This is a genomic window from Streptomyces sp. NPDC055749, assembly GCF_053617235.1.
Genome location: NZ_JBSHFH010000044.1, coordinates 1 through 55,626, shown reverse-complemented (window position 1 = coordinate 55,626; position 55,626 = coordinate 1). Strand labels below are relative to the sequence as shown.

55 protein-coding genes and 1 pseudogene (1 of these 56 only partly in view) are annotated in these 55,626 nt (G+C 70.7%); 40 read left to right on the top strand and 16 right to left on the bottom strand.

All coding sequences use genetic code 11. The annotated features are described in order from the left end of the window. The 11 genes from bdeA to truA form a co-directional block, all read left to right on the top strand. Positions 1-267, top strand: partial view of a bis(hydroxyethyl) terephthalate hydrolase gene (gene bdeA, locus ACWGO0_RS27730; RefSeq protein ID WP_453540636.1) — the 3' portion only. Its footprint begins 660 nt before the window's first position; the window shows 267 of its 927 coding nt (coding positions 661-927); its start codon lies off the left edge, out of view; the stop codon is at positions 265-267. A 142-nt stretch (positions 268-409) separates the two neighbouring features. Further along, on the top strand, positions 410-3,217 hold the full coding sequence (locus ACWGO0_RS27725) for an AAA family ATPase (protein WP_453540633.1): 2,808 nt from the start codon (positions 410-412) through the stop codon (positions 3,215-3,217). A 192-nt stretch (positions 3,218-3,409) separates the two neighbouring features. After that, positions 3,410-4,753, top strand: coding sequence for a PucR family transcriptional regulator (locus ACWGO0_RS27720; RefSeq protein ID WP_453540630.1), 1,344 nt, complete (start codon positions 3,410-3,412; stop codon positions 4,751-4,753). Positions 4,754-4,914: 161 nt separating this feature from the next. Then, complete coding sequence (gene map, locus ACWGO0_RS27715) at positions 4,915-5,751, top strand: type I methionyl aminopeptidase (protein WP_453540627.1); 837 nt, start codon at positions 4,915-4,917, stop codon at positions 5,749-5,751. A 165-nt stretch (positions 5,752-5,916) separates the two neighbouring features. Continuing rightward, positions 5,917-6,138 carry a translation initiation factor IF-1 gene (gene infA / locus ACWGO0_RS27710; RefSeq protein ID WP_014047798.1) on the top strand — a complete coding sequence of 74 codons (222 nt, stop codon included), beginning with the start codon at positions 5,917-5,919 and terminating at the stop codon, positions 6,136-6,138. A gap of 60 nt (positions 6,139-6,198) precedes the next feature. Then, positions 6,199-6,312 carry a 50S ribosomal protein L36 gene (rpmJ, locus tag ACWGO0_RS27705; protein WP_003956441.1) on the top strand — a complete coding sequence of 38 codons (114 nt, stop codon included), beginning with the start codon at positions 6,199-6,201 and terminating at the stop codon, positions 6,310-6,312. Between the two features lie 197 nt (positions 6,313-6,509). Further along, the gene (rpsM, locus tag ACWGO0_RS27700; protein ID WP_014047799.1) at positions 6,510-6,890 is read left to right on the top strand and encodes a 30S ribosomal protein S13; all 381 of its coding nucleotides are present in this window, start codon (positions 6,510-6,512) and stop codon (positions 6,888-6,890) included. Between the two features lie 72 nt (positions 6,891-6,962). Next, entirely contained in the window at positions 6,963-7,367 is a 405-nt protein-coding gene (gene rpsK, locus ACWGO0_RS27695) for a 30S ribosomal protein S11 (protein WP_003956432.1), read from the top strand. A gap of 136 nt (positions 7,368-7,503) precedes the next feature. Further along, the gene (locus ACWGO0_RS27690) at positions 7,504-8,526 is read left to right on the top strand and encodes a DNA-directed RNA polymerase subunit alpha (RefSeq protein WP_003966937.1); all 1,023 of its coding nucleotides are present in this window, start codon (positions 7,504-7,506) and stop codon (positions 8,524-8,526) included. A gap of 143 nt (positions 8,527-8,669) precedes the next feature. Beyond that, positions 8,670-9,176, top strand: coding sequence for a 50S ribosomal protein L17 (gene rplQ, locus ACWGO0_RS27685; protein WP_453540622.1), 507 nt, complete (start codon positions 8,670-8,672; stop codon positions 9,174-9,176). A 78-nt stretch (positions 9,177-9,254) separates the two neighbouring features. Next, on the top strand, positions 9,255-10,109 hold the full coding sequence (gene truA / locus ACWGO0_RS27680; RefSeq protein ID WP_453540619.1) for a tRNA pseudouridine(38-40) synthase TruA: 855 nt from the start codon (positions 9,255-9,257) through the stop codon (positions 10,107-10,109). Between the two features lie 16 nt (positions 10,110-10,125). Here truA and ACWGO0_RS27675 read toward each other — a convergent pair whose 3' ends face one another. Further along, on the bottom strand, positions 10,126-10,980 hold the full coding sequence (locus ACWGO0_RS27675; RefSeq protein WP_453540616.1) for a hypothetical protein: 855 nt from the start codon (positions 10,978-10,980) through the stop codon (positions 10,126-10,128). A 144-nt stretch (positions 10,981-11,124) separates the two neighbouring features. On the opposite strand from ACWGO0_RS27675, the gene ACWGO0_RS27670 reads away from it, so the two are divergent. The 4 genes from ACWGO0_RS27670 (at position 11,125) to glmM (ending at position 15,565) form a co-directional block, all read left to right on the top strand. Continuing rightward, positions 11,125-12,747 carry an ATP-binding cassette domain-containing protein gene (locus tag ACWGO0_RS27670; RefSeq protein ID WP_453540613.1) on the top strand — a complete coding sequence of 541 codons (1,623 nt, stop codon included), beginning with the start codon at positions 11,125-11,127 and terminating at the stop codon, positions 12,745-12,747. Between the two features lie 227 nt (positions 12,748-12,974). Beyond that, a complete protein-coding gene (rplM, locus tag ACWGO0_RS27665; protein WP_031096418.1) occupies positions 12,975-13,418 on the top strand; it encodes a 50S ribosomal protein L13 in 444 nt (147 codons plus the stop codon). A 45-nt stretch (positions 13,419-13,463) separates the two neighbouring features. Beyond that, entirely contained in the window at positions 13,464-13,991 is a 528-nt protein-coding gene (rpsI, locus tag ACWGO0_RS27660) for a 30S ribosomal protein S9 (protein ID WP_453540609.1), read from the top strand. 215 nt (positions 13,992-14,206) lie between these two features. Then, positions 14,207-15,565, top strand: coding sequence for a phosphoglucosamine mutase (gene glmM, locus ACWGO0_RS27655; RefSeq protein WP_453540606.1), 1,359 nt, complete (start codon positions 14,207-14,209; stop codon positions 15,563-15,565). A 7-nt stretch (positions 15,566-15,572) separates the two neighbouring features. On the opposite strand, the gene ACWGO0_RS27650 is transcribed toward glmM, so the two are convergent. The 4 genes from ACWGO0_RS27650 to ACWGO0_RS27635 form a co-directional block, all read right to left on the bottom strand. After that, positions 15,573-16,532 carry a DUF389 domain-containing protein gene (locus ACWGO0_RS27650; RefSeq protein ID WP_453540603.1) on the bottom strand — a complete coding sequence of 320 codons (960 nt, stop codon included), beginning with the start codon at positions 16,530-16,532 and terminating at the stop codon, positions 15,573-15,575. 19 nt (positions 16,533-16,551) lie between these two features. Further along, positions 16,552-17,547 carry a type I pantothenate kinase gene (gene coaA, locus ACWGO0_RS27645; protein ID WP_453540600.1) on the bottom strand — a complete coding sequence of 332 codons (996 nt, stop codon included), beginning with the start codon at positions 17,545-17,547 and terminating at the stop codon, positions 16,552-16,554. Positions 17,548-17,637: 90 nt separating this feature from the next. Continuing rightward, positions 17,638-19,395, bottom strand: coding sequence for a M16 family metallopeptidase (locus ACWGO0_RS27640; protein ID WP_453540597.1), 1,758 nt, complete (start codon positions 19,393-19,395; stop codon positions 17,638-17,640). A gap of 4 nt (positions 19,396-19,399) precedes the next feature. Further along, positions 19,400-20,347: a hypothetical protein gene (locus ACWGO0_RS27635; protein ID WP_453540594.1), complete on the bottom strand. Its 948-nt coding sequence runs from the start codon at positions 20,345-20,347 to the stop codon at positions 19,400-19,402. A 212-nt stretch (positions 20,348-20,559) separates the two neighbouring features. On the opposite strand from ACWGO0_RS27635, the gene glmS reads away from it, so the two are divergent. From glmS to ACWGO0_RS27595, 8 genes and pseudogenes are all read left to right on the top strand, one after another. Next, on the top strand, positions 20,560-22,410 hold the full coding sequence (glmS, locus tag ACWGO0_RS27630; RefSeq protein ID WP_453540591.1) for a glutamine--fructose-6-phosphate transaminase (isomerizing): 1,851 nt from the start codon (positions 20,560-20,562) through the stop codon (positions 22,408-22,410). A gap of 23 nt (positions 22,411-22,433) precedes the next feature. Beyond that, entirely contained in the window at positions 22,434-22,802 is a 369-nt protein-coding gene (locus ACWGO0_RS27625; protein WP_453540694.1) for a holo-ACP synthase, read from the top strand. Between the two features lie 4 nt (positions 22,803-22,806). After that, positions 22,807-24,255: an NAD(P)H-hydrate dehydratase gene (locus tag ACWGO0_RS27620; protein WP_453540588.1), complete on the top strand. Its 1,449-nt coding sequence runs from the start codon at positions 22,807-22,809 to the stop codon at positions 24,253-24,255. A 39-nt stretch (positions 24,256-24,294) separates the two neighbouring features. After that, positions 24,295-24,675, top strand: a complete 381-nt coding sequence (locus tag ACWGO0_RS27615) for a DUF488 domain-containing protein (protein ID WP_453540585.1) — start codon at positions 24,295-24,297, stop codon at positions 24,673-24,675. Positions 24,676-24,755: 80 nt separating this feature from the next. Next, complete coding sequence (gene alr / locus ACWGO0_RS27610; protein WP_453540582.1) at positions 24,756-25,901, top strand: alanine racemase; 1,146 nt, start codon at positions 24,756-24,758, stop codon at positions 25,899-25,901. 84 nt (positions 25,902-25,985) lie between these two features. Continuing rightward, positions 25,986-27,243, top strand: a pseudogene (locus ACWGO0_RS27605) (alpha/beta fold hydrolase); the annotation flags it as partial. After that, a complete protein-coding gene (gene tsaE, locus ACWGO0_RS27600) occupies positions 27,218-27,748 on the top strand; it encodes a tRNA (adenosine(37)-N6)-threonylcarbamoyltransferase complex ATPase subunit type 1 TsaE (RefSeq protein ID WP_453540579.1) in 531 nt (176 codons plus the stop codon). The pseudogene ACWGO0_RS27605 and the gene tsaE, both read left to right, overlap by 26 nt. 136 nt (positions 27,749-27,884) lie before the next feature. Continuing rightward, positions 27,885-28,094 carry a hypothetical protein gene (locus ACWGO0_RS27595; protein ID WP_453540576.1) on the top strand — a complete coding sequence of 70 codons (210 nt, stop codon included), beginning with the start codon at positions 27,885-27,887 and terminating at the stop codon, positions 28,092-28,094. A gap of 24 nt (positions 28,095-28,118) precedes the next feature. Here ACWGO0_RS27595 and ACWGO0_RS27590 read toward each other — a convergent pair whose 3' ends face one another. After that, positions 28,119-28,703, bottom strand: a complete 585-nt coding sequence (locus tag ACWGO0_RS27590) for a hypothetical protein (RefSeq protein ID WP_453540691.1) — start codon at positions 28,701-28,703, stop codon at positions 28,119-28,121. A 128-nt stretch (positions 28,704-28,831) separates the two neighbouring features. On the opposite strand from ACWGO0_RS27590, the gene tsaB reads away from it, so the two are divergent. From tsaB to ACWGO0_RS27550, 8 genes are all read left to right on the top strand, one after another. After that, positions 28,832-29,494, top strand: coding sequence for a tRNA (adenosine(37)-N6)-threonylcarbamoyltransferase complex dimerization subunit type 1 TsaB (gene tsaB / locus ACWGO0_RS27585; RefSeq protein ID WP_453540573.1), 663 nt, complete (start codon positions 28,832-28,834; stop codon positions 29,492-29,494). Positions 29,495-29,547: 53 nt separating this feature from the next. Continuing rightward, complete coding sequence (rimI, locus tag ACWGO0_RS27580) at positions 29,548-30,021, top strand: ribosomal protein S18-alanine N-acetyltransferase (RefSeq protein ID WP_453540688.1); 474 nt, start codon at positions 29,548-29,550, stop codon at positions 30,019-30,021. Further along, positions 30,021-31,121, top strand: a complete 1,101-nt coding sequence (gene tsaD / locus ACWGO0_RS27575) for a tRNA (adenosine(37)-N6)-threonylcarbamoyltransferase complex transferase subunit TsaD (RefSeq protein WP_453540570.1) — start codon at positions 30,021-30,023, stop codon at positions 31,119-31,121. The genes rimI and tsaD overlap by 1 nt, the downstream gene beginning before the upstream one ends. Continuing rightward, positions 31,118-31,375 (top strand): hypothetical protein, encoded by a 258-nt coding sequence (locus ACWGO0_RS27570; RefSeq protein WP_453540567.1) that lies wholly within the window; start codon positions 31,118-31,120, stop codon positions 31,373-31,375. Before tsaD ends, ACWGO0_RS27570 begins: the two co-directional genes overlap by 4 nt. A 120-nt stretch (positions 31,376-31,495) precedes the next feature. Next, entirely contained in the window at positions 31,496-31,852 is a 357-nt protein-coding gene (locus ACWGO0_RS27565) for a YciI family protein (protein WP_453540564.1), read from the top strand. A 64-nt stretch (positions 31,853-31,916) separates the two neighbouring features. Continuing rightward, positions 31,917-33,158, top strand: coding sequence for an RNA polymerase sigma factor (locus ACWGO0_RS27560; RefSeq protein WP_453540561.1), 1,242 nt, complete (start codon positions 31,917-31,919; stop codon positions 33,156-33,158). Between the two features lie 73 nt (positions 33,159-33,231). Beyond that, positions 33,232-33,696, top strand: coding sequence for a VOC family protein (locus ACWGO0_RS27555; protein WP_453540558.1), 465 nt, complete (start codon positions 33,232-33,234; stop codon positions 33,694-33,696). Between the two features lie 72 nt (positions 33,697-33,768). Next, positions 33,769-34,440 (top strand): hypothetical protein, encoded by a 672-nt coding sequence (locus tag ACWGO0_RS27550; RefSeq protein WP_453540555.1) that lies wholly within the window; start codon positions 33,769-33,771, stop codon positions 34,438-34,440. Here ACWGO0_RS27550 and ACWGO0_RS27545 read toward each other — a convergent pair. Then, on the bottom strand, positions 34,403-35,626 hold the full coding sequence (locus ACWGO0_RS27545; RefSeq protein ID WP_453540685.1) for a THUMP-like domain-containing protein: 1,224 nt from the start codon (positions 35,624-35,626) through the stop codon (positions 34,403-34,405). The genes ACWGO0_RS27550 and ACWGO0_RS27545 overlap by 38 nt on opposite strands. 115 nt (positions 35,627-35,741) lie before the next feature. On the opposite strand from ACWGO0_RS27545, the gene ACWGO0_RS27540 reads away from it, so the two are divergent. From ACWGO0_RS27540 to groL, 3 genes are all read left to right on the top strand, one after another. After that, positions 35,742-36,701, top strand: a complete 960-nt coding sequence (locus ACWGO0_RS27540; RefSeq protein ID WP_453540552.1) for a polysaccharide deacetylase family protein — start codon at positions 35,742-35,744, stop codon at positions 36,699-36,701. 221 nt (positions 36,702-36,922) lie between these two features. Continuing rightward, complete coding sequence (groES, locus tag ACWGO0_RS27535; protein ID WP_003966899.1) at positions 36,923-37,231, top strand: co-chaperone GroES; 309 nt, start codon at positions 36,923-36,925, stop codon at positions 37,229-37,231. 99 nt (positions 37,232-37,330) lie between these two features. Then, complete coding sequence (groL, locus tag ACWGO0_RS27530; RefSeq protein WP_453540548.1) at positions 37,331-38,956, top strand: chaperonin GroEL; 1,626 nt, start codon at positions 37,331-37,333, stop codon at positions 38,954-38,956. A gap of 75 nt (positions 38,957-39,031) precedes the next feature. On the opposite strand, the gene ACWGO0_RS27525 is transcribed toward groL, so the two are convergent. The 5 genes from ACWGO0_RS27525 to ACWGO0_RS27505 form a co-directional block, all read right to left on the bottom strand. Continuing rightward, positions 39,032-40,081 (bottom strand): hydroxyacid dehydrogenase, encoded by a 1,050-nt coding sequence (locus ACWGO0_RS27525; RefSeq protein ID WP_453540545.1) that lies wholly within the window; start codon positions 40,079-40,081, stop codon positions 39,032-39,034. 35 nt (positions 40,082-40,116) lie between these two features. After that, positions 40,117-40,971 (bottom strand): carbohydrate ABC transporter permease, encoded by an 855-nt coding sequence (locus ACWGO0_RS27520; RefSeq protein WP_453540542.1) that lies wholly within the window; start codon positions 40,969-40,971, stop codon positions 40,117-40,119. Continuing rightward, on the bottom strand, positions 40,968-41,861 hold the full coding sequence (locus ACWGO0_RS27515) for a carbohydrate ABC transporter permease (protein ID WP_453540539.1): 894 nt from the start codon (positions 41,859-41,861) through the stop codon (positions 40,968-40,970). Before ACWGO0_RS27515 ends, ACWGO0_RS27520 begins: the two co-directional genes overlap by 4 nt. Beyond that, positions 41,861-43,189 carry an ABC transporter substrate-binding protein gene (locus tag ACWGO0_RS27510; protein ID WP_453540536.1) on the bottom strand — a complete coding sequence of 443 codons (1,329 nt, stop codon included), beginning with the start codon at positions 43,187-43,189 and terminating at the stop codon, positions 41,861-41,863. Before ACWGO0_RS27510 ends, ACWGO0_RS27515 begins: the two co-directional genes overlap by 1 nt. A 135-nt stretch (positions 43,190-43,324) precedes the next feature. Next, complete coding sequence (locus ACWGO0_RS27505) at positions 43,325-44,440, bottom strand: substrate-binding domain-containing protein (RefSeq protein ID WP_453540533.1); 1,116 nt, start codon at positions 44,438-44,440, stop codon at positions 43,325-43,327. 180 nt (positions 44,441-44,620) lie between these two features. Between ACWGO0_RS27505 and ACWGO0_RS27500 the strand changes: the two genes are divergently transcribed. Beyond that, positions 44,621-46,150 carry a right-handed parallel beta-helix repeat-containing protein gene (locus ACWGO0_RS27500; protein ID WP_453540530.1) on the top strand — a complete coding sequence of 510 codons (1,530 nt, stop codon included), beginning with the start codon at positions 44,621-44,623 and terminating at the stop codon, positions 46,148-46,150. A 6-nt stretch (positions 46,151-46,156) separates the two neighbouring features. On the opposite strand, the gene ACWGO0_RS27495 is transcribed toward ACWGO0_RS27500, so the two are convergent. From ACWGO0_RS27495 to ACWGO0_RS27485, 3 genes are all read right to left on the bottom strand, one after another. Further along, positions 46,157-46,930, bottom strand: a complete 774-nt coding sequence (locus tag ACWGO0_RS27495; RefSeq protein WP_453540527.1) for an SDR family NAD(P)-dependent oxidoreductase — start codon at positions 46,928-46,930, stop codon at positions 46,157-46,159. 54 nt (positions 46,931-46,984) lie between these two features. Beyond that, positions 46,985-48,538, bottom strand: coding sequence for an outer membrane protein assembly factor BamB family protein (locus tag ACWGO0_RS27490; protein ID WP_453540524.1), 1,554 nt, complete (start codon positions 48,536-48,538; stop codon positions 46,985-46,987). 151 nt (positions 48,539-48,689) lie between these two features. After that, complete coding sequence (locus tag ACWGO0_RS27485) at positions 48,690-49,355, bottom strand: MOSC domain-containing protein (RefSeq protein WP_453540521.1); 666 nt, start codon at positions 49,353-49,355, stop codon at positions 48,690-48,692. A gap of 81 nt (positions 49,356-49,436) precedes the next feature. Between ACWGO0_RS27485 and ACWGO0_RS27480 the strand changes: the two genes are divergently transcribed. After that, positions 49,437-50,327: a LysR family transcriptional regulator gene (locus ACWGO0_RS27480; RefSeq protein ID WP_453540518.1), complete on the top strand. Its 891-nt coding sequence runs from the start codon at positions 49,437-49,439 to the stop codon at positions 50,325-50,327. Positions 50,328-50,439: 112 nt separating this feature from the next. On the opposite strand, the gene ACWGO0_RS27475 is transcribed toward ACWGO0_RS27480, so the two are convergent. Continuing rightward, positions 50,440-50,772, bottom strand: a complete 333-nt coding sequence (locus ACWGO0_RS27475) for a WhiB family transcriptional regulator (protein WP_453540515.1) — start codon at positions 50,770-50,772, stop codon at positions 50,440-50,442. A 422-nt stretch (positions 50,773-51,194) separates the two neighbouring features. On the opposite strand from ACWGO0_RS27475, the gene ACWGO0_RS27470 reads away from it, so the two are divergent. From ACWGO0_RS27470 to ACWGO0_RS27455, 4 genes are all read left to right on the top strand, one after another. Further along, positions 51,195-51,806, top strand: a complete 612-nt coding sequence (locus tag ACWGO0_RS27470) for a response regulator transcription factor (protein WP_003948568.1) — start codon at positions 51,195-51,197, stop codon at positions 51,804-51,806. A 301-nt stretch (positions 51,807-52,107) separates the two neighbouring features. Further along, a complete protein-coding gene (locus tag ACWGO0_RS27465) occupies positions 52,108-52,683 on the top strand; it encodes a sigma-70 family RNA polymerase sigma factor (RefSeq protein WP_056796454.1) in 576 nt (191 codons plus the stop codon). Between the two features lie 150 nt (positions 52,684-52,833). Next, complete coding sequence (gene guaB, locus ACWGO0_RS27460) at positions 52,834-54,336, top strand: IMP dehydrogenase (RefSeq protein WP_453540511.1); 1,503 nt, start codon at positions 52,834-52,836, stop codon at positions 54,334-54,336. Between the two features lie 105 nt (positions 54,337-54,441). After that, a complete protein-coding gene (locus ACWGO0_RS27455) occupies positions 54,442-55,566 on the top strand; it encodes a GuaB3 family IMP dehydrogenase-related protein (protein WP_453540508.1) in 1,125 nt (374 codons plus the stop codon). Positions 55,567-55,626 lie beyond the last annotated feature (60 nt).

Here is a 55,626-nt window from a genome sequence, read left to right as displayed (position 1 = left end):
GACGGTGACACGGTCGCATCGGTCGGCGCGCACTCCGAACCGTTCTACAACTCCCTGCCCAGCACCCTGGACAAGGCGTATCTGGAGCTGCGCGGCGCCACGCACTTCACACCGAACACCTCCAACACCACGATCGCGAAGTACAGCATTTCGTGGCTGAAGCGCTTCATCGACAACGACACCCGGTACGAGCAGTTCCTCTGCCCGCTGCCGCAGGCGAGTCTGACGATCGCCGAGTACCGGGGCACCTGCCCGCACACCTCCTAGCTCACGTTCCGCGCGGTACGCGCTGTGCGACCGCACAGCGCGTACCGCATCCCGTTGGGAGCCTGCCCCGCGCGCGGCCGTCCCGGCGCAGCATCCGGATGCGAACCTTCCGAGGTTGTTTACGCGGAAGTAACGTGACGGGGTGACCTCATCCACGACCGTGCACAGTCCGCTCCGGCTGTACGGCCGCAGCGGTGAAATCGCCATCCTGGACGGCCTGTTGGGCCGACTGCGGGCGGGTGACGGCGGTGCGCTCGTACTGACAGCGCCGCCCGGCCTCGGCCGTACCGCGCTGCTGCGGCGAACGGCCGCCGCCCACCGCGCACATGAGCGGGGGCCGGTGCTGTACGCGACGGGGGAGCCCGCCGAACAACGGCTGCCCTACAGCGGACTGCACGCCCTGCTCTGCTCGGCACCCGGCGTCCTTCCCGCACAGGCCGACCAGGTGCTGCGCTCCGGCATCACCCCGGGGAGCCTGCTCGGCCTGCTGAGGGGCCTCGGCGCCCAACGGCCGCTGCTGGTCTGCGTCGACGACGCGCACGCCTGGGACCCCGACTCACGGGCCGCGCTCGGCTTCGCGGCCCGCAGGCTCGGCTCGGGCAGCAGGGTCGCCGTGGTCCTCGGCGCCGAGGACGAGACCAGTTTCGCCGGGCTGCCCGCGCTCCGGCTCGGCCCGCTCGACGACGACGCAGCAACCGCCCTGCTGGACCGGCTCACCGACGGGGCCGGCGGCGTCGACCCGGTCGTACGGAGCGAACTGCTCCGGGAAGCCGCAGGCAACCCGCGCCTGCTCGCCGGACTCGCCGGCCGCCTCACCCCCGACCAACTGGCAGGGCGCACCGCGCTGCCCTATCCGCTGCCCGGCGGCGAGAGCGTCCTCGACGCCCACGCGGCCCACCTCGACGCCCTCCCACCGCACACCCGGACCCTCCTCCTGCTGGCCGCGGCGGCGGAGGAACACGAACCCGAAGGCGCGGGGGCGGACGCCGCGCTCCTGCTGCGGGCGGGTGCCGGGGCCGGACTCGCCCCCGGCTTCCTGGACCACGTGATCCTGGGCCCCGCCGGGATCACGGGCATCCTCCAGCGGACGGGCAGCCGCCTGCACTTCAGCCACCCGCTGCTGCGCCGGGCCGTCCTGCACCGCGCGCCGCCGGCCAGGCGCCGTGCGGTGCACGAACTGCTCGCCACCCTGCTGGCCGGGCCCTGCGCCCCGGCGCTGCCCCCGCTCGTCCAGCGGGCCTGCGCCGCGCCGGGCCCCGACGCGGCGCTCGCCGGACAGCTCGCGGCGGCGGCCGTCGCACCCCGCCCGCACGCCGAACGGTCCGCGGCGCTCGCCCGGGCCGCCGTGCTCTCCACCGACGACACGCTGCGCGCCGCACGGTTCGCCGCCGCGGCCGAACACGCCCGGCTCGCGGGCGACGCGGCCCGCTCCCGCGCCCTGCTGGCCCGCACCGACGCGCACCCGCCGGCCGGCCGCCCCTCCCCGTACGGCGCGGCACGCGGGAGCGGCACCCCCACCGCCGGTGGTCTCGCCGCCTACGTACGCGGCATGCTCGCCCTGCGCGACGGGCCGGCGGCGGACGCCCACGAGGCCCTCATCGCGGCGGCCACGCTGCTCGCCGCGCACGATCCGCGCCGCACCCTCGACGCCCTGCTCGGCGCGGCGGAGGCCGCCTGGGCGATGGGGGACGCCGTCGCCTACCTGGACGCCATGAACCGGGTTCCCGACGCCCCGCCCGGCCTGGCCGTGGCGCACTACCGCGCCGGGATGTGCGCCGTGCTCGGCGGACGCACGGGCGAGGGTCATGCCCTGCTCCGGGTCTGCCTCGAATCCGCCGAGGGCACCGACGACCCGGCCGCCCTCCTGCGGGCCGGGGTCTCGGCCCTCGTACTGGGCGAGACCGAGGACGCCTGCCGGGCCGGTGCCCGCGCCCTCGCCGCCGTCCGCACCCGCGGGCCCGAAGCCCTGCTGCCGCAGGCGCTGGAGCACCTCGCGTACGCGGAACTGCGGTCCGGCCGCCACGCCAGAGCCCGCGCGCACGCCCTGGAGGGCCTGCACGCGGCCCGCCGTACCGGGCAGCCCAACGCCTCCGCGCATCTGCACGCCGTACTGGCGCTGGCCGCTTCGGTGGAGGGCCCGGCCGAGGCGTGCGCGGCCCACTGCGACGCCGCTCTGGCCGGCGCCGGGCCCCACGGCCTGGCCCAGGCGGCGACCCTCGCCACCTGGGCCGTCGCCCGCGCCGACCTGGCCGCGGGGCGGCCCGCCGAGGCGGCGGCCAGGCTCGCGCCCCTGGTCGGCCCCGGCCCCCGGCGCGGCCACTTCGCCACCCGGATGCTGGCCGTGCCGTGCTACATCGAGGCGGCGGTGCTCTCGGGCCGCGCGGACGAATCGCCTGACGGTCTCGCGGTGGCCGTCGAGGAGTTCGCCCGCTGGACCGAGTGCACGACCGACCCGCAGGCCCCCGCCCAGCTCGCCCGCTGCCGCGCCCTGCTGGCGCCCCCGGATGAGGCCGCCGCCCGCTACGAGGAGGCCATGGCCCACCACGGCCGGGCGGGCGGCGACTTCGAACGAGCCCGCACCCAGCTTCTCCACGGACAGTGGCTGCGCCGCCGCCGGCAGACCCGCGCGGCCCGGGGCCCCCTGCGCGACGCCCTGGTCGCCTTCGAGCGCTGCTCGGCCCGGGCCTGGGCGGAGCGAGCCGCCGGAGAGCTCCGCGCGGCCGGGGAAGCGGTGGACGTACCGGAGGCGGCTGGACCGGCCCCGCTCGCCGGGCTCACCCCGCAGCAGCAGCGGATCGCCCGGTACGTGGCGGAGGGCGCCACCAACCGGGAGGTGGCGGTACGCCTCTCCGTGAGCCCCCGGACGGTCGATCACCATCTGCGCAACGTCTTCGCCGCCCTGGGCGTCAGGTCCCGCACCGAGCTCGCGAGGCTGCTGGGCAGCCTGTAGGGCTTCTGGTACCGGCCCCGGGCACGCGCAGATGTCCGGGAGGTTGCAGGACCGTGATGATAAGAACTCCGCAGACCCCTAGGTACCGACTGGGCGGTATGCCATTCTGCGGGCGTCAGGATCATTCGGTGTGCTCGTGCCCAAGGCCGGGCCGGGTGCGCCGGAGCCGGTCTGTCCACGGTGGAGGCCGCCATGCCACAGGTCGTACGTTCTCGGATCAGGGCGCTGCACGGGCCGCCCCCGCCCTCTGTAACGCCGTTGCCGCACCGCTTCCGTTCGCTGGCCGACCGCGAGGCCATCGCCGCACTGCACCGGGCCGCCCGGGTGCTGATCGCCGGGCTCCCGGAGCTCACGGACCGGCTCGTCGAGGCGCTGCGGGAACAGGAACCGGCGTACCGCACGGCCATCGAGAACGAACCCGCCGAGGTGTGGCAGGAGGTGCACCGTTCGCTGCGGGACAACGTGGGTTCCCTGATCCAGCCCCGGGAGTTCCGGGAGGCCGCCCACCGCACGTCCCGGTGGGTCGGCGAGTCCAGGGCCAAGCAGGGAGTGCCGCTCGACGCGGTGCTGCACGCCTTCCGGATGGGCGGCGCGATGGTCTGGCAGGACCTGGTCGACGAGACCGCGCGCCGCAACCCCGAGGACATCCGGCTGCTCGTCCATGTCGCGGCCGACGTCTGGAACTTCGTCGACGAGCACTGCGGAGTGGTGGCGGACGCCTACCGGCAGGCCGAGCGCCGGCTGGTCTGGCGGCGCGAGAACCAGCAGCGCCTGATGACGGCCGCGCTGCTCGACGGCACGGCCCGCATCGCGGATCTGGCGGACGCGGCGGCGATGCTGGACATGCCGGTGGGCGGCCGGTACGCGGTGCTCGCGGTCTCCTCCGCGCTCCGCGCCCCGCACGGCGCGGGTGAGGAGCCCTTGACGCTGCCCGCCGGTACGGACGTGCTCTGGCACCCGGGGCAGGACGCGGAGTTCGCGATCCTGGCGCTGACCCGGGAGCCCGCCGCACCGGAACCCGGCGACCCCGGCCAGGTGGAGGGTGATGGTTCCACCCCGCCCGGCCGGGCGGAACTGGCCGCGATCGTGGCGGAGTTGACGGCGCCGTCGGGTACCCGCGTCGGCATCAGCTCGGTGGTCGGCGGACTGGCCGCGCTCGGCGACGCCCGCCGCCTCGCCGAGACCGCCCTGCGGGCCTGCCCCTCGTCGGGCGGTGTCGTGCTGCTCGACGAGCATCTGCCCAGCGCGCTCGTCGTCTCCTCCCCGGGCCTCGGCAGGGCGCTCGCCGCCCGGGTACTGGGCCCGCTCGACCGCCTCGACCCGGCGGACCGCGACGTACTGATCGAGACGCTCACCGCCTGGCTCGACTCCGACGGCTCGGCGCAGCGCGCGGGCGCGCGGCTCTACTGCCACCGCAACACGGTGCTCAACCGCCTGCGACGCTTCGAGCAGTTGACGGGCCGGTGCCTGACCCGCCCGTCCGACGCGGTCGAGGTATCCCTGGCACTGGCGGCCCGCCGCCTGCTCGGCGACTGAGGGAGGGGCGGGGCACATGTGGGTGGACCCGCCCGGGTCCACCCACATGTGCCCCCGCACAGACCTCCCCCCGGCCCCCGGGGCCCCCCCCCCCGACTGTTTGCGCCGTATCGTGGGGTACGCCGCACCCGTATCCCACAGACGCAGAGAGGCGCCGAGCAATGGTGCAGATCAAGACCCCCGAGCAGATCGCGAAGATGCGCGAGGCCGGCCTGGTGGTCGCTGCCATTCACGCCGCCACCCGCGAGGCGGCCGTGCCCGGCGCCACCACGAAGGACCTGGACGAGGTCGCACGCAAGGTGATCGCCGACCACGGTGCGAAGTCGAACTTCCTCGGGTACGGCGGATTCCCCGCGACCATCTGTACGTCGGTCAACGAGGTCGTCGTGCACGGCATCCCGGATGACAAGACGGTCCTCAAGGACGGCGACATCATCTCGATCGACGCCGGCGCGATCATCGACGGCTGGCACGGCGACGCCGCGTACACCGCCTTCGTCGGTACGGGCCACGCCCCGGAGCTCGTCGAACTGTCCCGGGTGACCGAGGAGTCGATGTGGGCCGGGATCGCCGCGATGAAGGTGAACAACCGCCTCGTCGACATCTCGAAGGCGATCGAGTCCTACATCCGCCGTCAGCCCCGTCCGGCCACCGGCAAGTACGGGATCATCGAGGACTACGGCGGCCACGGCATCGGCACCGAGATGCACATGGACCCGCACCTGCTGAACTACGTCTCCCGCAAGCGCGGCAAGGGCATCAAGCTGGTCCCCGGTGTCTGCCTGGCCATCGAGCCGATGGTGTCGCTCGGTACGGCGCAGACGAAGGTCCTGGACGACGAGTGGACGGTCCTGACGACCGACGGCACGTGGTCCTCGCACTGGGAGCACTCGATCGCTCTGACGGAGCAGGGGCCGCTGGTCCTGACGGCCCCCGACTGCGGTCGCGAGAGGCTGGCCGCGTACGGGGTCTCCGTGGCGCCGGACCCCCTGGGCTGATACCCCGCCCGCCCCGTAGGTCTAAGGATCACGGATGGTGGGCAAACTTGACGGATTCGTCTTTTCGAGTCCGCTGACGTAGACTGACTCGTCGGCTCTCGTGCATCCGTGTGTCCGCATACGGCAGCCGAAGTCGATCAAGGTAGCCGATTCGAAAGGCGAAGCGTGGCCAAGAAGCAAGGTGCCATCGAAATTGAGGGCACCGTGATCGAGTCTCTCCCGAACGCAATGTTCAGGGTGGAGCTCCAGAACGGTCACAAGGTCCTCGCGCACATCAGCGGCAAGATGCGGATGCACTACATCCGTATCCTCCCGGATGACCGGGTCGTGGTGGAGCTCTCTCCGTACGACCTGACGCGTGGCCGGATCGTCTACCGATACAAGTAGATCTTGCCCGCACCGCGCTTCGGCGCGGTGGTGGCACTGACCCGGAGAACCTGACATCCCATGAAGGTCAAGCCGAGCGTCAAGAAGATCTGCGACAAGTGCAAGGTGATCCGCCGTCACGGTCGGGTCATGGTCATCTGCGACAACCTGCGCCACAAGCAGCGCCAGGGCTGAAGCACGACCCCCTGCATCTCGCAGACTTCGCGCGACGCACGTAATTCGTACATACGCAGTGCCCGTCCAAGCTTCGGCTGACGACACCTCCGGCGGGGGCCGGGGACCCGGGCGTACCACCTCAGTACTTCGTACGAGAGGTCGGCGGCCGGGAGTGGCACTGTGGAAGACCCCCGAAAAACAACTGGAGCCATTGAATGGCACGCGTTTCAGGTGTTGACATCCCGCGCGAAAAGCGCGTGGAGGTTGCCCTCACCTACGTCTTCGGTATCGGGCGCACCCGGTCCAAGGAGATCCTCGCCACCACCGGCGTGAACCCCAACACCCGCGTTCGTGACCTGGCCGAAGAGGACCTGGTCAAGATCCGCGAGTACGTGGACGCCAACCTCCGCACCGAGGGTGACCTTCGCCGCGAGATCCAGGGCGACATCCGCCGCAAGATCGAGATCGGCTGCTACCAGGGCATCCGCCACCGTCGCGGTCTGCCGGTCCACGGCCAGCGCACCAGCACCAACGCGCGTACCCGCAAGGGCCCGCGTCGCGCGATCGCCGGTAAGAAGAAGCCGGGCAAGAAGTAGTCCTCAGCGGACGCTATCCAGCGGTCTTCGCTGTAGGACCGATCACCTCCCCTCTCCATCTGGAGTAAAGACATGCCCCCCAAGGGTCGTCAGGGCGCAGCCAAGAAGGTGCGTCGCAAGGAAAAGAAGAACGTCGCTCACGGCCACGCGCACATCAAGAGCACGTTCAACAACACCATCGTCTCGATCACGGACCCCTCGGGCAACGTGATCTCCTGGGCCTCCGCCGGCCACGTCGGCTTCAAGGGCTCGCGCAAGTCCACCCCCTTCGCCGCGCAGATGGCCGCCGAGTCGGCCGCCCGCCGCGCGCAGGAGCACGGCATGCGCAAGGTTGACGTCTTCGTCAAGGGTCCGGGCTCCGGCCGCGAGACCGCGATCCGCTCCCTCCAGGCCACGGGCCTCGAGGTCGGTTCGATCCAGGACGTCACCCCGACGCCGCACAACGGCTGCCGCCCGCCGAAGCGTCGTCGCGTCTGACGCACGACGGCCGGTAACGGTTGTTGCGTTTCTTTCGGGTCCGGGCGGTATGTCTCTTCGGAGGCGTACCGCCCGTACCCTTGTTCTATCTGTCGGGCATCAAATAGTGGGTGCCCACGACTGAAGGATTCTTCTCATGCTGATCGCTCAGCGTCCGTCGCTGACCGAAGAGGTCGTCGACGAGTTCCGCTCCCGGTTCGTGATCGAGCCGCTGGAGCCGGGCTTCGGTTACACCCTCGGCAACTCCCTGCGCCGTACTCTTCTCTCCTCGATCCCGGGTGCGGCTGTCACGTCCATCCGCATCGACGGTGTCCTGCACGAGTTCACCACCGTGCCGGGCGTGAAGGAAGACGTCACCGACCTCATCCTCAACATCAAGCAGCTGGTCGTCTCCAGCGAGCACGACGAGCCCGTCGTGATGTACCTGCGCAAGCAGGGTCCGGGCCTCGTGACCGCCGCTGACATCGCCCCGCCGGCCGGTGTCGAGGTCCACAACCCGGACCTGGTCCTGGCCACGCTGAACGGCAAGGGCAAGCTGGAGATGGAGCTGACCGTCGAGCGCGGTCGCGGCTACGTCTCCGCCGTCCAGAACAAGCAGGTGGGCCAGGAGATCGGCCGGATTCCGGTCGACTCCATCTACTCCCCGGTGCTCAAGGTCACGTACAAGGTCGAGGCGACCCGTGTCGAGCAGCGCACCGACTTCGACAAGCTGATCGTCGACGTCGAGACCAAGCAGGCCATGCGTCCCCGTGACGCCATGGCGTCGGCCGGTAAGACCCTGGTCGAGCTGTTCGGTCTGGCGCGCGAGCTCAACATCGACGCCGAGGGCATCGACATGGGCCCGTCGCCGACGGACGCGGCGCTGGCCGCCGATCTCGCCCTGCCGATCGAGGAGCTCGAGCTCACCGTTCGGTCGTACAACTGCCTCAAGCGCGAGGGCATCCACTCCGTGGGTGAGCTCGTGGCCCGCTCCGAGGCGGACCTGCTCGACATCCGCAACTTCGGTGCGAAGTCGATCGACGAGGTCAAGGCGAAGCTGGCCGGTATGGGCCTCGCGCTGAAGGACTCGCCTCCCGGCTTCGACCCGACCGCCGCCGCCGACGCGTTCGGCGCGGACGACGACGCGGACGCCGGTTTCGTGGAGACCGAGCAGTACTAGAACGCCCTCCGGTTCGGGGTGCCCTGGGTTTTCGGGTGCCCCGGGCCGGGGTGAGTCACCTGAATACTTCCGCGGGGCAGCCGCCTCGCGGGAACTGACACCGGTACCTGATACGGCCGGTGCAGCACACAAGGAGAAAAACCATGCCTCAGCCCGCCAAGGGTGCCCGTCTGGGCGGCAGCGCTGCGCACGAGAAGCTTCTTCTCATCAACCTCGCGAAGTCGCTGTTCGAGCACGGCCGCATCACGACGACCGAGGCCAAGGCCCGCCGCCTGCGTCCGGTCGCCGAGCGTTTCATCACCAAGGCGAAGAAGGGCGACATCCACAACCGTCGCCTGGTGCTGCAGTCGATCACGGACAAGGGCATCGTTCACACGCTCTTCACCGAGATCGCCCCGCGGTACGAGAACCGCCCCGGTGGTTACACCCGTATCACCAAGATCGGCAACCGTCGTGGCGACAACGCCCCGATGGCGGTCATCGAGCTGGTCGAGGCGCTGACCGTGGCGCAGCAGGCCACCGGTGAGGCCGAGGCCGCGACGAAGCGTGCGGTCAAGGAAGACTCCCTCAAGAAGGACGAGGCCCCGGCCGAGTCCGTCGAGGACGCCAAGCCGGCCGCCGAGGCCGACGCGGAGTCCAAGGACGCCTGAGCGTTCTGAGACCACTGGACGGGCCCGCATCTCCCTTCGGGGCGGTGCGGGCCCGTTCTGCATTGAGAGGATGCGCGGGTGAGTGACGTGGTGGACCCCGGGTTCGTACGGGTGCGGCTGGACCTTTCGTACGACGGGAAGGACTTCTCCGGCTGGGCGAAGCAGACCAGCAGGCGGACCGTGCAGGGGGAGATCGAGGATGCGCTGAGGACGGTGACACGGTCCTCGCGTACGTACGACCTGACCGTTGCCGGGCGTACCGATGCCGGGGTGCACGCGCGGGGGCAGGTCGCGCACGTCGATCTGCCGGCCGAGGTGTGGGCGGAGCACGAGGAGAAGCTGCTGCGGCGCATGGCCGGGCGGATGCCGCAGGATGTGCGGATCTGGCGGGCCGCCGAGGCGCCTGCCGGGTTCAACGCGCGGTTCTCCGCGCTGTGGCGGCGTTACGCGTACCGGGTCGCGGACCGGCCCGGTGGTGTCGATCCGCTGGTGCGGGGTCATGTGCTGTGGCACGACCGGCCGTTGGACCTGGACGCGATGAACGAGGCGGCTGCGCCGATGGCCGGGGAGCACGACTTCGCCGCGTACTGCAAGAAGCGCGAGGGTGCGACGACCATCCGTACGCTGCAGAAGCTCAACTGGGTACGGGACGAGGCGTCCGGTGTCCTCACGGCGACCGTGCAGGCCGACGCGTTCTGCCACAACATGGTGCGGGCGCTGATCGGTGCGGCGTTGTTCGTGGGGGACGGGCGGCGGCCTGCCGAGTGGCCCGCGCAGGTGCTGGCGGCGCGGGTGCGGGATCCCGGGGTGCATGTGGTCCGGCCGCACGGGTTGACGCTGGAGGAAGTGGCCTATCCGGCCGACGAGTTGCTGGCGGCACGGGCCGTGGAGGCGCGGAACGTACGGACGTTGCCCGGGGGCGGGTGCTGCTGAGCCCCCGGGCGGTGCGTCAGCTCGCGGGCAGGCCGGCCGCGGCCGATGCCTGGACCTCGCCGCGGTGGTGGATCTGACGGAACGTGAAGTTCGTCAGATCGTCGCCGACCTTGAACACGTTGGTGTCGGCCTTGGTGACGTTCTTGCCGTTCGTGAAGCCGCCCACGGTGAAGTAGGCGTAGCGGCCGTAGGAGTTGGCTGTGCGGCGGCAGACCGTTCCGCCACGGCAGAAGGTGGATACGCCCGCGCCGTCGAGCGAGGCGATGCCGCCGGATGCCTGCTGCGCGGCCTTCTTGGCCTGGGCCTCGGTCCTGAAGACCGCGAGGCCGACCGTCACGGCCACGCCGTCCTTGCGGTAGGTGGCGCGGATGACCTGCTCGCAGCGGTTGTTGGCGAGGATCGAGCCGAGTGCGCCCTGCGTGGTCGCGGCGCAGTTGCGGGTCTGGGCCGTCGCGCCCTTGGTGTGTACGCGGTCGCCCATGGTCAGGCGCTTGCCGGGGAAGAAGGCGTCGGCGGTGATCGGCGCCTTGTCCTTCTTCGCGTCGGAGATGTACTCCTTCGGGTCCGGCGGGGGCGGCGGTGCGACCGAGGAGAAGGAGGGCTCGGGTGCGGAGGACTCCGACGGCAGCTCGGCGGGGGCGGGCAGCTCGCTCGCGTTCTTCTCCGACCGGCCCGGTCCTTCGTCGCCGTTGGCCGTGATCACGGCCGTGGCCACGATCGCGGCGACCGCCGCGGTGGCCAGCGCGCCGCCGCCGATCATCAGCCACTTCTTGCGCCGGCCGCGCGCGGCGGATTCCTCCGCCAGCGCCGCCCAGTCCGGAGTCTGATTGCCCCCGGGCCCCCAGGAGGGCCCCCCTTGCCCAAAGCTCATGCCGCGAATCTTAGACCGACCGGCACGTGGGGGGTGGAAGAAGGTGCGTGCCCAGCCCCGCGACGCCGCCCCCCACGTGCCGGTCGGTCCAAGCCTGAGTAATCCGGTTGGGCCAGGGGTTCGCGGGCCGTGACAATGCTGTGCATGGGACATCTTGAAGCAGGCCATCTGGAGTACTACCTACCGGACGGGCGGGTGCTGCTCGGCGATGCTTCGTTCCGGGTCGCCGACGGCGCCGTCGTCGCTCTCGTCGGGGCGAACGGTGCGGGCAAGACGACGCTGCTGCGGCTGCTGGCCGGTGAGCTCCAGCCGCACGGCGGTTCGGTGTCGGTGAGCGGCGGGCTCGGCGTGATGGCCCAGTTCGTGGGGTCGGTGCGGGACGAGCGGACCGTGCGGGATCTGCTGGTGTCCGTGGCCCAGCCGCGTATCCGGGAGGCCGCGAGGGCGGTGGACGCGGCCGAGGCGCTGATCCTGACCGTCGACGACGAGGCCGCGCAGATGAAGTACGCGCAGGCCCTGAGCGACTGGGCCGAGGCGCGGGGGTACGAGGCCGAGACCGTCTGGGACATGTGCACCATGGCCGCGCTCGGTGTCCCGTACGAGAAGGCGCAGTGGCGGGAGGTGCGCACGCTCAGCGGTGGTGAGCAGAAGCGGCTCGTGCTGGAGGCGCTGCTCCGGGGGCCCGACGAGGTGCTGCTGCTGGACGAGCCGGACAACTATCTGGACGTGCCGGGCAAGCGGTGGCTGGAGGGGAAGCTGAAGGAGACCCGCAAGACGGTGCTCTTCGTCTCCCACGACCGGGAGCTGCTTTCGCGGGCCGCGGAGAAGATCGTGAGCGTGGAGCCCAGCCCCGCGGGGTCGGATGTCTGGGTGCACGGCGGCGGATTCGCCACGTACCACGCGGCGCGCAAGGAGCGGTTCGCGCGCTTCGAGGAGCTTCTGCGGCGCTGGGAGGAGGAGCACGCCCGGCTGAAGGCCCTGGTCCTGCGGATGCGGCAGCAGGCGGCGAACAGCCCCGACATGGCCAACCGCTACCACGCGATGCAGACCCGCTTCAAGAAGTTCGAGGAGGCGGGCCCGCCGCCGGAGCCGCCGCGCGAGCAGGACATCAAGATGCGGCTGCGCGGCGGGAGGACCGGGGTGCGGGCGGTGACCTGCAAGAACCTGGAGCTGACCGGTCTGATGAAGCCGTTCGACCTGGAGATCTTCTACGGGGAGCGGGTTGCCGTCCTCGGATCCAACGGCTCGGGGAAGTCGCACTTCCTGCGGCTGCTGGCCGGCGATACGTCGGTGGCGCACACGGGGGAGTGGAAGCTGGGGGCGCGGGTCGTGCCGGGGCACTTCGCGCAGACGCACGCGCATCCGGAGCTGCTGGGGCACACGCTGGTCGAGATTCTCTGGACCGAGCATGCCAAGGACCGCGGCGGGGCGATGTCCGTACTGCGGCGCTACGAGATGGAGCGGCAGGGCGACCAGCCCTTCGAGAAGCTGTCCGGCGGGCAGCAGGCGCGCTTCCAGATCCTGCTGCTGGAGCTGGCGGGGACGACCGCCCTGCTGCTGGACGAGCCGACGGACAACCTGGACCTGGAGTCGGCGGAGGCCCTGCAGGACGGGCTTGAGGTGTACGACGGGACGGTGATGGCCGTCACACACGACCGGTGGTTCGCGAAGTCCTTCGACCGGTATCTGGTATTCGGTTCCGACGGGGTGGTGCGGGAGACGACCGAGCCGGTGTGGGACGAGCGCCGGGTCGAGCGGCAGAGGTAGGGCCGGCGCGTTTTGACCCGTCCGGGGCGCGGCGGGTAGTGTCGGAGTTTGTTATGCGTATCGGCTTCGTCGTTTTCACGCGAAGGACCCTTACGTAAGTTCTCTGGAGCAGTTACCAGTGGCTCGCATACGGGCGGTGTTCCCGGCACTGTGAGCCCCAGCTGCATGATCGCTTCAGAGGTGTCGTGTGTCTGGACCCCATCCACTGAAGAAGCGAAGGCTACGAAGTGCGTACGTACAGCCCCAAGCCCGGCGATGTCACTCGCCAGTGGCACATCATTGACGCCGAGGACATCGTCCTGGGCCGTCTCGCCACCACGGCTGCGAACCTTCTTCGCGGCAAGCACAAGGCGATCTACGCCCCCCACATGGACATGGGCGACTTCGTCATCATCATCAACGCCGAGAAGGTTCACCTTTCCGGCAACAAGAAGACCCAGAAGATGGCGTACCGCCACTCCGGCTTCCCGGGCGGTCTCCGCTCCGTGCGTTACGACGAGCTGCTCTCGAAGAACCCGGAGAAGGCCGTCGAGAAGGCCATCAAGGGCATGATCCCCAAGAACACCCTGGGCCGCCAGATGATCTCGAAGCTCAAGGTCTACGCCGGTGACCAGCACCCGCACGCTGCGCAGCAGCCGGTCCCGTTCGAGATCACCCAGGTCGCGCAGTAGTTCCGGCCTCCCCCCAAAGACGTAAAGAAAGATCTGAGGAGAATCGTGGCCGAGACCACTGTTGAGACGCCCGTCGAGGGCACCGAGGGCGAAGAGACCTTCGCCGAGGTGACCACCTTCGAGTCGGAGGTCCCCGTCGAGGGTGAGTACACCTCCGAGTCGCTCGCAGGCCGCTTCGGCGACCCGCAGCCCGCGGCCGGCCTGGGCCGTCGCAAGAACGCCATCGCCCGCGTCCGGATCATCCCGGGCACCGGCAAGTGGAAGATCAACGGTCGCACCCTTGAGGACTACTTCCCCAACAAGGTGCACCAGCAGGAAGTCAACGAGCCCTTCAAGGTGCTCGAGCTCGACGGCCGTTACGACGTCATCGCCCGCATCTCGGGTGGCGGCGTCTCCGGTCAGGCCGGCGCCCTGCGCCTCGGCGTGGCCCGCTCGCTCAACGAGGCGGACGTGGACAACAACCGCGCCACGCTGAAGAAGGCCGGCTTCCTCTGCCGTGACGACCGTGCGGTCGAGCGCAAGAAGGCCGGTCTCAAGAAGGCCCGTAAGGCCCCGCAGTACAGCAAGCGCTAAATCGCCTGCTCGTCTGCATTACACGTTCGCCCCGGCGGCACATTTCGTGCCGCTGGGGCGTTCGTTTATAGGCCCTCGCGGGCGTATAACGGCATTAGACGTTCATAGGCCGAGGGTCGGGCCCTGTCGCGCGGTGTTCGCGGCAGCATGCCCTGGCCGGCCCTGTTTTTGCATTTCTTGGGTTAGTGGTTTCGGAGCAATCTCGGAGGACACCAGTGGGACGACTCTTCGGCACGGACGGCGTACGCGGCGTCGCCAACGCGGATCTGACGGCCGAGCTCGCGCTCGGTCTGTCGGTCGCGGCGGCGCACGTACTCGCCGAGGCGGGGACCTTCGAGGGGCATCGGCCGAAGGCCGTGGTGGGTCGTGACCCGCGCGCGTCCGGAGAGTTCCTGGAGGCCGCTGTCGTGGCGGGCCTCGCGAGCGCGGGCGTGGACGTTCTGCGGGTGGGCGTGCTGCCCACGCCTGCCGTGGCGTACCTCACCGGCGCACTCGGCGCCGATATCGGCGTGATGCTGTCCGCCAGTCACAACGCGATGCCGGACAACGGTGTCAAGTTCTTCGCCCGCGGCGGCCACAAGCTCGCCGACGAGCTGGAGGACCGGATCGAGACGGTCTACGAGCAGCACCGCACCGGCGCGCCGTGGGCGCGCCCGACGGGTGCCGGGGTGGGCCGGGTCAGTGACTTCGCCGAGGGCTTCGACCGGTACGTGGCCCATCTCATCGCCGTACTTCCCAACCGGCTCGACGGGCTGAAGGTCGTCCTCGACGAGGCGCACGGTGCCGCCGCCCGGGTCTCGCCCGAGGCGTTCGCGCGGGCCGGTGCCGAGGTCGTCACCATCGGTGCCGACCCGGACGGTCTGAACATCAACGACGGCTGCGGCTCCACCCACCTGGGTCTGCTGCGCGCCGCCGTCGTCGAGCACGGCGCCGACCTCGGTATCGCGCACGACGGCGACGCCGACCGCTGCCTGGCCGTGGACGCGGCGGGCGAGGAGATCGACGGCGACCAGATCCTGGCCGTGCTCGCCCTCTCCATGCGGGAGGCCGGACAGCTGCGCAAGGACACCGTCGTCGGCACGGTCATGTCGAATCTCGGCTTCAAGATCGCGATGGAGCGGGAGGGCATCGAGCTCGTCCAGACCGCCGTCGGGGACCGTTACGTCCTGGAGTCGATGAAGGCAGAGGGCTTCGCGCTGGGCGGCGAGCAGTCCGGCCACGTCATCGTCCTCGACCACGCCACGACCGGCGACGGCACGCTGACCGGCCTGATGCTGGCGGCCCGCGTCGCCGCCACCGGCCGTACGCTCGCCGATCTGGCCGGTGTCATGCAGCGCCTGCCGCAGGTGCTCATCAACGTGCCCGACGTCGACAAGTCCCGGGTGAGCACCTCGCCCGAGCTGGCCACCGCGGTCGCGGAGGCCGAGCGGGAGCTGGGTGCCACCGGGCGCGTACTGCTGCGTCAGTCGGGCACCGAGCCGCTCGTACGGGTCATGGTCGAGGCCGCCGACATCGAGCAGGCGCGGTCCGTGGCCGGCCGGCTGGCCGACGTGGTGAAGTCCGCCCTGGGGTGACCCGCTGTCACATGCCGCCGGACGGAGCCGTTTTCGGGGCCGTCCGGCGGCGGTGGGCGGCCCACAGGCCCTTCTGGACCAGCAGGGTCAGGGTGCCCGCGAGGACGATGCCACCGAGGTTGGCCAGGAGCTGACCGGTGGAGCCCCACATCTGGGCGTAGTCCGTGTAGCTGAAGGCCACCGCGGCGTTGGCCGCCGCGGGCACCGTCGTCACCGAGATCGCCACGCCGATCAGCGCGCCGGACTTCGCCGAGGTGAGGGAGAGCGTCCCGGCGATGCCCGCCAGGAACGCCACGACGAACGACATCCAGTCCGGCTTCCAGATGAATGCCGTGTTAGGCCGGTCCGCCTCGACCATCGAGCGCGTGAAGAGGCCGAAGGCGTCCAGCATCCACGCGAAGCCGGCGGTCACGACCATCGCCACCGCGAAGCCGCCGATCAGTGCCCACAGGGACCGGCCCACCAGGCGCGGTGCGCGCTGCACCAGCGCCGTGGAGATTCCGGCCAGGGGGCCGAACTCCGGGCCGACCGCCATCGCGCCCACGATCAGGATCGCGTTGTCGAGCATCACACCGCAGGCGGCGAGCATCGTGGCGACGGCGAGGAACGCCAGGTACGTGACGCTGAGCGTCGACTCCTCGTGGGTGGCCTCCGTCAGCTCCTCCCACAGCACCGCGTCCGCGCCCTCGCCCGGCGCGTCCTCCTCCGCCTGATCGGCGTGCGCGGAGAGGGTCAGGTCCATGTTCTCGACGGTGATCGAGCCGGACTTGTCGATGCCGAGCCTGCGCAGCGCGCCGATCAGCTCGTCGCCCGCCTCGCGCGCCACATCGCAGAGCACCACGTCACCGGCCGGGCTGCGGGCCGCGCCGTCGAGCACGACGAGGTGGGTGCAGCCGACGGTCCGTTCCAGGAGACGCACCACCTCGCCCGAGCGGTCGGCGGGGACGATCAGGCGCAGATGCAGCACGGGCGGGCTCCCGGAGGGGTCAGAGTTTTCGCAGCGACAGGCGCTGGACCTTGTGGTCGGGTCCCTTGCGCAGCACCAGGGTGGCACGGCCCCGGGTGGGCGCGACATTCTCCAGCAGATTGGGCTTGTTGATGGTCCGCCACATCGTGCGCGCGTAGTCCATGGCCTCCTCCTCGGAGACCTGGGTGTACTTGCGGAAGTACGAGAACGGGTTCTGGAACGCCGTCTCGCGCAGCTTGCGGAAGCGGTTGAGGTACCAGGTCTCGATGTCCTCGGCGCGGGCGTCCACGTACACACTGAAGTCGAAGTAGTCGGCGAGGCCGACCCTGGTCCGGCCGTCCTTGCCGGGCATCGCGGGCTGGAGCACGTTCAGCCCCTCGACGATCAGGATGTCCGGGCGGCGCACGGTCAGCCGCTCGTCCGGCACGATGTCGTAGATCAGGTGCGAGTAGACCGGCGCCGTGACCTCGTCCTTGCCGGCCTTGATGTCGGCGACGAAGCGGGTCAGGGCCCTGCGGTCGTACGACTCGGGGAACCCCTTCCGCGACATCAGGCCGCGCGCCCGGAGCTCCTTCATCGGCAGCAGGAAGCCGTCCGTGGTCACGAGCTCGACCCGGGGGTGCTCGGGCCAGCGGGCCAGGAGCGCCTGGAGGATGCGGGCGCTGGTGGACTTGCCGACGGCGACACTGCCCGCGACCCCTATGACGAACGGGGTGCCGCGCTGCGCCCCGTGGCCGTTGCCCGCGTCGCCGAGGAAGGTGTTGAGGGCGCCGCGCAGGCCCGAGGTGGCCTGGACGTAGAGGTTGAGGAGCCGGGAGAGCGGCAGATAGACGTCGCGGACCTCGTCGAGGTCGATGACGTCGCCGAGGCCGCGCAGCTGCTCCACCTCGGCGGCCGAGAGCGGCAGCGGAGTCTTGTCGCGCAGGGCGCTCCACTCGGCGCGTGACAGGTCGACGTAGGGCGTCGGCGCGTGCTCGGTGCGACGGTGGGTGCTTCGTGGCGGCGAAGAGATCACGGGTTCATTGTTGCGGGAGTTTTAACTCAGTGGGGGGTGGGCTCGGTCACGTGGGGGAGGGGCCGGCCGGCCGGCCCCTCCCGGGACGTGTCAGCCTCCGCGTTTGGCGCGGACCCGGCGCAGGGCGATGAACAGGACCAGCGGCGGGATGATCACCAGCCAGATCAGGCTGATCGTGACCGGGTCGGGCTGTACGGAGTCCAGTTCCAGCACCGTCGCCATGGCGGAGATCAGTCCCCAGACGGTGACCGCGATTCCGCTGAGCCAGATGCCGACGGTCGTGGCCAGGCCGGCGCCCCTGCCCATCGGAGCGCCGGGACGGTTGCTCGGGGCGGACGGTGCGGGGATGCGCTGCGGATCGCGGGCCGGCATCCGGACGTGGGCGGCGGGCGGCACGGCCGCGTCGATCAGGGCCAGGCGCTGCGGTGTGAGGTCCGCGTAGAGGGTGGGTTCGGCCCTGACCTGGAAGCCGTCGAGGCCGGTGAGGTGGCGGGCGCCGTCGGGGAAGACGAGCAGGGCCGCGCACTCGTCGTACCGGACGGCGACCTGGCCGCCCGAGGTGGTCAGGGAGACCGCTTCGCGGGAGACGGTCAGCAGGACCGACTTGTCCTCCCGGGAGCGGTGCCGGGTGCCGGAGGTGGTGGAGCCCTCGGTGGACCACTGGGGGGCCTCGGTGAAGCCTGCCCATGCGGCGTCCCCCGAGGGGACCTGGAGCAGCGCCGTGGAGTGCAGTTCGCGGGCGACATCGCGCAGGTCGTCGACGGTGACGGCGGCGAGCTCGGCCCTGTGCTCGTCGGGGGTGAGGGTGCGATGGCCCGTCAGCAGACTCAGGGCGTACGAGGGCAGCCGGGCCGCTCCGACGTCGGGGGTGTCGTACTGCTTGAGGAACTTGGTGCGCGCCGAGTCGAGTTCGGACTGCTCGATACGGCCCGCGCGCAGCCGGGCCAGGACGTCGACGAAGCCGCCGACCACCGCGTCCTGCTTCTGGGGCAGGGCGTCGGCGTAGGCGGTGATGGTCGCGAAGTCGTTGTCGCGCGGGTTGTAGTCGCTGTCGGCGATGTAGGAGTACCCGCCCTTCTGGCGCAGGTCCGCGTAGAGCGCGCGGCCGAGCACCTCCGCGAAGAGTGAGGCGGCGGTGGAGCGCCGGACGATGCCGTCCATGACGACGCCGCCGCGGTCGCCGTTGATGTACGCCGGCGTGACCGGGAGTGCGGAGGTCGGCGCGGGCAGCGGTTGCGGGGCGCCGGCCGGGAGGGTGAGGTCGAGCCCTTCGGGCAGGGTGTCCGTGGTCATCCACAGCACCGCGTTGTCGCGGGTGAAGCGGGTTCGGGCCCACTCGCGCACCGCTTCGGCGTCCAGGTGCCAGGTGCCGTACTCGGAGTGTCCGTTGAGGCCGTAGCCCTGGGCGCCGTACCGCCACAGCGGGAGCTGGTGGTTGGGGCCCTGGCTGCGGCCCGCCGATTCGGTGCGCAGGATCTCGCGCTCGGTCTCCAGCCGCTCCAGCGGCAGGTCGCGCAGCCCCTCGCAGACCCCGTTCAGGTAGGTGACCACTTCCTCGGGGGTGCCCGTGACGTGGAACAGGGTGAAGGTGGCGGCGGTGGCGCCGTTGTAGTGCAGGTCGGACACGCCGTGGCGGTGCAGGGCGAGGTGTTCGACGAGGTGGGTGATGCCGCTGGTGGCGAGGGTCTCGTCGGCGACGCCGACCCGGAAGAAGAGACCGGCCGTGACCGGTCCGGGGGCCGGGGCAAGCACCGTGCGTACGCCGTCGACGCGGGTCTCACGGATGTCCGGGTCGGGGACGGAGGCGGTGGCGGGAGCGGCGGTGCGCTCGGGGGATTCCTGGGACATCGGCTCAGCCCTTCGCCAGTGCGGATCTGCGGTGCTTGGTGAACTGGACGGCCGGGTCGCCGAAGTACTGCCAGGGCGACTCCGAGGCCTTGTTGCCGAGGGTGCGGAAGAACGGCGCGGCCTCGCGGTGGTGGCCGCCCATGCTCAGCGCCCCGGCGAACTCGTTGTGGTCGCCCACCCAGTGGAAGCCGGGCCGGTAGTCCGGATGCTGTACGGAGAGGGCGGCGGCGGCCAGGAGCTCGTCGCGGACCTCGGCCGACCTCAGGTAGTTGCTGTGCCCGTCCTCGGCATCGTCGAGCCAGTGCTCGAGGTGCGCCTCGGCGACGAGCCTGCCCGCGTGGCTGCCGGGCGGCGCCGACTCCAGGCACGCGCGCGCGAATCCGTGCGCCTCCTCCCAGCTGCCGCCCCACTTGGGGCAGAGCTGCTGGAGCAGCAGGATCTGTCCGTAGATGTGGTGCGGGTGATGCTCGGCGAGCCGGTCGTAACGCCGCTGCGCCTCGCTCTGCCCGAGCTGGAGCCCTCGCGCGGTGATCAGCCGGGTCGCCCAGGCCATGGCGTACGTGGGGTGCTCGGCGCACACGTCGATCAGCAGCTGCTCGGCGCGGCGAAGCCAGTCGTGGAACTGCCGGAACTGGTCGCGCGAGACGTCTTTGGCGCGGGCGGAGCTGCGGATGTCCCAGCCGGTGATGATGTAGCGCCCGGCGAGCAGGGTGCGGGCCAGTGCGGAGCCGGGCTGCTCGGCGACGACCTGTTCGAGGAACCTCTCGGAGGAACTGATGTCCGTGACGACGCCGGAGGCGACCGCCAGGTCGTCCTCGTGGTCGAGGAAGTCGAAGTACGCCTCCGTCGCCGCCCAGTCGTTGCTGAGCACGGCCGCCTTGAGGCCGGCGAGGGAGGGGATGTTGACGCACGGGTCGAATTCCGCGGGTATCGCGGGGGTGGTCTGAGACATGACTGTCCTCGGTGCGGACGCGACGCGGTGGGGCCCGTGCACGGTGTTCGCGCGCGGCGTGTCGACGAGGGGTGGAGTGGGGGTGGAGATCGAGACGGGAGGCTAGCAGCCCGCCTCGGTCCGCTGCCGCCCAGGCGGGCCGCGCATCCCGTCCCACGCCCACCCCCTCCGTAACCCTGGGCAGCCGCCCGCCCCGGCCTTATGGTGCCGCTATGTGCGGAATCGTGGGTTATGTCGGAGGACAGTCGGCGCAGGACGTCGTGGTCGCCGGTCTCAAGCGTCTTGAGTACCGGGGGTACGACTCGGCGGGGTTCGCCGTTCTCGCGGACGGTGGGATCGCCGCCGCGAAGAAGGCCGGGAAGCTGATCAATCTGGAGAAGGAGCTGGTGGAGCGGCCGTTGCCGGCCGGGAACGTCGGGATCGGGCATACCCGGTGGGCCACGCACGGTGGGCCGACCGACGTCAACGCCCATCCGCACCTGGACAACGCGGGGCGCGTCGCCGTGGTGCACAACGGGATCATCGAGAACTTCGCCGCGCTGCGCGACGAGCTCGCCGGGCGCGGTCATGACCTGGCGTCCGAGACGGATACCGAGGTCGTCGCCCATCTACTGGCCGAGGCGTTCTCGGCCGACACCGATCTGGCGGAGGCCATGCGGCAGGTGTGCCGGCGGCTCGAAGGGGCCTTCACCCTCGTCGCCCTGCACACCGACCAGCCGGACACGGTGGTCGGCGCCCGGCGGAACTCGCCGCTGGTGGTGGGGATCGGGGACGGGGAAGCGTTCCTGGCCTCGGACGTCGCCGCTTTCATCGCCCACACCCGGTCCGCGATCGAGCTCGGCCAGGACCAGGTCGTGGAGCTGACCAGGGAAGGCGTGACCGTCACCGACTTCGAGGGACGGCCCGCCGAGACCCGCGCCTACCACGTGGACTGGGACGCCTCCGCGGCCGAGAAGGGCGGCTACGACTACTTCATGCTCAAGGAGATCGCCGAGCAGCCGAAGGCCGTCGCGGACACGCTGCTCGGGCGGATCGGCGGGGAGGGCGGCGCGCTGCGGCTCGACGAGGTGCGCATCGCGCCCAGTGCGCTCCGGGAGATCGACAAGGTCGTCGTCATCGCCTGCGGGACCGCGTACCACGCCGGAATGATCGCGAAGTACGCCATCGAGCACTGGACCAGACTGCCCTGCGAGACGGAGCTCGCCAGCGAGTTCCGCTATCGCGACCCGATCCTGGACCAGCGGACGCTCGTCATCGCGATCTCGCAGTCGGGCGAGACCATGGACACCCTGATGGCGCTGCGGCACGCCCGTGAGCAGGGGGCGAAGGTGCTCGCCATCTGCAATACGAACGGGTCGACGATCCCGAGGGAGTCCGACGCCGTTCTCTATACGCATGCGGGGCCGGAGGTCGCCGTCGCCTCCACCAAGGCGTTCCTGACGCAGCTCGTCGCCTGCTACCTCGTCGCCCTGTACATCGGGCAGGTGCGCGGGACGAAGTGGGCGGACGAGATCCGGACAGTCGTGCGGCAGCTCTCCGAGATGGCCGGGGCGGTCGAGCGGGTGCTGGAGACGATGGAGCCCGTGCGCGAACTGGCACGGTCGCTCGCCGACAAGGACACCGTCCTGTTCCTGGGGCGGCACGTCGGTTATCCGGTGGCCCTGGAGGGCGCGCTGAAGCTCAAGGAACTCGCGTACATGCATGCCGAGGGGTTCGCGGCCGGTGAGCTCAAGCACGGGCCGATCGCGCTGATCGAGGACGACCTGCCGGTCGTGGTGGTCGTCCCGTCGCCGCGCGGGCGCTCGGTGCTGCACGAGAAGATGGTGTCGAACATCCAGGAGATCAGGGCCCGCGGGGCCCGCACGATCGTGATCGCCGAGGAGGGCGACGAGTCGGTCGTCCCGTACGCCGACCATCTGATCCGGATCCCCGCTACGCCTACGCTGCTTCAGCCACTGGTCGCCACCGTGCCGTTGCAGGTCTTCGCCTGCGAACTGGCGACGGCCCGCGGCAACGAGGTGGACCAGCCGCGCAATCTGGCGAAGTCAGTGACCGTCGAGTGACAGTCGAATGAGTGAGTGAGTACGTGATCATTGGGGTCGGGATCGATGTGGCCGAGATCGAACGTTTCGGTGCGGCGCTGGAGCGAACGCCCCAGATGGCCGGGCGGCTCTTCCTGGAACGGGAGTTGATGCTGCCGAGCGGGGAACGGCGCGGCATCGCCTCGCTCGCCGCCCGGTTCGCCGCCAAGGAGGCCGTCGCCAAGGCGCTCGGCGCGCCGGGCGGCCTGCACTGGGCGGACGCCGAGGTGTACGTGGAGGAGAGCGGGCAGCCCCGGCTGCGGGTGCGCGGCACAGTCGCCGCGCGCGCCGCCGAGCTCGGCGTGCGGCACTGGCACGTGTCGCTCAGCCACGACGCGGGGGTGGCGTCGGCCGTGGTGATCGCGGAGGGTTGACCGTATGCGAACCGCTTACAGCGTGGAGACCGTACGGGCCGCCGAAGCGGCACTCATGGCGCGGCTGCCGGAGGGCGCCCTGATGCAGCGGGCCGCCGCCGGCCTCGCGGTGGCCTGCGGTGATCTGCTGCGGCGCAACGGCCGGGTGTACGGAGCAAGGGTCCTCCTGCTCGTCGGCAGCGGCGACAACGGTGGCGACACGCTGTACGCGGGCGCCCGGCTGGCGAGGCGGGGCGCGGGGGTACGGGCGCTGCTGACCACGCCCGACAAGGTCCACGCGGGCGGGTTCGCCGCGCTGGAGGCGGCCGGCGGGCGGGTGCTGGACAGCGCGGTCGGGCTCGGGGCCGTCGATCTCGTGGTGGACGGCATCACCGGGATCGGGGGGCGCGGCGGACTGCGCCCCGAGGCGGCGGCGCTGGTGGCGGCCGTCACGGGGCACGGGGCGCCCGTCCTCGCCGTGGACCTGCCGAGCGGGGTGGAGGCGGACACCGGGGAGGTTCACGGCGCCGCCGTACGCGCCGACGCGACGGTCACCTTCGGCACGTACAAACCGGGGCTGCTCATCGACCCGGCCGCCGAACGGGCGGGCGCGCTGCGGCTCGTCGACATCGGCCTGGGCCCCGACCTGCCCGAGCCGCCGGACCTGGAGGCCCTGCAGTACGCGGACGTGGCGGCGCTGCTGCCGCTGCCGGGCGCCGAGAGCGACAAGTACCGGCGCGGGGTCGTGGGCGTGGCCGCCGGGTCCGAGCGGTACCCGGGGGCCGCGGTGCTCGCGGTCGCGGGTGCGCTGCGGGGCGGGGCCGGAGCCGTGCGGTACGTGGGTCCCGGCGCCGACGCGGTGATCGCCCGTTTCCCGGAGACGCTCGTGCACGCGGGGCCGCCGTCCAAGGCCGGGCGGGTGCAGGCGTGGGTCGTCGGGCCGGGGCTCGGGGACGGTTCCCGGGCAGCCGCGGCGGTCGCCGATGTGCTGGCAGCCGAGGTGCCGGTGCTGGTCGACGCGGACGGGCTGCGGCTGCTGGACGCCGAAGCCGTACGCTCGCGCTCCGCGCCCACCGTGCTGACCCCGCACGCCGGGGAGGCCGCGGCCCTGCTCGGCGTGGCGCGCGAGGAGGTCGAGGCGGGGCGGCTCGCCGCCGTACGGGAGCTGGCCGCCCGTTACCGCGCCACGGTCCTGCTCAAGGGCTCGACGACCCTGGTCGCCGAGGCCCGCGACACGCCCGTACGGGTCAACCCGACCGGCACGTCCTGGCTGGCCACCGCGGGCAGCGGCGATGTGCTCTCCGGGCTGACCGGCTCGCTGCTGGCCGCGGGTCTCGCCCCGCGCGACGCCGCGTCCGTCGGCGCCTATCTGCACGGTCTCGCGGCCCGCCGCGGATCGGCCGGCGCGCCGGTCGCCGCACAGGACGTCGCGGACGCGATCCCGGCGGCCTGGCGCGATGTGCGGGACGCGTGATGCCGGTCCAGGGTGGGGTGGTGGAGAGGAGGCGGACCGGTGGGTAGGAGTTCCGTACGCGTACGACGGGTGTACGACCCGGTCGAGGACGGGGACGGGGTGCGGGTTCTCGTCGACCGGCTCTGGCCGCGCGGGGTGGCCAAGGCGAAGGCCGCGATCGACAGGTGGGCGAAGGACGTCACTCCGTCGAACGAACTGCGCTCCTGGTACCACCAGGACCCCGGATCGCGGTACGACGAGTTCGTCGACCGCTACCGCACCGAGCTGACGGACCCGGCCCACAGCGCGGCCGTCGGCGAACTGCTCGCGCTGATCCGCGAAGGCGGCCCGGTGACGCTGGTGACTTCCGTGAAGGAGGTCCCCCGCAGCCATGTCCCGGTGCTCGTGGATCATCTGGAGCACGAACTCGCGCGCCACTGACCTGTCCCGGAGCCCAGGTCACACGGCTCACGCGGCTCACGCGACACGCTCTGTCGTACGCCTCTGAGACACTGGGCGCGATGAACGAGACAGCGACCCTGAGAGCCCGCGCGGAGATCGACCTCGGCGCGCTGCGCGCCAATGTGCGTGCCCTGCGTGCGCGCGCGGCCGGTGCGCAGCTCATGGCCGTCGTGAAATCCGACGCGTACGGGCACGGGGCGGTGCCCTGCGCCAGGGCCGCGCTCGAAGCGGGCGCGACCTGGCTGGGCACCGCGACGCCGCAGGAGGCGCTCGCCCTGCGCGCTGCCGGGCTCGGCGGCCGGGTGATGTGCTGGCTGTGGACGCCCGGCGGCCCGTGGCGCGAGGCGATCGAGGCCGGCATCGATGTGTCGGTGAGCGGTATGTGGGCCATGCGCGAGGTCGTCGAAGCGGCCACAGCGGCGGGCGCCGTCGCCCGCGTCCAGCTCAAGGCCGACACGGGCCTCGGGCGCAACGGCTGCCAGCCCGCCGACTGGCCGGAGCTGGTCTCTGCGGCCCGCGCGGCGGAGGAGAGCGGCACCGTCGAGGTCACCGGCCTGTGGTCGCACTTCGCGTGCGCCGACGAGCCGGGCCACCCGTCGATCGCGTCCCAGCTGGACGTGTTCCGGGACATGGTGGACTACGCGGAGAAGGCGGGCGTCCGGCCGGAGGTGCGGCACATCGCGAACTCCCCGGCGACCCTCACGGTCCCGGAGTCCCACTTCGATCTCGTACGGACCGGGATCGCCATGTACGGCATCTCGCCCAGCCCCGAGCTGGGCACGCCGGCCGATTTCGGGCTGCGCCCGGTGATGACGCTCGCCGCGTCGGTCGCCCTGGTCAAGCAGGTGCCCGCGGGCCACGGCGTCAGTTACGGCCACCACTACACGACGCCCGCGGAGACGACCCTCGGCCTGGTCCCCGTCGGGTACGCGGACGGGATTCCGCGCCACGCCTCGGGCCGGGGACCGGTGCTGGTGGGCGGCAGGCGCCGCACGGTCGCGGGGCGGGTCGCGATGGACCAGTTCGTGGTCGACCTCGAAGGCGACGAGCCGGAGCCGGGCGCGGAAGCGGTGCTGTTCGGGCCGGGGGACCAGGGGGAGCCGAGCGCCGAGGACTGGGCGGTCGCGGCGGACACCATCGCGTACGAGATCGTCACCCGCATCGGCGCACGCGTGCCACGCGTCTATGTGAACGAGCGGCCCTAGGGCCGCTCGTTCGGACCAGTCCGGCTCCGTACGGGGCCCGGGTGACGGCGGAATCCGACCGACGAGGACGAGGAGCGCGGCACGGTGAGCGAGAGCAGCGCGGGGGACGTGGCGGCGACGGCCGCCGCGGCGGTCGGCTGGCGCCGGGCGGGCATCGCGGGTGCGGCGATAGGAGTGATCGCGGCGGGCGCGGCCGCCGGTGTCGCGGTCGAGCGGATGACCGTGGGCCGTGGCATGCGGAAGAAGGCCCGGCTGGCGCTGGACGCCGCGGGGCCCTACGGCGCCCTGCGGGGTGTGGCGGGCAAGGCGGTCGCCGACGACGGCACCGCGCTGCACTACGAGGTCGACGAGGTCGAGTCCGACGGTGGTACGGGCTCAGCGGCGGCCACCGGCGGGGCGGCGGGCCCCGGTTCGCGCCGGCGCAGGCTCTTCGGCCGCAAGGCGCCCGCGCCGGTGACCGTCGTCTTCAGCCACGGCTACTGCCTGAGCCAGGACTCCTGGCACTTCCAGCGGGCGGCGCTGAGCGGTCTGGTGCGTACGGTCCACTGGGACCAGCGCAGCCACGGCCGGTCCGAGCGCGGCAGGGCACAGGCCGATGGCGTGCCCGTGTCCGTGGACCAGCTCGGCCGTGACCTGAAGGCGGTCATCGACGCGGCGGCGCCCGAGGGACCGCTCGTGCTGATCGGGCATTCGATGGGCGGCATGACGATGATGGCGCTCGCCGACCAGTACCCGGCGCTGATCCGGGACCGGGTGTCAGCCGTCGCGTTCGTCGGCACCTCCAGCGGGAAGCTCGGCGAGGTCAGCTTCGGGCTGCCGGTGGCGGGTGTGAACGCGGTGCGGCGGGTGCTGCCGGGGGTCCTGAAGGCGCTCGGCTCGCAGACGGAGCTGGTGGAGCGGGGGCGGCGGGCGACCGCCGACCTCTTCGCGAGCCTCATCAAGCGGTACTCGTTCGGTTCGCGGGATGTGGACCCGGCGGTCGCACGGTTCGCCGAGCGGCTGATCGAGGCCACCCCGATCGATGTGGTGGCCGAGTTCTATCCGGCCTTCACCGAGCACGACAAGAGCGGGGCGCTGCCCGCGTTCCGCGATGTCCCGGTGCTGATCCTGGCCGGCGACAAGGACCTGGTGACGCCCAGTTCGCACAGCGAGGCCATCGCGGACGTCCTGCCGGACGCGGAGCTGGTGATCGTGCCGGACGCCGGGCATCTGGTGATGCTGGAGTACCCCGAGGCGGTGAACGGCCGCATCGCGGACCTGCTGGTACGGATCGGGGCCGTGCCGACGACGGCCCCGACCCCTTAACGTTGACCAGCATGGAAGCAGTGCAGAAAAGCCCGGTGGCCGAGACCTCCGCACCGGGCACCGTCACCCTGGGGATGGCCGTCGAGTCACCCGAACAGATGCGGGACCTCGGCCGCCGGATCGCCGGAGTGCTGGCCCCCGGTGACCTGGTGATGCTGACCGGGGAGCTGGGCGCGGGCAAGACGACGCTGACCCGGGGCCTCGGTGAGGGGCTCGGGGTGCGGGGCGCAGTCACCTCGCCCACCTTCGTGATCGCCCGCGTGCACCCGTCGCTGACCGGCGGTCCCGCGCTGGTCCACGTCGACGCGTACCGCCTGGGCGGCGGGCTCGACGAGATGGAGGACCTGGACCTCGATGTGTCGCTGCCGGATTCGGTGGTGGTCGTGGAGTGGGGCGAGGGCAAGGTCGAGGAGCTGTCGGACGACCGCTTGCACGTGCTCATCCACCGCGCGGTCGGCGACACGGACGACGAGCGGCGCACGGTGACGCTGGTGGGCGTCGGGCCGCGCTGGGCCGGACTGCGGACGGATCTGGGCGAGTAACGGCATTCCCGGGCAAGACTTTCCGACAGGCCGTCGGTAAATTGTTGCGCGCGGGACCGTGGGCGTGTTCACATGGAGAGAAGACTTGGTTAGGTCTACCTAACCACGCCTTCCACCGGAGCCCCAGGAGGCATCCATGCCGACGCCCGAGCGTGAAGCGCAGCCGCAGTCGCCGCAGGCGCGGCCGTCGTCGGCGGTGTCCATGAAGGATCTGCTGGCCTCCTGCGCCGCCGCTTCGGCGGTCTCCACGCCACCGCGTGAGCGTGACGAGCAGGAGGGCGACGGCGAGGAGGGGACGGACCGCGAGGAGCGGCCGGGGCCGCCCGCCCGGCGCGACGCGGCCTGACGCGACGTCCGCGGGTTACGGCACCTACGGGACGACGACGACCTTGACGCCGACCGTCGCGAACGTCCACATCGCGTCGCCGTCCGCCCGCTTCATCCGTACGCCACCGGTCTTCGACGTCGGGTCCGGGCTCGCCATCGTGCCGTCCTGGGCCGCGCTGAACCCGATGGCCACGTCGTCGACGTTCGTGAAGCGCACGACGTGCTCGATCATCACGCCGTCCGAGCCCTTGACGCTGCCGGTACGCGAACCCACCTGGTAGGCACCGGGCGGCGGGCTGACCGGGCTCGGCATGACGCGGAACGTCCGGCCCGCGTTCCCCTTGCCGTCCACCAGCCACACCCGCCGGTCCTTCAGCGCGTACACGACGCGCAGCCCGGTGCCGGAGTGCCCGGGCACCGCGAGCGGCGACTTCGGAGGCTTCGGCTTCTGTGTGGGCTGGGCCGAAGCGCTGCCGGAGGGCGTGGAGCTGGGGGCCGCCACCGAATCGGGTGCGTTCGCCGATGCCTGGTAGGCGAGGAAGCTGACCGCGACGACGGCCGCCGCAGTGAGCCCGGCCACGATTCCCGAGCTGCCCCTTGCCACCTGAGCTCCCCTTTCGCCTGTCATCCGGCGCATGTCGTACAAGCGTTTATGTCGTACACACGTATACCGGGTGACGGTAGCAGCCGGGGCGGGGCGTACCGGGACGACGTACGGGCGCGGTGACCCCGTCGGCGGAGCCGTAGGCTGTTTGTGTGCTCCTGCTCGCCGTTGATACCGCCACCCCCGCCGTCACCGTCGCCCTGCACGACGGCTCCGCCGTCGTCGCCGCGACGAGCCAGGTCGATGCCCGGAGGCACGGCGAACTGCTGCTGCCCGCCGTCGACCGCGTCCTCGCCGAGGCCGGGGTGAAGCTCGACGCCGTGACCGACGTGGTCGTGGGCGTCGGCCCCGGCCCGTACACCGGCCTGCGCGTCGGTCTCGTGACGGCCGCCGCCTTCGGCTCCGCGCTCTCCGTCCCCGTGTACGGCCTGTGCACCCTGGACGGCCTCGCGTACGCCGCCGGGCTCGCCGGTCTCCAGGGGCCGTTCGCCGTCGCCACGGACGCCCGCCGCAAGGAGGTCTACTGGGCGCGGTACGAGGATTCTCTTACTCGCACGGGTGACCCCGCCGTGGACCGTCCCGCCGATATCGCCGGACAGCTCGCGGGGCTGCCCGTCGTCGGGGCGGGCGCTGTGCTCTACCCGGAGGCGTTCCCGGACGCCCGCGCGCCCGAACACGTGTCGGCGGGCGCGCTGGCCGCCCTCGCCGCCGAACGCCTCGCCGCCGGGCAGGAGCTGCTCCCGCCGCAGCCGCTCTATCTGCGCAGGCCCGACGCCCAGGTGCCGAAGAACTACAAGGTGGTCACCCCGAAGTGACCGACGCGACCCATGGGGCAGGTGCGGCGACCGTGACCGCCGTGCTGCGCGAGATGCGTTGGTGGGACATCGATCCGGTGCTGGAGCTCGAACACGAGCTGTTCCCGGAGGACGCCTGGTCGGCCGGGATGTTCTGGTCGGAGCTGGCCCACGCCCGCGGCCCCCGGGCCACCCGCCGCTATGTCGTCGCCGAGGAACCGGCCACCGGCCGGATCGTCGGTTACGCGGGACTCGCCGCCGCCGGAGACCTCGCCGACGTCCAGACCATCGGCGTCGCCCGCGACCACTGGGGCGGCGGCCTCGGCTCCGAACTCCTCACCGACCTCCTCAAGCACGCCACGGCCTTCGAGTGCACCGCCGTGCTCCTTGAGGTCCGGGTCGACAACACCCGTGCGCAGAAGCTGTACGAACGTTTCGGCTTCGAGCCGATCGGCTTCCGGCGCGGCTACTACCAGCCCGGCAACATCGACGCGCTCGTCATGCGCCTCCACGTACAAGAGCCCGGACAAGAGACTGAGACTGACTGATGGCTGACGAACCGCTCGTACTGGGCATCGAGACCTCCTGCGACGAGACCGGGGTCGGCATCGTGCGCGGCACGACGCTGCTCGCGGACGCCGTCGCCTCCAGCGTCGACACACACGCCCGGTTCGGTGGTGTCGTCCCGGAGATCGCCTCCCGCGCCCATCTGGAAGCGATGGTCCCGACCATCGAACGCGCCCTGAAGGACGCCGGGATCAGCGCGCGCGACCTCGACGGCATCGCGGTCACGGCAGGACCCGGACTCGCGGGCGCGCTGCTCGTCGGGGTCTCGGCCGCCAAGGCGTACGCGTACGCGCTCGGCAAGCCGCTCTACGGGGTCAACCACCTCGCCTCGCACATCTGCGTCGACCAGCTGGAGCACGGCCCGCTCCCCGAGCCGACCATGGCGCTGCTGGTCAGCGGCGGGCACTCCTCGCTGCTGCTCGCGCCGGACATCACCAATGACGTACGGCCGCTCGGCGCGACCATCGACGACGCGGCGGGCGAGGCGTTCGACAAGATCGCCCGGGTGCTGAACCTCGGATTCCCCGGCGGCCCGGTCATCGACCGGCTGGCGAAGGAGGGCGACCCGAAGGCCATCGCGTTCCCGCGCGGTCTGAGCGGTTCGCGCGATCCCGCGTACGACTTCTCCTTCTCCGGGCTCAAGACGTCCGTGGCGCGCTGGATCGAGGCGAAGCGGGCGTCCGGCGAGGAGGTGCCGGTACGGGACGTGGCGGCGTCCTTCCAGGAGGCCGTCGTGGACGTGCTCACCCGCAAGGCGGTGCGGGCCTGCAAGGACGAGGGCGTCGACCATCTGATGATCGGCGGCGGAGTCGCGGCCAACTCGCGGCTGCGGGCCCTGGCCGAGGAGCGGTGCTCGCGGGCCGGTATCCGGCTGCGGGTGCCCAGGCCCGGACTCTGCACGGACAACGGGGCGATGGTCGCCGCACTCGGCGCGGAGATGGTGGCCCGCAACCGGCCGGCCTCGGACCTGGAACTGTCGGCCGACTCCTCGCTGCCGGTGACGGAGACCCACGTACCGGGCGCCCATGCCCACGACCACGACCATGTGCACGAGATCAGCAAGGACAACCTGTACGGATGACTGTCGCGCTGATGTGGGAGGCACGGGCCACCGAGGGCCGGGGCGCCGAGCTGCTGGAGTGGGCGCGGGCCCGGTCGGCGGAACTGGCCCGCGAGCCCGTACGCCGCGAGCTGCTGCGCGCGCCCCAGGACCGGGTGCTCGTCATCACCTGGTGGGAGGCGGCGTACGGTGACGAGCTGCCCGAACTCCCAGAGCCGGACGCGGAACTGATCGCGCGGCCGGTGCACCGCTGGCGCTTCGAGTCCGTCGGCTGAAAACTTTCGGCTGAAAACTTCCGGTAAGAATTTCTGCCGGGGGTGTCGATCCGGGGCGTGCCCGTTCGACGTACGAGTGTGAGGCGGGGAAACAGCCCGCCCCGACCCGAGGGAGTCACCGTGCCGCGCTACCTGACGATGGTCCGTATCGACGAGAACAACGCCCCGGCCGAGGGTCCGAGCGAAGGGCTCATGCAGCGCATGGGCGCGCTGATCGAGGAGATGACCAAGGCGGGTGTCCTGCTGGACACGGCCGGGCTCGCCCCGACCTCGCAGGGCACCAGGGTCACCTGGTCCAACGGCGAGTTCACCGTCACCGACGGGCCGTTCACCGAGACGAAGGAAGTCATCGGCGGCTACGCGATCATCCAGGCCAAGGACAAGGCCGAGATCCTGGAGTGGACCAAGCGTTTCCTCGCGGTCCACGAGACGTACTGGACCGTCACCTCCGAGATCCGCGAGATCGCCGAAGGCTGACAAACATCGGGGTGGGGCGGCAGGTCCTTGCCGCCCCCGCCCCCGGCTGCTCTGATGGGTGGCCGTGACAGAAGCACGCAGTGCCGTCGAAGCCGTGTACAGGATCGAATCGGCGCGGATCATCGCCGCTACCGCCCGCATCGTGCGGGACGTGGGCATCGCCGAGGAGATCGCCCAGGACGCCCTGCTCGCCGCGCTGGAGCAGTGGCCGGAATCCGGGGTCCCCGAGCGGCCGGGCGCCTGGCTGACGGCCACCGCGAAGCACCGGGCGATCGACCTCGTACGCCGCAAGGAGACCTACCGGCGCAAGCTCGCGGAGGTCGGCAGGACCCTGGAGGACGTGCCGCCGCCGGAACCAGCCGATCCGGACCACATCGACGACGATCTGCTGCGGCTGATCTTCACCTCCTGCCATCCGGTGCTCTCCACCGAGGCCCGGATCGCCCTCACCCTGCGCCTCCTGGGCGGGCTCACCACCGAGGAGATCGCCCGCGCGTTCCTGGCTCCCGAACCGACCGTCGCCCAGCGCATCGTCCGGGCGAAGCGGACCCTGGGCCGGGCGGGCGTCCCCTTCGAGGTGCCGTACGGCCCCGACCGCGCCGACCGCCTCGGCTCGGTGCTCGAAGTCATCTACCTGATCTTCAACGAGGGGTACGCGGCGACCGCGGGCGATGATCTGCTGCGCCCGGCCCTCTGCCAGGACGCGCTGCGTCTGGCCCGGGTGCTGGCCGGCCTGATGGAGAAGGAGCCCGAGGTCCACGGGCTCGTCGCGCTGCTGGAACTCCAGGCGTCGCGCGCCCCCGCGCGGACCGGGCCCGACGGTGCGCCGGTGCTGCTCGCCGACCAGAACCGCACCCGCTGGGACCAGTTGCTGATCCGGCGCGGCTTCGCCGCCCTGGCGAGGGCGAACGCGGCGGGCGGGGCGACGGGACCGTACGCCCTCCAAGCCGCGATCGCCGCCTGTCACGCGCACGCGGTGACGTACGGGGACACGGACTGGACCACGATCGCCACGCTGTACGGCCACCTCGGCGCGCTCACTCCGTCCCCCGTGGTGGAGCTGAACCGGGCGGTCGCTGTGTCGATGGCCGAGGGACCGGCGGCGGGTCTCGCCCTGGTGGACGCGCTGGCGGCGGGTCCGGAACTGAAGGCGTATCACCTGCTGCCGAGCGTGCGGGGCGATCTGCTGGAGCGGCTGGGGCGGGGGGACGAGGCGCGTGCGGAGTTCGTACGGGCGGCGGAGCTGACCCGTAACGAGCAGGAGAGGACGCTGCTGCTGGCGCGCGCCGACCGGGTGTCGCGATGAGTTCCGGGGGCGTGGCGGGTCTACCTTCCGAAGGCATCGTGCCGTGCTTCGGCATTTCGGCGAGGAGAAGACCATGCAGAAGATCACGACGTTCTTGTGGTTCGACAGCCAGGCGGAGGAGGCGGCTGAGTTCTACGTCTCCGTCTTCGGCGGTGACTCGCGGATTCTGGACGTCACGCACTACGGGTCGGGGGCCCCGGGCGGGACGGTCTCGGTCATGACAGTGAGCTTCCGGCTCGCGGACCAGGAGTACGTCGCCCTCAACGGCGGCCCGCAGTTCCCCTTCACGGAGGCCATCTCGCTCTCCGTGGACTGCGAGGACCAGGCCGAGGTGGACCGGCTGTGGGACGTGTTCACCGCAGAGGGCGAGGAGGGTCAGTGCGGGTGGCTCAAGGACAAGTACGGCCTGTCCTGGCAGATCGTCCCGAAGGCTCTGCCCGAGCTGCTGACCGACCCGGACCCGGCGAAGGCGGAGCGGGCCATGAAGGCGATGCTCGGCATGCGGAAGCTGGACATCCAGGCGCTCCGGGACGCGTGAGCGGCCCGCGCCTGCACGGCACCCGGCCGAGGCCCCCGTGGATGTCCGAGAGAACTCGGTAGTGTCTGGGGCATGTCACGCCGTTCGCCGCTGCCCCCGCCCCCGCCGCCCGTGGAGCTGCGCTCCTGGCCCGACCGGCAGGCGATGCTCACCGACCGGGCCGTGGTCCTCGGCGAGTTGGTTGCGGCGCACCTGGGACACGCGCGGCTCGGCATGCTGTGGCTGTGGGGGATGCTGGCGGCGCTCGCCTGGTCGTCCGTGGGGACGGCGATCATCTCGTTCGAACAGCCCGACGACGTGTTCGCCGCGATGCTGGGCGTGGTCTTCTTCGTCTTCGGCGTCGCTCTGCTGGTGCCGTCGGTCGCGTTCGTCGCCGTCGGGCTCGCCAGGGACCGGCAGGTCCGCCGACTGCTCGTCCAGTGGGGCGCGCTGGACCGCGACCCGGTGGGCGATCAGCGCCTGCGGATTCCGGGTGTCAGCCTCATCTGGATGCTGACCTCCTTCGTGCTGTGCGCCGTCGGCCTGTACGCGTGTGTGGTCGTTCCGGCGGGCGCGGAGGCCGGCGAGGAGACGTACGGCGAGGTGGCCCTGCTCATGGGCCTCGGCCTCATCGCCTGGCTGACGGGCCTGATCGGCGTCGTCAAGGCGTTCGCGCACCGCCGTTGGGTGCTCCGGGTCCTCGTCGGTACTCCGGTCGAACCGTTGGTCAGGGTCGCTTCAGGGGCTGACCGACCAGCATCGTAGGCACGTCCGCCACCCGGGTCAGGAACACCGTCGCCGCGTTCGGGCCCTGGAGTTTCATCTTGCGGCGCAGTTCCTCCGGTTCGACCGCGGAGCCGCGCTTCTTGACGGTCAGGACGCCGACCTTCCGCTCCCGCAGCAGGGCCTTGAGCTTCTTCATGTTGAAGGGGAGCGTGTCGGTGATCTCGTACGCCGTCGTGTACGGGGAGTCGTACTGCTCGTCGCTCGTGACGTACGCGATCATCTCGTCGAACAGCCGTCCGCGGCACCGGTCCACGATGTCGGCGACCAGATGGGCGCGGATGACGGCGCCGTCGGGCTCGTACAGATAGCGGCCCACCGGTCCCACGGGCGGGGCGGGCAGCGGGGCCGGGGCCGTCAGGGTGGCGCCGGCCGGGAGGAGCGTGGCCCGGAAGGAGCCCGGGGTGAAGCCCTCGCCGAACCAGAGCACCGCCTCCTTCACATCGCCGCCGTCCGAGATCCACTCCGCCTCGGCCTGCGGACCGATCGCCTCGTGGGGGACGCCGGGGGCGATCTTCAGCGCGGCCCGGGGGGCCTTGAGCGCGGCCCCGGTCGCCCAGGACAGCGGGGGCGAGTACGCCTCCGGGTCGAAGATCCGGCCCCGTCCGCCGCGCCGGGCCGGGTCGACGAAGACCGCGTCGTACGGGGCGGTGTCGATCTCGGTGACATCGGCGCATCGCACCTCGATCAGTGCTTCCAGGCCGAGCGCCGCCGCATTGGCCCTGGCCACCTCGGCGGTCAGTGGATCGCGGTCCACGGCCAGGACCTGGATGCCCGCACGCGCCAGGGCGATCGCGTCGCCGCCGATCCCGGAGCAGAGATCGGCCACGCTCCGCACGCCGAGGCCGGCGAACCGCTGGGCGCGGTAGGTGGCGACCGAGGTGCGGGTCGCCTGCTCGACCCCGTTGGGGGTGAAGAACATCCGGTACGCGTCCTCGGCGCCGAACTTCGCCACCGCCCGCTGGCGCAGCCTGGCCTGCCCCAGGGCCGCCGACACGAGATCGGCGGGGTGGCTGCGGCGCAGACGGGTCGCGGTGGCCAGTTCCCGTGCGGGGTCGTGGTCGCGTAGCTCGGCAAGGAGCGCCGCGCCCTCGGGGGCGAGCAGGGCGTGGAAGCCGGCGAGCGGGTCGGGCACATCGGACGTCGGGAGAGCGTTCACCCGGCCCATTGTGAGCCAGCCGGGGGACCGGGCGGGCCGGGCGGCGGTGTCGGGCCGGGCGCCCGGCCGCGCACTGGCAGGATGCGGCGCCATGCAACTAGTACGACAAAAGGAAGAATCCGCCATGAAGCGGAACGGACCCGGCCTCCTCGCCCGTGGGCCGGTCTGCACCGTCCTGATCGCACTCCTTGCCGCCTCACTCGCCTCCGGGTGCGCCGCCGAAGGCACGGGCGGCGCCGAGAAGGCGGGTGGCGCGGGGCGCGGCGAACGCCCGGCGGCGCCCGCCGCCGGTCAGGAGGGGCCGCCCGCACTGAAGGCGCCGCCGGCCGGCGCGCTTTCCGTGTACGCCGAGAAGGTGAAGCGGAAGCAGGCCGCCCGGGTCGCCGTCGCGAAGAAGTGGCGGCTGGCGAAGGTCCCGCTGGTCCCGCCCGCCCCGCCGGCCGTCAAACCGCGCATCACCACCCGCAAGGGTTTCGAGGTCACCGGCGGGGACGCGCTGCCGCCCGTCTTCACCACCGTGCCGACCAAGGAACGGATCGTCTTCCTGACGATGGACGACGGGGCCGAGAAGGACCCCGAGCTGCTGCGGATGATGACGGAGCTCGACATCCCGTACAGCGCCTTCCTCAGCGACTACGTGATCAACGACGACTACGGCTACTTCAAGAAGATGCAGGCCCGCGGTGTCACCCTCAGCAACCACACGCTGAACCACCGCTATATGCCCGGCCTGTCGTACGCAGAGCAGAAGCGGGAGATCTGCGGCCAGCAGGACAGGATGGCGAAGCGGTTCGGGAAGCGGCCCACGCTCTTCCGGCCGCCGTACGGCAACTACAACCGCGACACCCTGCGCATCGCCAAGTCCTGCGGCATCAAGGCCGTGCCTCTGTGGTCGTCCGAGGCGTTCCCCGACCACATGGAGTGGCGCGAGTGGGACCGCGACCTGCACCCCGGCGACATCATCCTCACCCACTTCCGCGGGCGCGAGGACTGGAAGGGCTCCATGCCCGACATGATCCGGCGGGTCATGAAGACGGTCACGGACAAGGGTTACGCGGTCGCCAGACTGGAGGACTACGTGTGACACGGGAGGGCGGTCCGGCCGCCACGCCGGGGTACTGAATTGGCACTCCGCTTGACCGAGTGCTAATCGCGGTCATAGTCTCGGGTCTGGCACTCCCCACTGGAGAGTGCCAGCACCACCGCGCGACAGGGCAGGTCCGGCACCCGCGACGACGGATCGACCTGGTCGCCACCCCAAAGACTGTTAAACCCCGTGAGATCTCCGAAGGGGGAGACCGGATCGTGTCGACCACCAGCTCCAAGGTTGCGATCAAGCCGCTCGAGGACCGCATTGTGGTCCAGCCGCTCGACGCCGAGCAGACCACGGCCTCCGGCCTGGTCATTCCCGACACCGCCAAGGAGAAGCCCCAGGAGGGCGTCGTCCTTGCCGTGGGCCCGGGCCGCTTCGAGAACGGCGAGCGCCTTCCGCTCGACGTCAAGACCGGCGACGTCGTTCTGTACAGCAAGTACGGCGGCACCGAGGTGAAGTACAACGGCGAGGAGTACCTCGTCCTCTCGGCTCGCGACGTGCTCGCGATCGTCGAGAAGTAATTCACCCACGTTTGTTTCTGTTCTGCGCCCCTGGCCCCCTGCGAAAACTAGCCGGGTGGTCAGGGGCGCAGTTCGTTTTGAGAGGACAGGCAACAGCCCATGGCGAAGATTCTGAAGTTCGACGAGGACGCCCGTCGCGCCCTTGAGCGCGGCGTCAACAAGCTTGCCGACACGGTGAAGGTGACGATCGGCCCCAAGGGCCGCAACGTCGTCATCGACAAGAAGTTCGGCGCTCCCACCATCACCAACGACGGTGTCACCATCGCGCGCGAGGTCGAGCTCGACGACCCGTACGAGAACCTCGGTGCCCAGCTGGTGAAGGAGGTGGCGACCAAGACCAACGATGTAGCGGGTGACGGCACCACCACCGCCACCGTCCTGGCCCAGGCGCTCGTCCGCGAGGGCCTGCGCAACGTCGCCGCGGGTGCCTCCCCGGCCGCCCTGAAGAAGGGCATCGACGCCGCGGTCAAGGCCGTGTCCGAGGAGCTCCTCGCGACCGCCCGCCCGATCGAGGACAAGTCCGACATCGCCGCCGTGGCCGCGCTCTCCGCGCAGGACACCCAGGTCGGCGAGCTCATCGCGGACGCGATGGACAAGGTCGGCAAGGACGGTGTCATCACCGTCGAGGAGTCCAACACCTTCGGTCTGGACCTCGAGTTCACCGAGGGCATGGCCTTCGACAAGGGCTACCTGTCCCCGTACATGGTGACCGACCAGGAGCGTATGGAGGCCGTCCTCGACGACCCGTACATCCTGATCCACCAGGGCAAGATCGGCTCCATCCAGGAGCTGCTCCCGCTCCTGGAGAAGGTCATCCAGTCGGGTGGCTCGAAGCCGCTGCTGATCATCGCCGAGGACGTCGAGGGCGAAGCCCTTTCGACCCTGGTCGTCAACAAGATCCGTGGCACCTTCAACGCCGTCGCGGTGAAGGCCCCGGGCTTCGGTGACCGCCGCAAGGCCATGCTCGGCGACATCGCCACCCTCACCGGTGCGACCGTCATCGCCGAAGAGGTCGGCCTCAAGCTCGACCAGGCCGGTCTCGACGTGCTGGGCACCGCCCGCCGCGTCACCGTCTCCAAGGACGACACGACCATCGTCGACGGCGGCGGCGAGTCCGCCGACGTCAAGGGCCGCGTCAACCAGATCAAGGCCGAGATCGAGTCCACGGACTCCGACTGGGACCGCGAGAAGCTCCAGGAGCGCCTCGCGAAGCTGGCCGGCGGCGTGTGCGTGATCCGTGTCGGTGCCGCCACCGAGGTGGAGCTCAAGGAGAAGAAGCACCGTCTGGAGGACGCCATCTCCGCGACCCGCGCCGCGGTCGAGGAGGGCATCGTCTCCGGTGGTGGCTCCGCTCTGGTCCACGCCGTCAAGGTCCTCGAGGGCAACCTCGGCAAGACCGGCGACGAGGCCACCGGTGTCGCGGTCGTGCGCCGCGCCGCCGTCGAGCCGCTGCGCTGGATCGCCGAGAACGCCGGCCTGGAGGGTTACGTCATCACCTCCAAGGTCGCCGAGCTCGACAAGGGCCAGGGCTTCAACGCCGCGACCGGCGAGTACGGCGACCTGGTGAAGGCCGGCGTCATCGACCCGGTCAAGGTCACCCGCTCCGCGCTGGAGAACGCCGCGTCCATCGCGTCGCTGCTGCTCACGACCGAGACCCTGGTCGTCGAGAAGCCGGCCGACGACGAGGCCGACGCCGGTCACGGTGGGCACGGTCACTCCCACTAGTACGCGCCCGGCACATCACTGAGGCCCGGTACCCCCGTCGCGGGGGCACCGGGCCTCGGTGCGTTTCCTGGCCGGTCACGCGGAGTGGTTCAGTACCTCCGCGGTCACCGGGTCCGCGAACGGGCGGCCATCGGCGAAGCGTTCCAGCTCGTCCAGCGCGTGGTCGGCCATCCGGTGCAGCTCGTTGCCCAGCGACCCGGCGATGTGCGGGGTGAGCAGGACGTTCGGCAGGTCGTACAACGGGGAAGCCGACGGGGGCAGTTCGGGATCCGTCACATCCAGCACCGCGTGCAGCCGCCCGCCCACCAGCTCCGGAAGCAGCGCCTCCTCGTCGACCAGTGAACCGCGCGCCGTGTTGATGAGCGTCGCCCCCGCCGGCATCAGCGCCAGTTGCTCCGCCCCGATGAGGTGGCGCGTCTCGGGGAGCTGCGGCGCGTGGACGGAGACCACCGAACTGCGGGCGCACAGCTCCGCCAGCGTCACCGGCCGCACACCGAGCCCGGCCGCCTCGGCGGCGGAGACGTACGGGTCGTACAGCAGGACGTCCAGATCGAAGGGGCGCAGCAGTTCGATCACCCGGCGGCCGATCCGGGACGCGCCGACGATGCCGACCGTACGGCGGTAGTTGCCGCTCGCGTCGAGATCCCGGAGCCAGTCGTGGTCGGCGCGCAGTGTCCGGTAGCGCTGAGCGGCGTGCAGCACCCGCTTGTTGGCGAAGATGATCGCGGCGAGTGTGAACTCGGCGACCGGCAGGGCGTTGGCATTGGCCGCCGATGTGACGGCGATGCCGCGTTCCCAGCAGGCTTCGGTGATGTGGTGCTTGACGGACCCGGCCGCGTGCACGACGGCACGCAGGCGAGGGGCCGCGGCCAGTATCTCCGCGGTGAGCGGCGTCGCGCCCCAGCAGGTGAGGAGCACGTCCGCCTCGGCGAGCGCGGCGGCGGCCTCCGGTCCCGGCGCGGCCAGGTCGTGGGCGACGAGGCCGGGGTCCGTACGGGTGAGGGCGGCCAGCCGGGTGAGGTGGCGCTCCGCGAGCAGCCGGCCGGCGATGCCGGGCCCCATCGCGAGCAGTGCGCGGGGCCGGTCGTCAGTCGTGCGGGGCCGGTTGTCAGTGGCGTGGGGCATGGTGGAACTCGACTCCTCAGGTCTCGCGCTGACGGTCACTTGACGCTTCCGGCCGTCAGACCCGCCTTCCAGTGCCGCTGCAGTGAGACGAAGGCGACGATCAGGGGGATGACGGCGAGGAGCGATCCGGTGACGACGAGAGGGTAGAAGCTCGGCTCGCCACGGGTGTTGGCGTTCCAGGAATAGAGGCCGAGGCTCAGGGGGAAGAGTTCGCGGTCCGAGAGCATCACCAGGGGGAGGAAGAAGTTGTTCCAGATCGCGGTGAACTGGAAGAGGAAGACGGTCACGAAGCCCGGCATGACCATCCGCAGACCGATCGACCAGAAGGTGCGCAGCTCACCCGCACCGTCGATCCGGGCCGCCTCCAGGGCCTCGTTCGGTATGTACCCGGTACAGAAGACCCGCGCGAGATACACGCCGAACGGGTTGACGAGTACGGGGATCAGCACCGCCCAGTAGGTGTTGACCAGTCCGGTCTTCGAGGCCAGCAGATACATCGGCAGGGCGAGCGCCGTGGTCGGTACGAGCACGCCCATCAGGACGAGACCGAACAGCTTCTCCTTGCCCCGGAATTCGTACTTGTCGAAGGCGTAGCCCGCGGCGACACAGATCAGGGAGCAGACGAGCGCCCCGCCGCCGGCGTAGAGAAGGCTGTTGAGGTACCAGCGGAAGTAGACGCCGTCGCCGTACGAGGCGAGGTTCGACAGGTTCTCGCCGAGGTTGAAGCCCTCGAACGAGAAGGCGTTGCCCGCGAGCAGGTCGCCGGTGTCCTTGGTGGCCGCAGTGACCAGCCAGACGAGGGGGAAGAGCATGTAGACGACGGCGAGCATCAGGAAGCCGTTGACGGCGGTCTTCGACAGCCAGCGGCTCGGGGGAGCTGAGGGGTTCATGCCTTCCTGCCCTTGCGTCCGGTGAAGCGGGTGACGACGAAGGACAGCAGCGCGGCGGTCAGGGCCAGCAGGATGGATGCGGCGGCGGCGAGCCCGTAGTCGTTGCGTTCGAAGGCCGCGGTGTACGCGTACATGTTCGGCGTCCAGGTGGAGGAGACGGCGGAGCCCGTCCCCTTGTTGAGGATCAGCGGCTCGGTGAACAGCTGGAGCGAGCCGATGACCGTGAACAGGGCGACCATCGCGACCGAGGCGCGGATCAGCGGCACCTTGATGGAGAAGGCGATCCGCCATGCCCCCGCACCGTCCACCGTGGCCGCTTCGAGTACGGAACGGTCCACGGCCTGGAGCGCGGCGTAGAAGATCACCATGTTGTAGCCGAGCCATTCCCACAGCGCGATGTTGACGATGGAGGGGAGGGCGCCTTCGGGCGAGAAGAAGTCGAAGCCGATTCCCCCGGACTCCATGGCGCTGACCACCGGGCTGAGCTGGGGTGTGTAGAGGTAGACCCAGATCAGCGCGGCGATGATGCCGGGCACGGCGTGCGGGAGGAAGAGTGCGAGCTGGAAGAACCGGCGGGCGCGGGCGAGCGTGGAGTCCAGCAGCAGTGCGAGCGCGAGGGCTCCGACGAGCAGCAGCGGAATGTAGAAGAGGCAGTATCCGAGCAGGACGACGAAGCCCTCGCGGAAGGCCCGGTCACCCAGCGCCGCCGCGTAGTTGTCGAGGCCGCTGAAGACGGTCTCGGTACCGCCGAAACCCAGTCCTGACTGCTTCTCCGTGAACAGGCTGAGCCAGACCGCGTAACCGATCGGCACCACCATGACCACGGTGAACAGCGCGAAGAACGGGACCAGCAGGACTGCGGCGGCTCTGTTTGTCCGGGCGCGCTTCATCAGCCGGCGTCCTCGACCTTCAGGCCGCGCTTCTTGAGCTCGGCGACCGTGGCGTCATGGCCCGCCTTCACCGCTTCGGTGATCGTGGTGTCCCCGCTCGCCACCTTGCCGAACTGGTCCTTGATGACCGTGTTGGAGGTGCCGGTCGTCGGGCCCCAGGCCCAGTCGGGCCGGATGGACGTCGCGGCGCCCTCGAAGACCTGGTAGATGTCCTCGCCGCCGTAGTAGCTCGCGTCGAAGGCGGCCTTCGCCACCGGGCGCAGTTCGGCCGCGGCCGGGAAGGCGCTCGAAGTGCCGGATGCGATACGGGCCTTGATGCCTTCCGGCGTGGTCGACATCCAGGTGGCGAACTCGACGGCCGCCTCGGCCTTCTTGCTGTTCTTCGACACGGCGAAGGTGGACCCGCCGAGCATGCCGCTCGCCGGTGTGCCGTCCCAGCTGGGCATCGGTGCGACGGCCCACTTGCCGCTCTGCTCGGGCAGCGTGCCCTTCAGGACACCGGCGCCCCAGGCGGCCCCGAGGTAGCCGACCGTGCCGCCGCTCTTGAGCGAGTTGGTCCACTCCGGGCTGAACGAGGCGTTGGCCCTGATCAGGTCGTCGTCGATCAGACCCTGCCAGTAGTCGGCGGTCTTCGTGGTCGCCCCGTCGGTGGTGTTCACCTTCCAGGCGTCGCCCTCGGCTTTGTACCACTGGGCCCCGGCCTGCCAGGCCATCGCCTGGAAGGTGGTCGGGTCGTCGGGGAAGAAGGTGCCGATGCGGGCCTTCTTGTCGGCCTTCTTGACCTTCTCGGCCGCCTCGCGGAAGTCGTCCCAGGTCTTGGGGACCTCGACGCCGTACTTCTTGAACAGGTCCTGGCGGTAGTAGAACGCCTGCGGCGAGGCGTCGAACGGGACGGCCCAGTTCTTGCCGCCGAGCGTGGTCAGTTCCACCGCCTGCGGCAGCAGCTTCTTCTTGATGTCGTCCGTGACGTACGCGCTGATGTCCTGGACCGAGCCCTGGCTGACGAACTCGGGCAGCTGCGGGTACTCGATGCTGACGAGGTCGGGCGCGTTGCCCGCCTTCACCGCGTTGGAGATCTTGGCGTAGCCGCCCGCGTTACCGGACGGGATCTCCTCGTAGACGACCTTGATGTTCTTGTGCGAGGCGTTGAACGCGTCGACGACTTCCTTCGATCCCTTCGCCCAGCCCCAGAAGGTGATGCTGACGGGCTTGCCGTCGCTTCCGGGTGCGGCTTCGTTCTCACCGCTGCCGCCGCACGCCGTGAGAACGGCGAGGGCGGTGGCGGCGCCGACGATGACGTGGGACGTTCTGCTCCAACTGCGGCTCACAGCGAGGCTCCTGAACAGGCGGCGAAATGGGGCGTTGGCCGTGATCCTGGAACTCGCCGTGACCGAAGTCAAGAGCGAAAGATTGATTGATCGAAAAAAGATCAGAACGGTTATGAAGGAAACCGGTCGGTTGAGCTACGCCAGGGGGTCTCCGCAGGAGTCCCGGACGCGGAGCTGCGGGAGCAGCGTCAGATGGCGGCGGGGCGGCTCGGCGCCGGTGTCCCGGGCCTGCGTGAGGCGTTCCACCAGCAGGTCCGTCGCATGTCTTCCCACCTCCCGCTTGGGCGGGGCCACGGCGGTGAGCGGAGTGTCCGCGAGCGCCGCCACCTCGTCGTCGTAGGCGATGAGCGCGAGGTCCTGCGGCACGCGCACGCCGAGCTCGGCCAGCCGCTGTACGACCTGGATCGCGTCCACGTCGTTGTGGATCAGGGCCGCGGTCGCCACCCCGGAGACGACGGCCTCGCGCAGGGCCTGCACGGCCTCCTCGAAGGCGTCCGGCTCCTGGTCGGCGGGTACGGAGCCGATCACGTCCTGCGGGGCGCGAAGCCCCAGTACGGCGAGTGCCTCCTCGTACCCGGACCGCACCGCGAGTGCCGTCGGTGAATCGGCGCGGGCCATCAGCAGGGGCGCCCCGTGGCCGAGTCCCACCAGGTGGCGCAGGGCGAGCAGCACTCCGTGCCGGTGGTCCGAGCAGACCCGGTCCAGGGCGTCCAGCGGGGAACCGGCGGCCGGCTGCCGTTCGAGGAGCACCGTGGGCACGGGCAGGGAGGTGAGCCAGTCGCCGAACGCCGCCGGGTCGCCGGGCCGCCGCCAGCCGGGCGCGACCAGCACGCCCTCGGCGCCCGCGGCGAGCAGGCCCTGTGTGCGGGCGTGGTCCTCCTCCGGCCGGTAGTCCGAGATCCGCAGGATGAGCCGGGCCCCGGCGCGCGCCGCGGCCTCGTGCGCTCCTCGGATCACTTCGGCGAAGTAGTACGTCGAGGAGGGCGCGAGCATGCCGAGGACGAGGCCGCCGCCCGCGCCGCCGCCCGCACCGCCCGCGGCACCGGCCGCCGTGACGCCGCTGTCCTGCGGCCAGGAGACCGAACCGTGCACCCGGTCGAGCAGGCCACGGGCCGCCAGCTCCTCGACGTCCCGGCGCACCGTGACGGGTGAGACCCCCAGCTGGGAGGCGAGATCGGAGACGCGGGCGGAGCCCCGTTCCCGTACCAGCCCCAGCAGGCGGTCATGGCGTTCAGCAGCACTCTCGCGCACGGCAGCAGTCCCCTCGACATGTGTTCCCCGACCGGTTCCCTGACCCTAGACCAACGTGATCGAACGATGGGAGTTTCGATCATTCAAACGCAATCCATTGACGTTCGATCAGTCCGGGTCCAGGATTCCGGCGATGCCGACCCGATCCGACCTGATCCAACCCTGACGTACGGAGGAATTGTGAGACATCGTGTCACCGCAGCCCTGCTCGCTGCCCTGACCGCCGCCGCAGGTCTGGCCGCCACGGGCGCGAGTGCCGCGCAGGCGGCGACCGACGGCCGAGCCTTCCACGTCGACTGCTCCGCCGCTCCGCAGGGCGCCGACGGAAGCCGGAATCACCCCTGGACCACGCTCGCCGAGGCCAACGCCGCCGTCTACGGCCCCGGCGACCGCCTGCTCTTCAAGCGCGGGGCCACCTGCACCGGCACGCTCACCCCGAAGGGCGCGGGCTCCGCCGGAGCGCCGTTCACCATCGCCGACTACGGCGACAGCACCGAGCGCGCCAAGCTCGACGGTGCGGGCGCACACGACGTCGTACTCCTCTCCGACACCGAGCACGTCCGGCTGACCCGCCTGGAGATCACCAACGCCGCGAACCCGGGCAGCGAACGTAACGCCGTACGGCTGCGTCTGACCGACTACGGGACGGCCCGCGGCTTCGAGATCGACCACCTCTACATCCACGACGTGCGCGGCGGCGACTACAAGACCATCACCGGTTCCAGCGCCATCCACGTAGCGGTCCAGGGCACGGCGAAGGCCAGCAGTTACGACGGCGTCGAGATCCACCACAACCTCATCGAGGACGTCGACCGCGAGGGCATCTACTTCAAGTCGACCTTCTCCAAGCGCCCTCTGGTGGGCAATCAGCAGGACCCGAACGTCTACCCCGGCGCCTGGACCCCGTCCACCGGTGTCCGCATCCACCACAACACCCTCAGGTCGCTGGCCGGCGACGGCATGAAGCTGGACACCACGGCGGGCGCCCGCGTCGACCACAACCGTATCGACGGCTTCCAGCTGCGCTCGCCCTCCGCGAACGCGGGCATCTGGACGTTCAACACCGACGACACGGTCATCGAGTACAACGAGGTGTCCGGCGGCGGAAACACCCACGACGGCATGTCCTTCGATGCCGACGGCGCCTCCAACCACACGGTCTTCCAGTACAACTACAGCCACGACAACAAGGGCGGCTTCCTGCTGGTCTGCCCCTACAGCGGCGCCAAGACCGTCGACACGGTCGCCCGCTACAACGTCAGCCGCAACGACGGTGCCCGGCTGCTGCAGAACTGCTGGGGACCCATCCTCAACACCCAGATCTACAACAACACCTTCTACAACAAGGAGAAGATCCCCGCCTACCTGGTGCAGGACGACAACGGCAATCCCTCCGCCACCGTCCACGAGCAGTCGATCCGCAACAACGTCTTCGTGAGCGGCGGCACGGGCGGATACGGCTTCACCAACCCGACCCCGGGGCTCTCCTTCGGCCACAACGCCTTCCACGGCATCAACATGACCCGTCCCAACCCGGGCGGCATCACCGCCGACCCGCTGCTGCGCGACGACTGGAAGCTCGGTGCCGGGTCGCCGGCCCTCGCCGCCGGTGCCGTCATCGAGGACAACGGTGGCAAGGACTACTTCGGCAACCCGCTGCCGGACACCGCCCCGAACATGGGCGCCTACCAGGGCCCCGGAATCCCGTAAGCCCTTCTACTGAGGACCGTACTTGCGGCCTGTCCTGGAGCTCATCCCTCCGAGCAGGCCGCGAGGCGTCACCTTCACCAGCCCCATGAGGGCCTTGTACCGGGCGTCCGGGATCGACACGGTCCTGCCGCGCGCCAGGTCCGCGAGCGCGCTCGTCACCAGCTTGTCCGCGTCGAGCCACATCCACCCGGGGATGTTGGACGTACCCATCCCTGCACGCTCGTGGAACTCCGTCCGAACGAACCCGGGACAGAGCGCCATCAGCCGCACCCCGGAACCGGCCAGGTCCTTGGCCGCCCCCTGGGTGAACTGCACGACCCACGCCTTGGACGCCCCGTACGTCCCGCGCGGCACGAAAGCCGCGACGGACGCCACGTTGATGACTCCGCCGCGGCCCCGCTCCTTCATCCCGGCCGCCGCGGCGGACGTCAGCCGCAGCACCGCCTCGCAGTGCACCTTCAGCATCGTCAGCTCATCGGCCATGGGGACCTCCAGATAGCGCCCCTTGTTGCCGAACCCGGCGTTGTTGACCAGGAGGTCGACGGACTGGTGGCGGTCCCCGAGCCGGGCCTCGACCGCCGCGATCCCCTTGTCCTCGGAGAGATCGGCTGTCAGGACCTCGGCCTCGATGCCGTGCCGGTCGTGCAGTTCGGTGGCCTGGGCCCGCAGCCGCTCGGTGTCACGGGCCACCAGCACCAGGTTGTGCCCGTCGCCCGCGAGCCGCCGCGCGAAAGCGGCCCCGATCCCCGCCGTCGCGCCCGTAATCAGTGCAGTCGTCATACGCGGCACGTTAGTGCCCCGCGTGACCGGGGAACGCACCCGCCCGGTGCCCGGTCAGGGCGGGCCGGGAGCGAAGGACAGCATGCGGGCCTCGTGCTGGTCGTCGTTGCCGCTGACGCCCGCCGACGTGAGGACGACCCGCCCGCCGGCGTAGGCCAGCCGCCCGCCGAACATCTCGTACTCCTGCGCCGCGGTCGATTCGGGGTGTCGCAGCACCACCTTCTCCGTACCCGCGGCGCCCGGGCCCATCAGGAAGGTCCGGCCGGGGCGGCTCGGTGTGGCCGACTCGTAGACGAGCACCGCCCTGCCCTTCTCCGCGCGCAGGGGATACATCTGGCGCAGCTCGTTGGTCTTGACCCCCCAGAGGAACTTCCCGGTGGCCAGGTCGTACAGGCGGATCCTGTCGTTGCCGCCCAGAACGATGAGGCCGTTGCCGACCGCGGTGCCGCGACAGGGCTGGATGTCGCCGCCGCTGCCGTCTCCGGCGCATCGCTCGATGCTCTTGCCCCGGGGGTCGATGGTGCTGCCGGGCTTTCCTCCCGGTCCCAGGGCCACGACCCGCCAGTCGTTGATGTGGTCTTCGGCGTTTTCCGTGGTGAAGACGACCGGATCGACGGAGATCATGCTTCCGAGCTTCCATCCGGTCTTCGTCCGGTGGCGCCACAGGACCTTGCCGGTGAGCGGGTCGATCTCGCGGAGCTGGCTGTGGTTCTTGCTCTGGTCGATGTCGAGCATGCAGTCGGAGCTCACCAGGAGCCGGGAGCCGCCCGCCACATCGTCGGGGAAGCACTTCCCCGGGTCCTCCCAGGGGATGTCGAACAGCTCGGTCCCGTCGTCGACCCGGTAGGCGGTCGCCTTCATGCTCCGGGCGATCGCGAAGGTGCCGGCGCTGATGGCGCTGTGCACGATGAACGTGTTGTCCCCGTCACCGGTCTCGGGGAGTTCTTTGTGCCACCCGCGCTTCCCGGTCTTCAGATCGATCATCTGCATTTGGTTGCACCGGTTGTTCCTCCCGGTGTCGGCCCTCTTGTGGTAGACGAGTACGACCTTGCCGTCGGGCGTGGGGTTGGCCGGTGTCTCGCAGACGGGAGCGGGCAACCGCAGGCTCCAGACCTCGGCGCCGTCCGAGAGACGGTAGGCCGCGACCTTCTTGTGCAGTGCCTGGACGGCGGTGTCGCCGACGATCCACAGGTCGTGGAGTTTCTGGCGCCCGTTGGGCAGGTCGGTCCTGTCGTCGACGACCCACGCCGCCGCATCCCCCGGCTTCCGTGCGGCGTTGATCTCCTCCGTGGTCGGGATGTGCTTCCCCTGCGGGGTGTTGACCGCGGGGGAGCTGGGCGGGGGCGTCGGCGCGGAAGGTGCGGACGATTCCTTCGCCACGGGGGTGGTGGGCCCGTCCTCTCCCCGGTCGACGAAGGCGTACACACCTCCCCCCACGGCCACGAGCAACAGCGCGACGACGGCGGCGATGACCGGTGCCCCGCCGAAGCGCCGCCGACGCGGCGGCGGTCCGGGCGGCGGCCCGAAGCCTTCCGAGGCATAGGGGTTGCCGGGAACGGGCTGCTGCGGCGAGCCCGGTGTGTACCAGGGCTGCGGCGGGTTGGGCATAGGTCTTCCCCCTGAGACGTGCCATTCGGTCAGGAAGCATGGACGCGCCACGCATCGACGCGGTTCTCCCTCAACGACACCGGACCGCACGGTCTCTGAGCAGCCGTCGTCCCCGGGGACGCTCCCGGCTCCCGGTTCCTGATCCCGGTCCTCAGCCCTGGCGCGCCGCGTACTCCCGCGCCTGGCGCAGCGTCTCGGGATGCAGCGCGTCCCCGGCCGCGAGCAGCTGCGGCAGCAGCTCCCGTTCGGTCGTCCGCGCCCGGAACTCCAGGGCCACGGTCACCTCGTGGTCCGGCCGGTGCACGATCTCGACCGGGTCCCCGGCCCGTACCGTCCCCGGTTCGATCACGCGCAGATACGCACCCGGGGCGGCCTCGCGGGTGAACCGCTTGACCCACCCCTTCTCATCCAGGTGACCTGCGAACGTACGGCACGGGATGCGGCCCGAAGTCACCTCCAGCACGAGTCCGGAGCCGATGCGCCAGCGCTCCCCGATCCTGGCCCCGCTCACGGCGAGCCCCTGGGTCGTCAGGTTCTCGCCGAACGTCCCGTTGGCCAGCTCCCGGCCGAGCGCCTTCTCCCAGGCGTCGAGCTCCTCGCGCGCGAAGGCGTACACCGCCTGATCGGTGCCGCCGTGATGGCGCAGATCGCACACCGTGTCACCGGCCAGACCGCTGCCTCCCGTGCCCTTGGGGCCCGGATCCGAGACCCGTACCGGTCCCTCGGCCGGGTGCTTGTCGATCCCGGTGACACCACCGGGGCCATCGGTGTGTTCGGACGGCCTGGGACGCCCCAGATTCACGGTCAGCAGCTTCATGGCGTACACGCTAGCGAGTCACCACTCAAAGCCGCATGCCAATTATTCGCCAGCACTAGAAGAGTCGCTTATGGTGGAGATGTGATCGAAGCCCGTCATCTCCGAGTCCTGCGCGCCGTGTCCACCACCGGTTCGTTCTCCGCGGCCGCGCGCGAACTGGGGTGCACCCAGCCCGCCGTCAGCCAGCAGATGAAGGCGCTGGAGGCATCGGCGGGCACCACGCTGCTGATCCGTACGGGCCGCGAGATGAGGCTCACCCAGGCCGGCGAGGCCCTGGTGCGCCACGCATCCGGCATCCTCGCCGGGCTGACCGCCGCCGAGGAGGAGGTCGCCGCGATCGCCGGGCTGCGGGCGGGCCGGGTCCGGCTCGTCTCGTTCCCCAGCGGTAGCTCCACCCTGGTCCCCGGCGCGCTCGCGGCGCTGCGCGCCGCCCACCCGGGCACCCGGGTCTCGCTCGTCGAGGCGGAGCCGCCCCGTTCGGTGGAGATGCTCCGGGACGGCGACTGCGACATCGCCCTGGCGTTCCGTTACGGGGCGTCCGGCGGGGAATGGGACGACCTGGTCGTACGCCCGCTGCTGACCGACCGGCTGATCGGACTGGTCCCCGAGGGGCACCGGCTGGCCGGTGCGGAGGCCGTGGGCATCGCGGAGCTGGCCGACGAGCCGTGGATCGCGGGCTGCCCGCGCTGCCGCCGCCAGCTCGTGGAGGTCTGCGAGGCCTCCGGCTTCACCCCCCGGATCGATTTCGCCACGGACGACTACCCGGCGGTGATCGGACTGGTGGGGGCGGGCCTCGGGGTGGCCGTCCTGCCGGAGCTGGCGATCGAGTCGGTACGCCCGAAGGGGGCCAGGACCGTCACGGTCGAACCGGCCATCGAGCGCGAGATCGTCGCGCTGACCCTCCCCGACCTGGCCCGGGTGCCGGCGGTCGCGGCGACCCTGGACCAGCTGTCCCTGGCCGCCGCGCGCTGAAACGGGCAGCTCTGTAGACGTGGAGCTGCCCGCTTCAGGGGGATCTTCGCGTGCCAGTCATGGGGAAACGTTGATGAAGAAACGTTTCTCTATTGGATGGAGGGCGTCGGTGTCAGGCGTGTCCAGGGCCGCCTGCGGCGCCCGAGTGGGCTGCCGTGATCAGCCTGTTGCGTGCCCGGCCCATGAGCTCTTCGCGCTCGTCCTCGGTCAGTCCGCCCCACACTCCGTAGGGCTCTCTTACGGCCAGCGCGTGCGCCGCGCACTCGGCCCGTACCGGGCAGCGCATGCACACCTCTTTCGCCGAGGTCTCGCGAGCGCTCCGAGCCGCCCCGCGCTCACCCTCCGGGTGGAAGAAAAGTGAGCTGTCGACCCCTCGGCATGCTGCCAGCAGCTGCCAGTCCCACAGGTCTGCGTTGGGTCCGGGAAGGCGGGAGAAATCTGCCATTGCTTGTCCCCTCGAAACCGTGCTGAGTCGGAAACGGCATCCTCGACCGTTGTGGATCGTCGGTGACCGGAGTCCCGACCGTACATCTACGGTGTTAGTAGATGTAAATATGACTGATTGCGAATCTAGCCACAGACACCCTCAAAAGGGAAGAAAATCGGCTAAATGGGGCATACCTTCAGGTGAAGTTTCCGTTGACGCCTGGACGATCCGCGCCGCTCTCCTCCGTGTGCGGACACTCACGTAGAGTGCCGAACTCGACCTTCCGACCCGTAACTCTTTCGAGTGACCATCGTTGAGAGTGCGGAGGCGGTTGACGAAGAACGAGCTCGGGCAGATGTCCGAGGGGGTCAACCGCACAGGTGACGACTTGTATCAGCCTGGAGGCTCAAGGTGACGCGCATCAGCTGCGGAGGACGGTCATGACATCCGTCCTCGTCTGCGACGACTCCCCGCTTGCCCGAGAAGCGCTCCGCCGCGCGGTTGCGACCGTTCCCGGCGTCGAGCGCGTGACGACGGCGGCCAACGGCGAGGAAGTCCTCCGCCGCTGGGGGGCCGACCGTTCGGATCTGATTCTGATGGACGTACGCATGCCCGGTCTGGGGGGTGTGGAGACGGTCCGGCGACTGCTCTCAGCCGACCCGGGGGCCCGGATCATCATGCTGACCGTCGCCGAGGACCTGGACGGTGTCGCGCTCGCGGTCGCCGCCGGCGCCCGCGGCTATCTGCACAAGGACGCCTCGCGCGCCGAGCTGCGGGCCACCGTGACCCAGGCGCTGGCCGATCCGACGTGGCGGCTCGCCCCGCGCCGGCTGCGGTCCGCCGAGATGGGGGCGGCGCCGACGCTCACCGCGCGTGAGATCCAGGTGCTCGAAGGCATGAGCCACGGCCGGTCCAACGCGGAGATCGGGCGCGAGCTGTTCCTCTCCGAGGACACGGTGAAGACGCACGCCAGGCGCCTCTTCAAGAAGCTCGGAGCCTCGGACCGTGCGCACGCCGTGGCGCTCGGCTTCCGCTGGGGCCTGGTCCGCTGACACCGGGCCACGGCCGGTAGCCGAAACCACCCCCGTCCGCGGAGCGGCGGGCGGGGTGACGGGGAAGGCGGGGCGGGGACGGCGGGGCGGCGGACCCGCGACCGGGCCCTTCCGACCAGCGGTATGTGACGCTTCCCGGCCGATGACGCATCCTTGAGATGTGGAGTTCCTCGGGAACGATTCGGTCGAGCGGAAGGGGAGGGCGCAGGACATGACATCCGGCGCACCCGCTCATAACGCTTCGGTGCACAACTCAGGACGCGGTGCCGCGGATCCAGCGGCGCCAAGGCACCATGGTCCGATGCGCGATGACGAGACAACGGTGATCGGTGCGCTCGTGCACCGTGCCGTCGACGGCGACGCGCAGGCCACTCACGATCTGCTGGCCCATGTCCACCCCCTCGCGCTGCGCTACTGCAGGTCCCGGCTGAACCGGTTGCCCGGTGATGCCCGTCACTTCGTGGAGGACCTGGCGCAGGAGGTCTGTGTCGCGGTGCTGATGGCGCTGCCCCGGTACAAGGACACCGGCAGACCCTTCGAAGCCTTCGTCTTCGCCATCGCGGGTCACAAGGTCGCCGACCTCCAGCGCGCCGCCATGCGGCACCCCGGGTCGACGGCCGTGCCCTCCGACGAGATGCCGGAGCGGCCCGACGACTCGCTCGGCCCGGAGGAGCGTGCCCTGCTCAGCAGTGACGCGGCCTGGGCCAAGAAGCTCCTGGCCAACCTCCCGGAGAACCAGCGCGAGCTGCTGGTCCTGCGGGTCGCCGTCGGTCTGACGGCCGAGGAGACCGGACAGATGCTGGGGATGTCCCCGGGCGCCGTCCGGGTCGCCCAGCACCGCGCGCTGAGCAGGCTGCGCGCCCTCGCCGGACAGTAGGGGCGCCTGCCCGCGCCCGCCCCGCGGACCTCCTCGGCGGACCGTAGGAAACTACAGAACTGCTTACTGATCTTGATCGTGGAATGAGACACCCCGGATGCCCGTTAGCATGGACATCCGCACCGATCAAGGCCATTTGGGGAAGGTGTCATGACTGCAAACGTCGACGGAGTGCCCGAGAAATTCGCGACGCTCGGGCTGACATACGACGACGTGCTGCTGCTGCCGGGCGCATCCGAAGTGCTGCCCAACGCGGTCGACACCTCGTCGCTCATCTCGCGGAACGTACGGGTGAACATTCCCCTGCTCTCCGCCGCGATGGACAAGGTGACCGAGGCCCGTATGGCGATCGCCATGGCCCGTCAGGGCGGCGTCGGCGTACTGCACCGCAACCTGTCCGTCGAGGACCAGGTCAACCAGGTCGACCTGGTGAAGCGGTCCGAGTCCGGCATGGTCACCGACCCGATCACGGTCAGCCCGGACGCCACGCTCGGCGAGGCCGACGCGCTCTGTGCCAAGTTCCGCATCAGCGGCGTCCCGGTCACCGACCGGTCGGGCAAGCTGCTCGGCATCGTCACCAACCGTGACATGGCCTTCGAGTCGGACCGTTCGCGCCAGGTGCGCGAGGTCATGACGCCGATGCCGCTGGTCACCGGCCGGGTCGGCATCTCCGGCGAGGACGCCATGCAGCTCCTGCGCCGCCACAAGATCGAGAAGCTTCCGCTGGTCGACGAGGCGGGCATCCTCAAGGGCCTCATCACGGTCAAGGACTTCAAGAAGGCCGAGCAGTACCCGAACGCGGCCAAGGACTCCGAGGGCCGTCTGCTCGTCGGCGCGGCGGTCGGGGCCAGCCCGGAGGCGCTGGACCGCGCCCAGGCGCTCGCCGGGGCCGGTGTGGACTTCCTGATCGTCGACACCTCGCACGGCCACAACAGCAACGCCCTCAACTGGATGGCGAAGATCAAGTCGGCCGTGAACGTCGACGTCATCGGCGGCAACGTCGCTACCCGTGACGGCGCCCAGGCCCTGATCGACGCGGGCGTGGACGGCGTCAAGGTCGGCGTCGGCCCCGGCTCGATCTGCACCACCCGCGTGGTCGCCGGCATCGGCGTCCCGCAGGTCACCGCGATCTACGAGGCCGCACTCGCCGCCCGGGTCGCGGGCGTCCCGGTCATCGGCGACGGCGGCCTGCAGTACTCGGGCGACATCGGCAAGGCGCTCGCCGCCGGTGCCGACAGCGTGATGCTGGGCTCCCTGCTCGCGGGCTGCGAGGAGTCCCCGGGCGAGCTCCTCTTCATCAACGGCAAGCAGTTCAAGTCGTACCGCGGCATGGGATCGCTGGGCGCGATGCAGTCCCGCGGCCAGGGCCGCTCGTACTCGAAGGACCGTTACTTCCAGGCCGAGGTGTCCTCCGACGACAAGCTCGTGCCCGAAGGCATCGAGGGCCAGGTGCCCTACCGCGGCCCGCTCGCCAACGTGCTGCACCAGCTCGTCGGCGGTCTCCGCCAGACGATGGGGTACGTGGGCGCGGCCTCGGTCGACGAGATGGAGCGCAAGGGCCGTTTCGTACGGATCACCTCGGCGGGTCTCAAGGAGAGCCACCCGCACGACATCCAGATGACGGTCGAAGCGCCGAACTACAGCAGGAAGTAGCCGCACAGTCGCCCGAGGGGCGGCCCCGGGGGGTTCCCGGGGCCGCCCCTCCGACGTGTGTCGGGGATACTGGCATGGCAGACGTAGAGGGAAAGGCCACACATCGTGACTGAGATCGAGATCGGGCGCGGCAAGCGCGGCCGTCGGGCATACGCATTCGACGACATCGCCGTCGTACCGAGCCGCCGTACCCGCGACCCGAAGGAGGTCTCGATCGCCTGGCAGATCGATGCCTACCGGTTCGAGCTGCCGTTCCTGGCCGCCCCCATGGACTCCGTGGTCTCACCGCAGCACGCCATCCGGATCGGCGAGCTCGGCGGCCTGGGCGTGCTCAACCTTGAAGGGCTGTGGACCCGGCACGCCGACCCGCAGCCGCTCCTCGACGAGATCGCCGAGATGCCCGTCGAGTCCGCGACCCGCCGGCTCCAGGAGATCTACTCCGCCCCCATCCAGGAGGAGCTGATCGGGCAGCGCATCAAGGAGGTGCGCGACTCCGGTGTCGTCACCGCCGCCGCGCTCTCCCCGCAGCGCACCGCCCAGTTCTCCAAGGCGGTCGTCGACGCGGGCGTGGACATCTTCGTCATCCGCGGTACGACGGTCTCCGCCGAGCACGTCTCGGGTGCGGCCGAGCCGCTCAACCTGAAGCAGTTCATCTACGAGCTGGACGTCCCGGTCATCGTCGGCGGCTGCGCCACGTACACCGCGGCCCTGCACCTGATGCGCACCGGCGCGGCGGGTGTCCTCGTCGGCTTCGGCGGCGGCGCGGCGCACACCACGCGCAACGTCTTCGGCATCCAGGTCCCGATGGCGACCGCGGTCGCCGATGTGGCCGGTGCCCGTCGCGACTACATGGACGAGTCCGGCGGCCGGTACGTGCACGTGATCGCGGACGGTGGCGTCGGCTGGTCCGGCGACATCCCGAAGGCCGTCGCCTGTGGCGCGGACGCCGTGATGATGGGCTCCCCGCTGGCCCGTGCGACGGACGCCCCCGGCCGTGGCCGGCACTGGGGCATGGAGGCCGTCCACGAGGACGTGCCGCGCGGCAAGCTGGTGGACCTCGGCTGCGTCGGGACGACGGAGGAGGTCCTCACGGGCCCCTCGCACACCCCTGACGGCTCGATGAACATCTTCGGCGCCCTGCGCCGCGCGATGGCCACGACGGGCTACAGCGACCTCAAGGAGTTCCAGCGCGTCGAGGTGACGGTGGCGGACTCGCAGCACCGCCGCTGATCCATCGCGCCGGGTATCCGGACATGACGGAGGGCCCGGACCACAGATGTGGTCCGGGCC

Excerpts from the sequence above, each read along its gene's own strand:
- ACWGO0_RS27720 (WP_453540630.1), top strand. The coding sequence starts at position 3,410 with ATGCCACAGGTCGTACGTTCTCGGATCAGGGCGCTGCACGGGCCGCCC.
- map (WP_453540627.1), top strand. The coding sequence starts at position 4,915 with ATGGTGCAGATCAAGACCCCCGAGCAGATCGCGAAGATGCGCGAGGCC.
- rpmJ (WP_003956441.1), top strand. The coding sequence starts at position 6,199 with ATGAAGGTCAAGCCGAGCGTCAAGAAGATCTGCGACAAGTGCAAGGTG.
- rpsM (WP_014047799.1), top strand. The coding sequence starts at position 6,510 with ATGGCACGCGTTTCAGGTGTTGACATCCCGCGCGAAAAGCGCGTGGAG.
- rpsK (WP_003956432.1), top strand. The coding sequence starts at position 6,963 with ATGCCCCCCAAGGGTCGTCAGGGCGCAGCCAAGAAGGTGCGTCGCAAG.
- ACWGO0_RS27690 (WP_003966937.1), top strand. The coding sequence starts at position 7,504 with ATGCTGATCGCTCAGCGTCCGTCGCTGACCGAAGAGGTCGTCGACGAG.
- rplQ (WP_453540622.1), top strand. The coding sequence starts at position 8,670 with ATGCCTCAGCCCGCCAAGGGTGCCCGTCTGGGCGGCAGCGCTGCGCAC.
- ACWGO0_RS27675 (WP_453540616.1), bottom strand. The coding sequence starts at position 10,980 with ATGAGCTTTGGGCAAGGGGGGCCCTCCTGGGGGCCCGGGGGCAATCAG.
- ACWGO0_RS27670 (WP_453540613.1), top strand. The coding sequence starts at position 11,125 with ATGGGACATCTTGAAGCAGGCCATCTGGAGTACTACCTACCGGACGGG.
- ACWGO0_RS27640 (WP_453540597.1), bottom strand. The coding sequence starts at position 19,395 with ATGTCCCAGGAATCCCCCGAGCGCACCGCCGCTCCCGCCACCGCCTCC.
- ACWGO0_RS27635 (WP_453540594.1), bottom strand. The coding sequence starts at position 20,347 with ATGTCTCAGACCACCCCCGCGATACCCGCGGAATTCGACCCGTGCGTC.
- glmS (WP_453540591.1), top strand. The coding sequence starts at position 20,560 with ATGTGCGGAATCGTGGGTTATGTCGGAGGACAGTCGGCGCAGGACGTC.
- ACWGO0_RS27620 (WP_453540588.1), top strand. The coding sequence starts at position 22,807 with ATGCGAACCGCTTACAGCGTGGAGACCGTACGGGCCGCCGAAGCGGCA.
- alr (WP_453540582.1), top strand. The coding sequence starts at position 24,756 with ATGAACGAGACAGCGACCCTGAGAGCCCGCGCGGAGATCGACCTCGGC.
- tsaE (WP_453540579.1), top strand. The coding sequence starts at position 27,218 with ATGGAAGCAGTGCAGAAAAGCCCGGTGGCCGAGACCTCCGCACCGGGC.
- ACWGO0_RS27595 (WP_453540576.1), top strand. The coding sequence starts at position 27,885 with ATGCCGACGCCCGAGCGTGAAGCGCAGCCGCAGTCGCCGCAGGCGCGG.
- ACWGO0_RS27590 (WP_453540691.1), bottom strand. The coding sequence starts at position 28,703 with ATGACAGGCGAAAGGGGAGCTCAGGTGGCAAGGGGCAGCTCGGGAATC.
- rimI (WP_453540688.1), top strand. The coding sequence starts at position 29,548 with ATGCGTTGGTGGGACATCGATCCGGTGCTGGAGCTCGAACACGAGCTG.
- tsaD (WP_453540570.1), top strand. The coding sequence starts at position 30,021 with ATGGCTGACGAACCGCTCGTACTGGGCATCGAGACCTCCTGCGACGAG.
- ACWGO0_RS27570 (WP_453540567.1), top strand. The coding sequence starts at position 31,118 with ATGACTGTCGCGCTGATGTGGGAGGCACGGGCCACCGAGGGCCGGGGC.
- ACWGO0_RS27555 (WP_453540558.1), top strand. The coding sequence starts at position 33,232 with ATGCAGAAGATCACGACGTTCTTGTGGTTCGACAGCCAGGCGGAGGAG.
- ACWGO0_RS27550 (WP_453540555.1), top strand. The coding sequence starts at position 33,769 with ATGTCACGCCGTTCGCCGCTGCCCCCGCCCCCGCCGCCCGTGGAGCTG.
- ACWGO0_RS27545 (WP_453540685.1), bottom strand. The coding sequence starts at position 35,626 with ATGGGCCGGGTGAACGCTCTCCCGACGTCCGATGTGCCCGACCCGCTC.
- ACWGO0_RS27540 (WP_453540552.1), top strand. The coding sequence starts at position 35,742 with ATGAAGCGGAACGGACCCGGCCTCCTCGCCCGTGGGCCGGTCTGCACC.
- groL (WP_453540548.1), top strand. The coding sequence starts at position 37,331 with ATGGCGAAGATTCTGAAGTTCGACGAGGACGCCCGTCGCGCCCTTGAG.
- ACWGO0_RS27525 (WP_453540545.1), bottom strand. The coding sequence starts at position 40,081 with ATGCCCCACGCCACTGACAACCGGCCCCGCACGACTGACGACCGGCCC.
- ACWGO0_RS27520 (WP_453540542.1), bottom strand. The coding sequence starts at position 40,971 with ATGAACCCCTCAGCTCCCCCGAGCCGCTGGCTGTCGAAGACCGCCGTC.
- ACWGO0_RS27515 (WP_453540539.1), bottom strand. The coding sequence starts at position 41,861 with ATGAAGCGCGCCCGGACAAACAGAGCCGCCGCAGTCCTGCTGGTCCCG.
- ACWGO0_RS27495 (WP_453540527.1), bottom strand. The coding sequence starts at position 46,930 with ATGACGACTGCACTGATTACGGGCGCGACGGCGGGGATCGGGGCCGCT.
- ACWGO0_RS27490 (WP_453540524.1), bottom strand. The coding sequence starts at position 48,538 with ATGCCCAACCCGCCGCAGCCCTGGTACACACCGGGCTCGCCGCAGCAG.
- ACWGO0_RS27485 (WP_453540521.1), bottom strand. The coding sequence starts at position 49,355 with ATGAAGCTGCTGACCGTGAATCTGGGGCGTCCCAGGCCGTCCGAACAC.
- ACWGO0_RS27475 (WP_453540515.1), bottom strand. The coding sequence starts at position 50,772 with ATGGCAGATTTCTCCCGCCTTCCCGGACCCAACGCAGACCTGTGGGAC.
- ACWGO0_RS27470 (WP_003948568.1), top strand. The coding sequence starts at position 51,195 with ATGACATCCGTCCTCGTCTGCGACGACTCCCCGCTTGCCCGAGAAGCG.
- ACWGO0_RS27465 (WP_056796454.1), top strand. The coding sequence starts at position 52,108 with ATGCGCGATGACGAGACAACGGTGATCGGTGCGCTCGTGCACCGTGCC.
- guaB (WP_453540511.1), top strand. The coding sequence starts at position 52,834 with ATGACTGCAAACGTCGACGGAGTGCCCGAGAAATTCGCGACGCTCGGG.